A 57671-nucleotide genomic window follows, 5' to 3' on the forward strand; every position below is an offset into this window, starting at 1 on the left:
TAGGCGCCCTTATTTGTCTTTAGAGTAATAGTAGGATTACTCGTGGGATTTGAGGATCTGATAAATTTCCTCTTTTAAATGTAACTTTCTGCTTTTGAGTTCTTTCACTGTGGGATTGAAATCACTGGCGACACGTTTTTCCAGTTGTTTGATTTCCTCGTCTAACTGATTATGCTCATTAAACTTACGTTGAAAATGAGCATCTTGGGTTTTCAGGGTGGAAATTAATTCTCTGTACTCTGGAAACATCGGCATTCTCCTTGTCGTCATTTACTACACTTCAGGTTACGCCTTAACCCTAACCTTATACCAAGTCGTTAAACGTGACTTAGATCACTTTTAGCGGTCACTTAGATTAATACTAATGGATGATTTATTTTAATCTATTTTAAATCAGTGCCTTAGGTATTTGTTGCCACAGACTCTGGCATGAGTTCAGGATCTAGTTCACACTTTGTTTGGTATAAATCAGACTGACATTCGAAATATGGGCAAATTTGCTATCTTGTGAGCAGATGCTGGTGTAGTTGGTAATTTCATTACGACTAAACAATTACTTCTTGCCGATAATTCTGTGATCAAGTTAACCTTCACCGCTTCGATACTAGGTTAAAGTCGATTTTATAAGAATTTAATTATCAAAAATGAAAGGGGTTTTCACAATGGCTGATGTATTTCATTTAGGTTTGACCAAAGCGATGCTCGATGGTGCAACCTTAGCAATCGTTCCTGGTGATCCAGAGCGTGTAAAACGTATTGCCGAACTAATGGACAATGCTACGTTTCTTGCTAGCCACCGCGAGTATACAAGCTATTTAGCGTATGCCGATGGCAAGCCAGTAGTCGTGTGTTCAACTGGTATCGGTGGTCCATCTACTTCTATCGCAGTAGAAGAACTTGCACAATTAGGTGTGAATACCTTCCTGCGTGTAGGGACTACAGGCGCAATCCAACCTCATGTTAATGTGGGTGATGTGATTGTGACTCAAGCTTCAGTACGTTTAGATGGCGCGAGCTTACATTTTGCACCTATGGAATATCCAGCGGTTGCAAACTTTGAATGTACCACTGCTATGGTTGCAGCGTGTCGCGATGCTGGTGTTGAGCCACACATTGGCGTAACAGCTTCTTCTGATACTTTCTACCCAGGCCAAGAGCGTTATGACACTGTCACAGGCCGTGTAACGCGTCGTTTCGCGGGTTCAATGAAAGAATGGCAAGATATGGGCGTACTGAACTATGAGATGGAGTCTTCCACTTTGTTCACTATGTGTGCCACTCAAGGTTGGCGTGCAGCCTGCGTTGCTGGTGTGATTGTAAACCGCACCCAACAAGAAATTCCTAATGAAGCCACAATGAAGAAAACTGAAGTGAGTGCGGTTTCTATCGTGGTTGCTGCAGCGAAAAAATTGTTAGCTTAATTTTTAGTAAGCTAAGCAACACTCCCCTGCAAAGTGAGTGCTCAGAATAGAAAAGGTGCCAATGGCACCTTTTTTGTTGCTTTAAAACTATGCCGATACCGATTAGAAATGGTATTGAGCAATCACAGAGTAAGTGTCTTGATCGACGCCTTTCACACCGTATTTGTTGGTCCACAGATCGTATTCGATACCCACCAATAATTTATTGGCTTGATGATCACCGAACAGGCTCTTACCGAGATCGTATTTTAGCTGTGGGTTGAAATGGAAGTTTTCCTCGTAGCCGTTATCGTCGGTGGCAAATACCCAGTCGATAAAGCCATCGAGTACTATGTTGGCAGATCCAACAGGGATATCGATACGAAATACAGGAGTGAACTGCCAGCCGTCACTATTGTTACCAGTGCTCATACCATCGCGGCGATAGGTATTAAAGTTAAGATAAGTAAAGTATGGTACTGCTACGTCAACCCCTAAACCGTAAAGTAGGCTGTGGACTGGGCCTTCACCTTCTTCATAGGTTAACGCTAGAGACAAGTCTGTTACTGGGCCAAAGGCTATTTTTTCGCCAAGAATTTTACTGGCACTAAAACGTGGCGAAATTTCACCATAGGTAGTGCTTTCCATGCCTGTATCGTTACCTTTGAAATAGATAAAATCTTGGAAGGCAAACCAATCACCGTATTTCCAGCCGCCAGCCGTTTCTAAGGTAATAGTGGCTTGTTTATCCGATGGCGCTAAATCGTAGTCTTCGCCATAGAGGGCTGTTGCACTGAAATCCCACCACTGTACTAAGTCACCCGCAAATGCTTGAGGAGAAAGCATTAGTGCTAGGCATAGGCATGTTTTTTTCATTGTTATTTCCTGTTGTATAGGTCGAAGTTAATTCGTGTCTTACTCAATCCGCTCTCTGACCTATGGCATGGTTTGATGGGTAAGTTCAAACCTAGCGCGAGTGTACGTCAAAGGACTTGCTCAAAAGTGGGGGCAATATATGCAAAAATTTACATTTATTCAAAGTTTTTATCGAATGTTGTTGTCAAAATCACATAATCATTAGTGAGGGATTTTATTTTTAGATAATTGATTTTTAATGTTTTTTATTGTTATTGCGCCGCTTGTGGATTGGGGTCTTGCTATCTTTTTGAATTGATTATGCTTAATTTTAAAACAACCTGACGGCTTTCGTGGGCGGATATGGGAGAATGAGGATTAAGTCATAGGTGATTGAGTGTGCGTTTTGACAGGGTAAATTTTGACATATTATGTCGATTATCCGAAACTCTGCTGTTATAGTGCAGTAAAGGACACTCTCATTTCAGGGGGAAATATGGAGTTTTCAAATCCGATTTTAGTGTGGGCAGTGATTGGTTTAGTGTTAATGCTCGCCGAAATAGTGGTTCCAGGTGGCATAATAGTGTTGCTGGGTGCGGCTTGTTTAGTCGTGGCAGGTGCGTTAGGCATAGGACTGGTCGAAGGTGTCGTGCAGAGCATGACCCTGTGGTTTATCTCTGCCATTGTGTTGTTATTGGCTTTCAGACAAGTCACTCAGAGGCTCGTTGGTGGTGATTCCCATGTGGATAACACGGATGAAGCAATCGAACTATACAATCAAATTGTTCGCGTAAAGCAGACCATAGGTCCTGGGCAAACACCTGGGCGGGTGGAGTTTCAAGGTAGTGAATGGCCAGCGCTTGGCGATGGCAGCATTATTGAGGCGGGTACCGAAGTCAGAATTATTTGTCGTGAAAATATCGCTCTAGTCGTTGAGCCTATTTCAATAGAAGCTTCCAAAAACTAAAGGATGGAATCTATGTTTGTATTTACCTTAGTCGTTTTATTTATCTTTTTTATTCTTTATAAGTTGATGTTAATTGTGCCGATGCGTGAAGTGCATGTCATTGAGCGTCTTGGCAAATTCCGCGCAGTATTAGAACCTGGATTTCATATTTTGATCCCTTTTTTCGATCGAGTCTCCTACCGTCACGATACCCGTGAGCAAGTATTAGATGTGCCGCCACAGAGTTGTATCTCCAAAGATAACACTCAACTTGAAGTGGACGGCTTGGTCTACCTAAAAGTGATGGATGGCAAATTGGCGAGTTATGGTATTGAAAACTACCGTAAAGCAGCTGTGAATTTAGCCCAGACCACTATGCGATCTGAAATCGGTAAGCTGAGTTTGAGTGAGACTTTCTCTGAACGTGATAGCTTAAATGAATCAATAGTGCGGGAAATAGATAAGGCTTCCGAGCCTTGGGGGATCAAGGTATTGCGCTATGAAATTCGTAATATCACGCCTTCACGCCATGTGATCCACACTCTTGAGAAGCAGATGGAAGCTGAACGCCGTAAACGTGCCGAAATCACCTTAGCGAATGCCGAAAAAGCCGCGATGATCAATATGTCTGAAGGTGAGCGCCAAGAGGCCATTAACCTGTCAGAAGGTCAAAAACAGAAACGGATTAATGAAGCTAAAGGTACAGGTCAGGAGATCGCTATCATAGCCAAAGCAAAATCCGAAGGTATGGCAATGATCTCGCAAGCATTAGCCATCAATGGCGGTACAGATGCGATGAATATGCTATTAAAAGAACAGTTTATTGCTCAAGTTGGTAAGATCCTCAATGATGCACAAGTCTCTGTTGTTCCCGCTGAAATGGCAAAACTTGAAGGTTTCTTCGAAGGCATGGAGCAAGTCACTCAGACTATGAGTGGCCAGAATAATCTTGGCAAAGGAGCGCGATAATGAATATTCCAGTAGATACAGATTTGATTGTGATGGCGATTTGGGGCCTGATATTTGCCATTTTTGTGATTAAACTATTTCAATCGATCCGCCTAGTACCCACTAAATCGGCTTTTATTGTTGAGCGTTTAGGTAAGTATCACAGTACGTTAGATGCGGGGTTCCATACTTTGATCCCCTTTGTGGATAAAGTGGCTTTTATTCATGATTTGAAAGAAGAAACCATTGACGTACCACCGCAGGAATGTTTCTCGAGCGACGAAGTAAACGTTGAAGTGGATGGGGTGATTTATATCTCTGTGACTGACCCAGTGAAGGCCAGCTATGGTATTACCGATTATCGTTATGCAGCAATTCAGTTGGCGCAAACGACGACGCGCTCTGTCATTGGGACACTTGATCTTGATCGTACGTTTGAAGAGCGTGATGTGATTTCAGCCAAGGTAGTGCAAGTCTTAGATCAAGCGGGTGCCATGTGGGGAATACGCGTGCATCGTTATGAAATTAAAAATATTACACCACCTGAAACCGTTAAAAATGCCATGGAAATGCAAGTAAATGCCGAGCGTGAGCGCCGTGCATTATTGGCTAAGAGTGAAGGTGACAAACAGAGTAAAATTAACCGTTCTGAAGGGGTTAAAGCTGAAACGGTAAACCGTTCTGAAGGTGAGATGCAGCGCCGGATTAACGAAGCCGAAGGTAAGGCTGAGGAAATTTTAACCATTTCCCGTGCGACGGCAGAATCGATTGAACGTCTCGCCTCTGTTATTGCCGCACCGGGTGGTCACAATGCCCTGCGGATGCAACTCGGTGAGCAATACTTTAAACAGCTCGATGGCTTAAGCCAGAAGAATAGTCGAGTCGTATTGCCGGGTAATATGGTGGATTTCGATTACTGGATGAATAGCATAGGCTTAACGGAAGAAAAACCGAGCTAAGGCTGTGGTTAAAATCTGAAACTAGCTAGTTCATTAAGGTCAAATACTCAGGTGTTTGGTCTTATTTTTTGGCTGAAATTTGATTCTGTGTGATGGAGAGTGGGTGGGTTAGACAGCTTCTGTTGAATGAACCGCCAGAAGCTGCAGTTGGGCATAGTTAAATTTTTCATTGAATGGAAGGCTAATAAGCTAGGCGTTCATGAATTTGGGAATGGGCGTGGGTTTCAATGAGCTTGGCAATTTGGTTTTGTTCTAATTGCTGAAGCGCAGAAATTTCGTCATAAATCTTGTCTTGAACATCCAGTGGCATGCGCACATGTTCCATAAACATCCTAATTCCCAGCATGTCGCCACTCTTGAACAATTGGCTGAATTCGGTGGCTTCTATCTCGATTAATGCATTCATAATACTTCACCCTGAGGTTGGATTTGACACAGATACAGCGGTCTTGCTGTTAATTAAGAGATACGCCTAAGTTTGATCTAGGTCAATTAAACTGCATATTAATCTTTCTTAATAAAGGATTTTGTTGTTTACAAATAATGGGTTATAAATTTAGTAGATCAGAAAATTTGAAATGAGTTGTTGTTTAAAACTGAGTTTTTATGGGTAGGCAGAATCAATAAGTAAGTCATGTTATACGGATAAAAAAATAGCGACGAGCGATAAAACGCTGGCCGCTATTTATTCTTAATAGTCTATCAGGAGTAGGCTAAAGCCTTATTTAGGAATCGCTAGAATCTGGCAACCATTAATCCCCGCTTTTTGCAGTGTATGACGTTTACGCTCTGCATCACGTTTACGCTCGAAGGGGCCTAAAGCAACCTTGTACCATACGCCAGTCGTACCTTCGACTTGTCTCACTTGCGCCTCTAAACCTTGGAAAGCGATGACAGCTTTCATCTCGTTCGCCTGTGATTCTTGGCGGAAAGAAGCACACTGCAACTGATATTGCATCGGTGTTCTGCTCGCAACAATATCGGGAATATCGACCTCAACATGCTTATTTTCAAGCTCGTTGAGATAGGTCCATTCTTCCTTTGGTTGTGGTGGCAGAGCATTTGGATCTTTCTTTGGCGGAACAATAAGCTCAGCAGTTTCAGTTGTCTCTACTGGGATAACGACCGCTTGGCGTTCAGGTTCTTTGACCTTAGGAGTAAGCACTGCTGTCTCTTGAGGCTTAACTTGTACTTCCGTTTTCTTGGCTGGAGCGGGTATCGGCTTCACTTCTTGCTTAGCATTATCTTTAATGCTTGACAGGAAATAGACGAAACAACCCACAGCGAGTATGACAAAGCCTATCAAGGTCAGCGGCAGCTTCTTACGCGGCGCCGATTTAGATTGTGAAGGCTTTGCTCGAGTTGGGCGAGTCGCGCGGATTGGGCGCGGTTTAGCGCCCGACTGCGGCCTTCTATTGGCATAATCGCGATTACTCATGGCTTACATCCGCTCTAAGGTTTCAATACCGAGTAGATTTAGGCCTTTTTGTAACGTACGAGCCGTCAGTTGCGCGAGTAATAAACGGCTGTTCTTTTGCGCATCATTATCGGCGGCAAGTACTGGACAAGCTTCGTAGAAGCTAGAGAAAGCACCCGCTAATTCATATAAATAAGCACACAGTACGTGCGGCTGACCTTTATCGACAACACGATTGAGGATCTCACCGAACTGCGCCAACTTATTACCAAGATCTTTCTCTTTTTCATGCTCAAGCACGATTTTCGCTTGGCTGAGATCCAGATCGGTTACTCGCTTGAATATGCCCGCAACACGGGTGTAAGCGTACAGCAGGTAAGGTGCGGTATTGCCTTCGAAGCTGAGCATTTGTTCAAAGCTGAAAATGTAATCGCTGGTGCGGTTTTTCGACAAGTCAGCATATTTAACGGCGCTGATCCCAACGACACGGGCAATTTCAGTCAGCGTGGCCTCATCCATATCAGGATTTTTGCTACGAACGAGTTCTAGCGCGCGCACATTGGCTTCTTCTAACAGGTCAACTAACTTAACGACACCGCCGCTACGAGTTTTGAATGGACGGCCATCTTCGCCGTTCATAGTGCCAAAACCTAAGTGTTCTAACGACATATCTTCACGGACAAACTTAGCCAGTTTCGCTAGGCTAAAGACTTGTTGGAAATGCAGTGCCTGACGTAGGTCAACAAAATATAGGACGCGATCGGCCTTTAACACGTTCGAGCGGTAGCGCATTGCCGCAAGATCTGAGGTGGCATACAAATAGCCGCCATCGGCCTTTTGGATGATAACAGGCAATGGCTCACCTTCTTTGTTGCGGAAGGCTTCTTGGAATACGACTTTAGCGCCGTTACTTTCGGTTAATAAACCTTGGGCATCTAAATCTTTAACCACTTGCTCGAGATCGGCGTTATAAGCACTTTCACCGTGTACATCGGCGCGGGTCAGGCTCACACCTAAACGGGCGTAGACTTCATGGCAGTGGCTTAACGAAATATCGTTAAATTCGCGCCACAGTTTGTTGCAATACTCGTCGCCAGATTGCAGTTCAACCACTAACTGACGAGCGCGGGTGGCGAATTCTGCTGATTCGTCGAAACGCAGTTTAGCGGCACGATAAAAGTTTTCTAAATCAGACAGTTCAAGTTGAGCTTCTTCACCATTTTTGGCGCGCAGCTCTTCCATATAGGCCAGCAACATACCAAATTGTGTGCCCCAGTCGCCCACATGGTTTTGACGAATAACCTTGTGGCCTAAAAATTCTAACGCACGCACAACACTGTCACCAATGATGGTTGAACGTAGATGGCCTACATGCATTTCTTTGGCGAGGTTGGGTGAAGAGTAATCGACAACAACGGTTTGTGGTGTCGGTAACTTAATGCCTAAATGCTCATCGTTGACGGCATTTTGCAGTTGATCTGCTAAGGCGCTGTCGTTGATGAAAAAGTTGATAAAGCCTGGTCCTGCAATTTCAACCTTAGCCACAAAAGCCGAAGCCGGTAAGGTATCTATGATCAGTTGGGCTAATTCGCGTGGATTCTTGCCTGCGACCTTGGTCAGCATCATGGCTAAGTTGGTTGCCAAGTCGCCATGACTCTTATCCTTGGTTCGATCTACCTGAATGCGTGCTTCAAAGTCAGCAGGCACAATACCTTGTTGTTTAAAGGATTCTAGAGTTTGTTCAAGTAATGATTGGATATGTGATTTCATGGGTTCTAATCGGCACTAACTTTAAGAGTGAATACAGGGAATAACCGCATATTTTAGCCGTTTGTGGTTAACAATTGCTATCTTCCCGATGATTTTTTATCAAATGATTGTGAAATACTCGACTCAGAGGAGATCCTGCGGATCTCTGTCTAAGCTCCATCGGCAGCGTTTAGCTTCGATAAGTTGTTCTACAAGCGGATGAATACGTTCAAACTCTTGTTGCAAGCGATTGCGGTTTTTAGCTTGGAATAAGAGTTGGCGGCGGAACTTGCCAGCTTTTTTATCTAAGGGCGCTGGCATAGGACCAATCACCTCAAATTCTTTATCTTGTGGCAAAAGCGCTGCAAAGGCGTTGAGAAAGTTATCGGCATCACTGGCTAAATGCGCTTCGGCGCGCACCAACACCATGTGCCATGCTGGCGGCAGCAGTGCCTGTTGACGTTCTTTGAGCTGGCTGCGAGCAAACTCGCCATAACCGCGGTGCAGCAAATCCCGCAAAATGGGATTGTCGCTCTGGTGAGTTTGCAATAATACTGTGCCGGGTTTACTGGCGCGCCCTGCACGACCTGCAACTTGGGTATAGAGTTGCCCAAAACGCTCAGGTGCGCGGAAGTCGGCACTAAATAAGGCGCCATCGACATCGAGTAACCCAACAAGCGTCACATCAGGGAAGTGATGGCCTTTAGCCAGCATTTGCGTGCCGACGAGGATTTTATATTCCCCCTTATGAATCGCATTTAAGTGGGTTTCTAATGAGCCTTTTAGGCGGGTCGTATCACGGTCGATGCGCACTACTGGATGTTTCGGAAACTCCTGTTGCAGCGCTTCTGCGAGCTGTTCTGTGCCTATGCCTTGGCCCATCAACATAGTGCTGCCACATTTGTGACACTGCTTGGGGATGGCGTATTGATTGCCACAATGGTGACAGCAAATTTCGCCAAGGGATTGATGTACTGTGAAAAACGCGTCGCAGCGGTCGCATTCGTGTAAGTGCCCACACTCGTGGCAAAGCAGGGCTGGTGCGAAGCCGCGGCGATTGAGAAACAACAAGACTTGGTTGCCTGCGTCTAAATGCAGGCGGATTTCGTTCAGTAACGGCACTGACATACCGGCTTTCAGCGGCATATTTTTAATATCGATAATGCCTTGGCGCACTTTTTTAGCTGCACCTGCGCGTTCACCCAGTTGTAAATGATGGTAACGGCCGCTTAAGGCATTTTGTAGACTTTCGAGTGAGGGCGTCGCTGTGCCCAAAATCACCGGAATCGCTTCTAAATGGCCACGCATGACTGCCAAGTCGCGGGCATGATAACCAACACCTTCCTGTTGCTTGAAGCTACTGTCGTGTTCTTCATCGAGTATGATGATGCCGGGATACGCCATAGGTGTGAACAAGGCTGAACGCGTGCCAATAATGATGGCGGCCTGACCACAGCGGGCTTGGCGCCATGCTTCGAGTCTCTGATTGTCGGTTAACCCTGAATGCAAAATGGCAACATTGACTTTGAAACGGCGCTTAAAGCGATTGATTGTTTGGGGTGTTAAGCCGATTTCAGGCACTAAAATTAACGCCTGTTTGCCTTGCTTGAGGATTTCTTCGAGTACAGCAAGATAGACTTCCGTTTTACCCGAACCGGTAATGCCTTCTAATAAAGTACAGTGATATCCTTGTTGCAGATTTAAAGTGGCAACGGCGACGGCTTGTTCTTTATTGAGTTTATGTGGCGTTTCGTCCATTTCGAGTGTGGTGCGCCAGTCGAGGTTAAGCTCGGCAATTTTTTCATGGCGTGCCACCCAGCCTTTATCTTCTAGGGCTTTAAGCGCCGCTTTACTGATGTCTAAGCTGATAACCTCTTCTTGGGTTAAGCTGGCGGTTTTGAGTAACTCGAGTAGTTTTTTCTGTGCGGGTGCGTGTTTAACCGCTTCGGGCGCAATATTTTGGCCTATTTCAGTTAATTGCCAGAATTGGATCTTTTGTGGCGCGGCATCTAGCCCTTTACGCAGGGCCACAGGTAAGGCTTGGGTTAGCATCTGCCCTTGGCTGCAAAAATAGTATCTCGCAGCCCAAAGAGTTAATTTATAAAGTGATTCAGGCAGTAAAGGTTTATCGTCGATAAACTCGAGCACAGACTTAATTTGCTTTGGGGCTAAGCTGCAAGACTCAGTGATACCTGTGACTAACCCGATCAATTGTTGACGACCGAAGGGAACTTTAACGCGCACACCTATTTGCGGTGTACTAGGATAGGATTCGGGTACGCGGTAGCTAAAGGTTTGCCGCATAGGCACAGGTAACGCAACTTCGACAAACAATGACATATGCAGGCAAGTCTTAGACAAGAATGTGGTTTAGTGTACTCAGCGCGGCTGGCTAGGGCTAGCCCTAATGATGGTTTACCAAGGATAGTTGAGAGTAAATAAATGGCTAATATAGTGAAATCATTAGGTCTACTTGCTTTGGTGTGCAGCGCACCTAGCATGGCACAAGTCTCCCATGTGAGCATTAATAGCCGGATGTTTGAATTAGGCTATTACCCTAAACTCAGGGTGAATGTGATCGCAGACAATCAAGATATGTCGCGCTTAGAGTTTGTCGTGCAGCAAGCTAGCGGCGAAGAAAGGTTAATGGTTGAGGAGATTAATCGCTTTTTAGTTTTACTCACTGGCGTTGAAGATGTGAAGGATAGCAGCGCTAAACTCTTAGTGAGAGAGTATCGCCTTGACCGATGGTATGACGTCAAAAGTATCAATTTATTCGGTGCGGCTAAACCGGCCTCTGCCGCGTTAACGACAAAAGCGGTTTCGGACACTAAAAATACCACCACAGCGGGCGCCCCAAAAAGTGCGGATAAAGTGGGCATTAAGCCTGTAAAAGTGGTGGTAGAATCAAAGCCACTTGAAGAGGTAATGCCCGCAGTGACTGTTGTTACTGCTGCAAATACCCAATCCAAAGTACCAACGGTAGAAGTGGTGACTGGCTTTAAATTTCCTGAAGCCGCGAATAAACAAAATACGTCGGCTACTGAGATAAACGCCTTCGCTAAAACCTCTGAGACGATTGCTGTTGAAAAAGGGGCTGTTGAAAACGCTGCAACTGAAACAGTGGTTCCAGAAATAGTGAAAACGGCAAATAATGAGCAGAAACAGAATATTGCTGAAACGGCCTCACAGACGCCCGAACATTGCCAGTTAACGTATCTTGCTGGCGAGACGTTGTGGCGTATCGCCAATCGATATGCCAAGGATTGGGATGTGAGTGTATATGGCGCTATGTTGGCGATTTACGAGGCAAATCCTGTGGCTTTCTCGAAGAATAGAATCAATGCACTCAAGAGCAATGCGGTGCTATCTTGTCCTTCGAAAATGATTTTGGATCAGCATTCTGATGCTAAAGAGGCGCGGGCGGTATTTGAGGCTAAAGAAGCGGGAAAATAAGCCGCTTAACTAAAGTCAAAATAGACACGGATTAACCGGCAAACGCTCAGATAATCTACTTGTATCCCTTGTAGGTATGCTGTACCATTCTGCGCCCTAAACATATTGTTATTAACATGCATGTGGTGTCCGACTACGGGTTGGAAGAGCGACATGGCCTTACACTTTTGAGGTAACCCCAATGAAACCAGGTATCCACCCAACATACGCTATCATCACTGCAAACTGTACTTGTGGTAACGTTATCAAAGTAAACTCTACTGCTGGTAAAGATCTGCATTTAGACGTATGTGGTGCTTGTCACCCATTCTACACTGGTACACAAAAAGTTGTTGATACCGGCGGTCGTATCGACAAATTCAACAAGCGCTTTGCAGTGCTTGCAAAGAAATAATTGCGATTGCATTGTTTCTAGAAAAGGCGCCTATGGCGCCTTTTTGCTTTTTGTTATTCGTCGATTTTCTTTATTCCGCTTATTTTACATATCTAGCTGGTACGACTTCACTCAATAAATCGTCAACTTATTCAGTATTGAGAGTTCAAGTGTATAATTCGACTTATTTATAGCAATTAACTATAAGATAAATATGCTAGTCGCCATATATTGTAATTTAACCAACATTTTTGAGATTAAGTCGCTACAACTACCGCAGTAACTACAAAATATATGTTTGTTTCCTACAAAACATATTAAGAAATGCAGCTTTATTATAGGAGATAAGTTTATAAAACTAAGCTTAGAGGGTCTATTTGGCGGCTAAAGTGAAATTTATGAATCTCTTATTTATAAATTCCCCTTATTGGCGTATCTTACCCCGACCAGCCAGACTATTAACATCACCCTTTGGTGAGACTAGATGTGTGTTGGTAGGTCTTACTCTCATAAATTATAAATGTCGCATTTCAGGATTTTAAAATGTCAGATATTCGTCAACAAGCACTCGATTATCATGAATTTCCCATACCAGGCAAAACCGCAGTTTGCCTTACCAAACCCGCCGAAACGAGTCACGATCTCGCCCTAGCTTATAGCCCAGGTGTGGCTGAGCCAGTACGCGAAATCGCTGCAGATCCTGACAATGCGTATCGTTATACCAATAAAGGTAATACGGTTGCCGTGATTACCAATGGTACGGCTATCTTAGGTTTAGGGAATTTGGGCCCTTTGGCTTCTAAACCTGTAATGGAAGGTAAAGCATTATTGTTCAAGCATTTTGCGAATATCGATTCGACAGATATTGAGATTACGCATAATACGCCTGAGGAATTTATCAATACTGTTGCTGCGATTGCTGACACTTTTGGTGGTATCAATCTTGAAGATATTAAAGCGCCCGAATGCTTTGTTATCGAACGTGAATTGATTGCTCGTTGTAAAGTGCCAGTATTTCATGACGATCAACACGGCACCGCAATCGTGACTGCGGCGGGTATGATCAATGCGCTGGAAATTCAAGGCAAGTTGATAAGCGACGCGACTTTTGTGTGTATGGGGGCGGGGGCTGCTGCCATCGCTTGTATGACTATGCTGGTAAAATGCGGTGCGAATCGCGCCAATATTTACATGCTAGACACTAAAGGTGTTATTCATTCTGGCCGTACAGATCTTAATGAATATAAAGCACTATTTGCGAATGATACTGATAAACGCACGCTTCTTGATGTTATTAAAGGCGCAGACGTATTTTTAGGTTTATCAGGTCCAGACGTCATTGGTGCAGAAGAAGTCGCGCTGATGGCCGATAAGCCAGTGATTTTTGCGTGTTCTAACCCAGATCCTGAAATCAAACCTGCACTTGCTCATGCAACGCGTAGTGATTTGATCATGGGTACGGGTCGTAGCGACTATCCAAACCAAGTCAATAATGTATTGTGTTTCCCATTTATTTTCCGTGGCGCATTGGATGTGCGTGCGTCTTGCATTAATGATGAGATGAAAATTGCGGCAGTTCATGCAATTGCATCACTGGCAAAAGAGTCAGTGCCCGCGAGTGTATTGAAGGCTTACCCTAATGTGACGTCGTTGAGTTTTGGCCCAGAATACGTGCTGCCAAAACCTATGGACCCACGTTTATTGCCAAATGTCGCCCGTGCTGTTGCACAAGCGGCTATCGACTCTGGTGTGGCTGCGATCACCACTTTACCTAAATACGCCGACTAGGCTAAAAGTGGTAAAACATCGAAAAGAGGCTAATTAGCCTCTTTTTTGTTTTTAAGTGGACATTAAAGTCACAGCGTCTTAGTTGCCTTTTAGGTTATGCTACTGAATAATCAACGGACAACTTTTGTTGAACTTCTGTTAAAATCGCACAAATAATTATAATAATCCTGCAGGATAGCGGATAGATGAAATTCACCCGAATGTTAACTACAAAATTAACCAGCTTTTGGTTAATGTCATTAGCCGCTATCGCCTTCGTATTTTTGCTGAGCGCTATGATGAGTTTCGTGCAGCTGACCTATAAATTTCAGCAGCAAAAAGTCGCTGAACTCGAAACTATGTTAGTCGATCAGTTTCAACACCAACCTGATTGGGAGCTAGAGGCTTGGCTACCGCCTATGCTGCTTGCTTACAATGCCGTTAATTTTCGGTTGACCTTGAAAGATGAAGTATTATTTGCCTATGAAGGCAACCTTTCTACGCAAAATGCGATGGTGTATGACCATGTGCTAGAGCCGACATCAGGCTTGCGTATGCAGTTAACCTTGACTCAGCCCTTCGAGCATTACACTTTCAGTTGGTATGAAATTCTGATTTTGTTGGTCGGTATCTTAGCTGTGGCTGCCTTAGTGCGTTTTGGTTATTTATGGTTTTCACAGCAGCTCGATGGCATTGAAGAATTAGCCTTACGCAGTCGATTGATTCTGCAAGGTAAGTATGAGCAAGCACTCGCTACCCCTGGAAATGGTAAACCAAGGCTGATTAACCGTGCTTTGACTAAGTTGTTAGAAGAGTTACAGGACGCACAAAAGGAGCGGGGGCGTTTCGACAAATTCATCCGTTCTAATACCTTTCTTGATGCGGAAACGCGCATTGGTAACCGACTCTTTTTGAATAATCGTCTCGACGCCCTTAGTCATAATCAGGCTATGCTTGCCCACGGGGTAATCTATTTATTAGAAATGGATGATCTGGATTTATTGCAGCAATCCCAAGGTGAAGCAGTGACGAAAGAGCTATTAAACTCGACAGTTAATGCGATAAGTCAATTGCTGCAAACTCAAGCTAATAGTATTTTTGCCCGTCGTTCCCATAATCAATTTGCCATAGTCGTGCCGCAAATCTCCTTAATTGAAGCGGATCAATTTGCCAGCAAATTACTCAAGATATGTCTAAGCCAGCCTTTGCCTGATGTTGAGAATAGCGATAACTTTTTCCACCTCGGATGCGCTTATTTTACCGCAGGCGATAATGCGGCTCAGTTAATTGAAGAAGCCGATATGGCTTTGAGGGCGGCACAATTACAGGGTAATAGTAATTGGTTTATGTACGACAAAGGCGCGATTGATGAAGAATTTGCCAAAGGCTCAGTGCGTTGGCGTAGTTTTTTAGAAAATGCGTTAGTGCAAAGGCGATTCTTCCCCTTTAGCCAGCCGATAATTGATTCAGATGGTAATGAGCACCATAAAGAGATATTTACGCGGGCTCGGGATAATCAGGGGGCGTTAATCCGTGCCACACTGTTTATTCCAATGGCTAATAAATGTGGCTTAATGCCACAGGTTGAACGGCAAATTATTGAGCGGGTATTGTTATTATTGTCGAATGAATTAGCAGACGGCGTATCGAATGCTCAAACAGTTAAGAAATCAGCGCCGCAGATATACAGTATTAATCTGAGTTTGGATTCGCTAATGAGCCGAGCCTTCACTCAATGGCTAAAAACGACGCTATTAGAATATCGCCATCTCACCACGCGACTGATTTTCGAAGTGTCTGAAGATATCGTTATTCAACATCAAGAAAAGTTGCAGCCTAAATTAGATATGATCCGTAAAATGGGCGCGAGATTATGCGTCGATCATGTGGGTCAGCAGGTTGTCGGTACTTATTACATTCGCGAATGCCATTTTGATTTAATTAAGTTACACAGATCCATTGTGCGTCATATTCATTTACGACCAGAAAACCAATTATTTATCCGCAGTTTGATTGGCGGTTTATATCGAACGGAAGTACAAGTCTGCGCCGAAGGGGTAGAAGTCTTTGAAGAGTGGCAGACACTGCAAATCCTCGGTGTTGGCGCAGCGCAGGGAATGTATTTCAGTGAACCCATAGAGGCTAAGTAAGGGAAGTTCAGTGTTTGGGTGATTAATGTCGTCTTAGAGACAAATAGATCCTATTATTCACGTATTTATCTATAAAATACGAGCATTTGCGGCTAAACTAGCCAGTGCCAAAAATATGACGTTTGCGGTTTTTATTCTGTATCGAGCAGGTCATAGGTCAAGGAGCACTGGAGAGTGGAGTGACAGGAAGTTTGTGCGAAAGAGACTACTCAAGCTTTTAAATTCAGTTGGTTATAGGCATCTTTATGGAAAAAAGTCTTATAGGTCGATTAGCCTTTTGGCAGAAGAGAACAGAACCGACTAGCCTTGGTGTCTATGTCTGCGCCGATAAATTATGGGTTTACGCACCTGCCCAAAAAGAAAATGCTGAGCAGTGGTTACCCTTTGAGCTGAAAGATGAGCACTGGTCATTGGCGTTTGCTGCTGTGGCTAAATCCTTTCCCAATGCACAGTTACAGTTGATTTTGGCTTCAGGCCTTTATCAATTGCTGCTGACCGATAAACCGAATGTCGATACTGTCGAGTTATCCCAAGCTTTGCTGTGGTCAATTAAAGACATGGTCACGCTACCTGTACCGCAAATCCATTTGGATTACTTTGAGTCACCCATTCCGAGTAATAAAATCAATGTTGTGGTGGTGGATAAAGCTAAGTTAGTGAGCATGGTGCAGGCCATTCATGAACAAGATTTACAACTTTTCGGTATTAGTATCGAAGAGTTAGCCGTAACTAACCTATTTAATGATGACAACCAAGCGCGTCTGGTAGTAAGCCATAATCCCGGTCAAGAATTGCTACTGACTGTGGTTAAGCAAGGTCAGCTGTATATGCAGCGTCGCGTGCGCGGATTTACTCAATTGGATAAGACTCAAGCGGATGAGTTAAGTTATGGCATGGCAGACAATTTAAGCTTAGAAATTCAGCGTTCTATGGATTATTTTGAAAGTCAATTGAGACAGGCTCCGGTATCTTCTATCGAACTCCTCGCGGATGGTGCCGTGGATGCTTTAGCTAAGTTAGTCTCGGCAAACTTCAATCAAGCTGTGAATGTCATTGATAAAAGCTGTGTTGGCGCGCGAATGGCGGGATTAGCCTTTGCTGAATTTTATCGAGGTACTGAGTGATTAAATACCGAGTCAATCTTTACACTCCTTCATTATTACCCCCGAAGCAAAGATTAACCTTTGCGCGTTTAAGTGCTTACGCCTTGGTTTTTGCGATCTTATTTGCGGTTTTAGGTGGTTATAGCTACTGGCAAGTCAGTGAGTTACAACAGGCCCAGCAGTTGGCTGCCCAACAAAAGCAGCAATTCGATACCCAAAAACAGGCATTAGAAGCACAAATTGCTGCGCGTAAACCCGATGCCGATCTTGTTGCGCGAGTCGATTTAGCGGCACAACAGTTAGAGCTGAAGCAATTACTCATGGGAGAATTGAGTCTTAGGACTTCTTTAACTAGCCGTGGTTTTGCGCCAGTTCTTAAAGATTTAGCCGTCGTGTCGGATGCGAGTGTTTGGCTTAGTCATATCGTCATTAATGAGCAAGATTTTATGTTCGAAGGTTTTGCCGACCATCCTCAAAGCATTCCGCAGTGGATTGGCAAACTCAAAACTACGCAGACTTTAAAGGGGCAAGCTTTCTCGTCGATGAGCATGGATCGCGGTGAAGATAAACCTTTGGCCTTTACCTTGAAAAGCGATAACAAGGAGGAAGCCGCGCAATGAAGCAAAAGTTAGCCCAATTAGGACAACAGTTTGATGCGCTAAGTCGCCGTGAGCGAGTGTTGATCTCAGTCGCCATTCTGGCCGTGGTCGGCATGCTGAGTTATTTACCTTTAGAGTCCCTGTGGAAAACCCATGTGGCTGTTTCACAACAGCTAAAAGCCTTAGAGCAGGAAAACGCGATTTCGGCTCAGCAGATTGACTTGTATCAGCAACGTTTAGCGTTAGATCCCAATCAAGATTACCAACAGCGTTTAGTGCTGTTGCAGCAACAGAATCAAGCCCTAGATGCCCAGCTCGATGAGCAGATGGTGGATATGGTGCCGGCAGACTATATGCCGCAGTTGCTGGGTAATTTACTAGGACAAGTGCAAGGGATTAAATTAATTAAGTTTATGTCGATAGCGCCCATCCCTTTATTACCTGTGGGTGAAGAGAAAAAACTCAATCTATATAGTCATGGTATTCGTTTGAGTCTAGAGGGTGATTATTTTTCTGTGTTGCGCTTTGTGGAAGCCGTTGAGGCCATGCCAGATAAACTTTATTGGAAGCGTCTCGACTATAAAGTTGCGGAATATCCAAAAGCGACCGTTGAGATTGAACTTTATACCTTGAGTATTAATAAGGACTTTATCAGTGTTTCTAAATAAGTCTTATATTATCAGTGTGTTGTTATTGGTTAGTAGCACTATGGTGTCTGCTGAATCGCTGCGCGACCCGACTTTGCCCGGTAAAGGCTTTGCTGTGCAGGGTCATGCGAGTCAAACGCAGGATCAGGCGCTTGTACTTAACAGCATAGTAAGCTCAGGAAACACGGCTTATGCTGTGATAAATAACAAGATATTGTCTGTTGGTGACAGCGTTCAGGGGCTGAGTATCGTTAAAATTACCCCCACTTATGTATCGCTGTCCGATGGACGGAAATTGACATTGTTTCAAGCAATAACAGAGAGATAGGGAATACACCTCAGATGAAAGCGATTAAATACTTTACACCTCTGCTCTCACTTTGCCTTGTGGCGTGTCAGACCACAAATAGGCCACAGCCGGAGGCGAGTAAGGCGGAATTAGCGGCCTCAATGGCGACGGCAACGGCATCAACGACGCCACCGCCTGCGACTATGCCGGACGCGGTTCAGCGGGAATTGAATTCAGGCGCATTGCTATCAGGTTTGACCCCCACATTGGAAACTGAGCGTCGTTTCGATGTATCAGCCCACGATGTTGATGCTAAAGTATTTTTTCCAAGCTTAGTCCAAGGTACACCACTGAGTGTCGCCGTACATCCTGACGTGCAAGGTACGATCTCATTATCCCTTAAAGGTGTGACATTAACTGAAGCAATTCAAGTGGTTGAAGATATCTACGGCTACGAAGTGAGTCGCGAAGGGCGCATCCTAAGAGTGTTTCCTGCTGGGATGCGTACCGAGACGTTTCCGCTGAACTATCTCTATATGGAACGCGATGGCTTATCTGTGACGTCAGTGAGTTCAGGACGGATTTCGGATAGCAATAATTCCAATAGTAATTCGAACAATAACAATTCAAACAATAGCGGCTCGAATAATAACAATAATTCGAACAGCAGTAATGGCAATAACTCGAGCAGTAATAGCGGTAGCGATAGTAGCAACGGTACTTTTATCCGTTCGCGTACTAAGACAGATTTTTGGGGGGACTTGAAAGAGACATTATCCTCGATAATCGGCGAAACAGGTGGCGGTCGTCAGGTTGTTGTTACGCCGCAGGCGGGTTTAGTGACCATTCGTGCTTTTCCTAGTGAATTACGTCAAGTGCGTACTTTCTTAAATTCCGCAGAAAGTCATTTGCAGCGCCAAGTGATTTTAGAAGCGAAGATCCTCGAAGTCACCTTATCCGATGGTTATCAGCAAGGTATCCAATGGGATAATGTTCTGGGACATGTTGGCAATACGAATGTGAATTTTGGAACATCAGCGGGCCCTAGTTTAAACGATAAAATCACCTCGGCGATTGGTGGTGTGACCTCGCTGAGTATTAAAGGTTCTGACTTTACGACCATGATCAACCTATTAGATACCCAAGGTGATGTGGATGTATTGTCTAGCCCAAGGGTGACTGCATCGAATAACCAAAAAGCGGTGATCAAAGTCGGTACTGATGAGTACTTTGTCACTGATGTTTCATCGACCACAGTAGCGGGCACAACGCCTGTGACCACTCCACAAGTCGAGCTCACGCCGTTTTTCTCGGGCATTGCCTTAGACGTTACGCCGCAAATTGATAGTGACGGCAATGTGTTATTGCACGTGCATCCATCCGTTATCGATGTGAAAGAGCAGACTAAAGACATCAAAGTGAGTGACGCTTCGTTGGAGCTACCTTTAGCGCAGAGTGAAATTCGTGAGTCTGATACTGTCATCCGCGCCGCCTCCGGTGACGTAGTCATCATCGGTGGCTTGATGAAGAGTGAAAACATTGAAGTGGTATCGCAAGTGCCTTTGTTGGGTGATATTCCTTTCCTCGGTGAATTGTTTAAAAACCGTAGTAAGCAGAAGAAGAAAACCGAGCTTATTATTCTGTTAAAACCTACGGTAGTTGGCGTTGATACCTGGAAAACGGAGCTACAACGTTCTAAGACCTTATTAGATCGTTGGTATCCGGAGACAAAGTAAGCTTCTATGTATCAGAAGCATTTTGGCCTAAGCCAAGCCCCATTTTCACTGACACCCAATACCGGATTTTTTTTCGGCCTGTCGCCACACGTGGAAGCCTTGCAAGTCTTGCAAACCGCTCTGCAAACGGGCGAGGGCTTTATTAAGGTGACAGGGGAAGTGGGGACAGGTAAAACGTTGATTTGCCGCAAGCTCATTAACGAATTGCCGAGTCAGTTTCATTGCGCATATTTGCCTAATCCTTATCTCACGCCAGCTGAATTACGCTGGGCGGTAGCGAGTGAGCTGGGCCTTAAATACACCAGCAATATCGACCAGCAGCAACTCACAGGACTTATTCAACAGCAGCTTTTAGCTTTGAGCGCCCACGGGCACGCCATTGTATTGGTACTCGATGAAGCGCAGGCATTGCCGGACGACAGTCTTGAGGCGCTGCGGTTATTCACTAATCTGGAAACCGAGACACGCAAATTATTACAGGTAGTGTTATTTGGGCAACCCGAGCTCGATGACAGGCTTAAACGCCAAGAATTTAGGCAATTAAGACAGCGGATTACTTTTAGCTACAACCTTCGCCCACTAACATGGGATGAAACCGACGCTTATCTTCGCCACCGATTAGCTATCGCTGGGCGTGCGGGCGAACCACTCTTTACATCACGGGAAACACGTCAGATAGCTTATGCGTCCCGAGGGATCCCCAGATTGATCAATATTCTTGCCCATAAAGCCTTGTTATTGAGTTTCGGCGAAGGCGCTACTCGTGTGCAAACCTCCCACGTTAAAGCCGCAATTCAAGACACCGAAGATGCAAGTGTTCGCCGATTATTATCGTGGAAATGGTTGCCTTTTTTCACGTTGATGACAGTGGCTTTCGGTTTGGGATTACAACACTTTTTCAGGGGTGTTGTATGAGCGTGATCAACAAGATGCTGCAGGATCTCGACAAGCGTCAGCAGGGGCATGAGCTCAGCAACGTGGCTCAGCCACAGGTGCAATATTTAGCTCGCAGGCGGGCTCCGTTTAATGGGCTGCTGCTCTGTGGTGTGTCATTGCTATTCGGTGGCGGCGCGGTTTATGGCTGGCAACTTTTCATGGCAAAGCCTGCTGAAGCGACTATTTCGGCTCAAACAAATGGGCAAAATGAATCTACTCAGACTCAAATCGAGCCTGTTCAGATAGACAAGATTACCTCGAGACAGCCTTCAGCAAGCGTCGAAGTCGTCGAAGAACCGCTTAAAGTTACGACTACGCAGGAGTTTACGACTAAGAGTGAAAAGCTTGAACCCAGTGTCGACGACGTTGTACTTAATCAGCCGCAAGAATTTGAATCAGAAAACGAGGTTGAACAAGAGTCACAACGGCAACAAGATGAGAGCTCAGTACTCGCAGATGACCTAGTTGATACGTCAAGCGAGCCAAGTCATTCACAGTCAAATCGTGTGACATCGAGTGTGCGAAGCGCCGAGGTCACTGCTGCCGCACCATCGGCATTAATGATGTCAGAACGTGCCAGTATTGCCGCCGATAATGACCGTAATGCGAGCAATGAGCTTAAAGTACAAGAAGTTAAAGCTGATGCAGGCACTAATCGACTCACGCCCCAACAGCAAGGGCAAATGGCGATTACTGAGGTGAAGTTGACCCCAAAGCAGCTGGCGCAGAAGCGGTTCACCTTAGCGAGTGAGGCTGAAAGGGATGGCAAACTCAAAGATGCCATTAGTTATTATGAGCAAACATTAGGCTTTGATCCCAGTATGCATGAAGCGCGCAAGCAGTTAGCTGCGCTGCATTATGGGCAAGGTCAATTAGCCAAAGCCAGTGAAGTGTTACAGCAAGGCATGCTGTTATTCCCACAGCAGTTAGACTTTGCCTTATTGCTTGCTCGGGTTCAGCAAGCCTCTGGCCAGGCTGATCTCGCATTAGTGACGTTAGCTAACATACCTGACACGCATCCACTGGCGAGACAAAAGTGGATGGCACAATCGGATTTGGCGCAAAATTTAGGACAGTTTTCGTTGTCAGAACAAGCCTATAGACAATTATTACAACAAGAACCTCAACAGGCTAAATGGTGGATGGGGCTGGCCTATGCGCTCGATTCGCAGCAGCAATTTCCCCAAGCACGCCAAGCCTATCGGACGGCTTTAGGCCATAGAGGCTTATCGGCGCAGGCGAGTGCCTTTATCGAACAACGTTTGACTCAGCTAGGAGATAGCCAATGAAACCCAGATTAAAAATGCGTTTGGGCGATCTGTTAGTTCAGGAAACCATTATTACTGAAGCGCAGTTGCAACAGGCGTTGGCTGAGCAGCGCAATACGGGCAAAAAACTGGGCCGTACTCTGATTGATTTGCAATCGATTACCGAACATCAGTTGCTGCAGTTCTTGTCGCAACAATTGAATGTGCCTTTGCTTGATATCAGTAAAATGCCGATCCCGGCGGAAGTTGTGCATCTTATTCCTGAGGTGCAAGCCCGACGTTTCCGCGCTTTAGCGGTTGAAGACCGGGGCGATAGCGTATTGGTTGCAATGAGCGACCCCGCGGATTTGCAGGCGCTCGATCACCTCGAAATGCTTATCGCACCTAAGCGTTTGAAGTTAGCGGTAGCGCCCGAGCAGCAACTGCTGCAAGCGTTTGATAACTTATATCGCCGTACAGACCAAATTGCACAGATCGCCGGTAAGCTCGAAGAAGAATACGCCGCCGATGAGATGTTCGATTTAGCCAGCCTCACGTCGGGTGATAGTGACAATGAAACCACAGTGGTTAAGTTGCTGCAGTCGATTTTTGAAGATGCGGTGCAAATGCGCGCCTCGGATATTCATATCGAACCCGGTGATAAAGCCTTACGTATTCGCCAGCGTATCGATGGTCAGTTACATGAAACGATTCTGAATGAAGTTAATATTGCCGCGGCTTTAGTATTGCGACTTAAGTTGATGGCGGGTCTCGATATTTCCGAAAAACGTTTGCCGCAGGATGGTCGTTTCCATATGGAAATCAAAGGTCATCATATCGATGTGCGTATGTCGACTATGCCGATTTACCACGGCGAATCTGTGGTGATGCGTTTGCTCGATCAATCGGCGGGTTTATTGACCTTAAACGAAACCGGTATGCCGCCTGCTATTTTGGCGCGTATTCGTAAACAGATTAAACGTCCCCACGGCATGCTACTGGTGACAGGTCCAACGGGTAGCGGCAAAACGACCACCTTGTACGGTATTTTGAGCGAGCTCAATACCGCCGACCGTAAGATCATCACGGTCGAAGATCCAGTTGAATATCAATTGCCGCGGATCAACCAAGTGCAAGTTAACCATAAGATTGGCTTAAACTTTTCAAATGTATTACGCACCACCTTACGTCAAGACCCCGATATTATCATGGTGGGGGAAATGCGTGACCAAGAAACCGTGGAGATTGGCCTTAGGGGTGCATTAACGGGCCACTTTGTGCTATCGACCTTGCATACCAACGATGCGGTCACCAGTGCGCTGCGTTTACTCGATATGGGCGCTGCGAGTTATTTAGTTGCTAGTGCCTTAAGGGTGATTATTGCCCAGCGTTTAGTGCGCCGTGTCTGCCATAACTGTGGGGTAGAGTATCAACCGACACCGCAGGAAAAAGCCTGGCTGAGTAGTGTGAGCCGCAAAGATTTTACCCATGCGAGTTTTAGGATTGGCACGGGTTGCCAGAGTTGTAATGGCAGTGGTTATCGTGGCCGTATTGGTATTTTTGAGATCCTCGAGCTAGACGAAAAGATGATCGATGCTATGCGTACTGGTAATCCGCAGGATTTTGCCAGAGCCGCGTTGCAGAGCCCTAACTTCACCCCACTCGCTGAGTCAGCGTTGCAATATCTGAGCGAAGGTATGACGACGATTGAAGAGGTCGCTAAGTTGGTGGAAGACGTGAGTGAATCTCAGATACCTTTGTCGAAGGATATTATTAGCCAACAAGGCGTTGAGGCGTAATTATGCCAATTTATCAATACCGTGGACGCAGTGGTCAAGGTCAATCCGTTACGGGACAATTGGATGCCGCGTCGGAAAGTGCCGCTGCTGACATGCTATTGGCGCGTGGCATTATCCCCCTTGAAGTCAAAGTCGCCAAAGTGGCTAAGTCGTTCTCATTGACTAAGTTATTTGGTGGGAAAGTCGCGTTAGAAGAATTACAGATTTTTACCCGACAAATGTACTCCTTGACCCGTTCTGGCATTCCTATTTTGCGGGCAATAGCAGGCTTATCTGAAACGGCGCATTCCCAGCGAATGAAAGATGCGCTTAATGATATTTCTGAGCAGCTCACCGCAGGGCGACCCTTGTCATCATCCATGAATCAACATCCCGATGTGTTTGATTCTTTGTTTGTTTCTATGGTGCACGTGGGGGAGAACACGGGTAAGTTAGAAGATGCCTTCATTCAACTTTCAGGTTATATCGAGCGTGAGCAAGAGACGCGGCGACGAATTAAATCGGCCATGCGTTATCCCATGTTTGTATTGATTGCGATTGCGCTCGCTATGGTGATCCTCAATATCATGGTGATCCCTAAGTTTGCCGAGATGTTTTCTCGCTTTGGCGCCGACTTGCCGTGGGCGACAAAAGTGTTGATTGGTACATCAAATCTATTCGTGAATTATTGGGCGCTGATGTTGGTGGCGCTGATTGGCACTATTATCGGCATTCGTTACTGGCACCATACGGAAAAAGGTGAGAAGCAGTGGGATAAGTGGAAGTTACACATTCCCGCCGTAGGGTCGATTATTGAGCGTTCGACTTTAGCCCGTTATTGTCGCAGTTTCTCTATGATGCTCAGTGCGGGCGTACCTATGACGCAGGCCTTAAGTTTAGTGGCCGACGCGGTAGATAATGCCTACATGCACGACAAGATAGTCGGTATGCGCCGTGGCATAGAGTCTGGTGACTCTATGCTGAGGGTATCGAATCAGAGCAAGTTATTTACGCCACTAGTGCTGCAAATGGTGGCTGTGGGCGAAGAAACGGGGCAAATCGATCAATTACTTAATGATGCGGCAGATTTCTATGAGGGCGAAGTAGACTATGATTTAAAGAACCTCACCGCGAAATTGGAGCCAATTTTGATCGGTTTTGTGGCCGTGATTGTCTTAGTGTTGGCCTTGGGGATATACCTGCCAATGTGGGATATGCTCAATGTGGTCAAAGGCGGTAAGTAAGCGATATGGATAATATTTATTTCCTATCTTATACGTGGGACTGAGGTTAAATGCAGACTCAGCAAAAGGCTGAAAGCGATCTATTACGTATCTATGGACGTATGATCGCCATTGGAATTGTATTGGTTATCATGGCGGTGATCGGAGCTAAGTACTTTTTTACGCTACCGCAAATAGCGGCTCGTGGATTGGAAGTGGAACACGCTCGTTTTTTAAATGTGCTAGTGATGGTGCGTTCCCAGTGGTTGTCTTTGGGTAAGCCACCACAATTGCAATTGAACTGGGAGGTATTTGATAATCCCTCCTTAGAAACTGAGTTGAGTGTTGTCGATATCAATGATTTAGGATGGCCACAACCTAAGCACTTAAATGATCAAGGCTGCCAAGATTTGTGGCAACAGTTAATGGGTGCTGAAACTGATAATTTAGGTCTAGAGGCGGATTATTTGGTTAAGGATAATAGCTGTCACTATCGGTCTAAAAATGGCGATAGTTTAGGCTATCAACTGAACTCTGGCAGGGTCATTTTTTTGACTGCTCCGTAAAATATTGTTAACTCAATGGCTTTTTAAAATTGATTTAACTGTTAGAATAAAATTTCTGAGGTCTGGGGACATATATATGAAAACTAAGCAAACAGGGTTCTCATTAATCGAACTTGTGATTGTGATTGTGATTTTGGGTTTACTCGCCGCAACTGCGATTCCACGATTCTTAAATGTCACCGATGATGCTGAAGATGCCAGTGTTGACGGTGTTGCGGGTGGTTTATCGACTGCAGTTAGCTTTGTGCGTTCTCAGTGGGAAGTTGATGGGCGTCAAAATAGCAGCGTTATCCTCGACGGTAACACAGTAAATGTCGATACACGTTTTGGCTATCCAACGGGAACTTCAGTAACCAGTGCGACAGCTATGACAAATGCCAGTTGCCAAGAAGTGTTTAACACTGTGTTGCAGAGTGCTCCACGTAACGTATTATTTAACCAAGATGCACGTAATCAACGTTATACCGCTCGTGTTATTAACGCCGCAGGCGGCAGTGCTAACTCAATTACTGGCGCAGTCGTTGCAGGTTTAGATTTATGTGTTTATCACCAAGTAGCTTCACTGGTGCTAAATCAAACGAATGGTGTACCCACTCCTGCCCCTGATTTAACAACGGTAGGTGCTAAGGGAATAGTGTATAACCCCGGCACAGGCAGAGTATTAAGCTTCACTCAAACACCATTTGTACCATAGAAACTAAAGCGTCATGCTTAAGTTAATCAACTTTTTTGTAAAGTTATTGAATAGGTAATTAAGAATGAAAAGACAACAAGGTTTTACCTTAATAGAATTAGTAGTAGTGATCATCATCTTAGGTATTCTTGCTGTCACAGCGGCACCTAAGTTTATCAATCTTCAATCTGATGCACGTAAATCGACAGTTGAGGGTGTTAAAGCCGCCTTACAAGGTGCGAATACTCTGATTTATTCAAAGGCTGCTCTAGCTGGTAAAGAAAAAGCCACAGGTCAGACTGTAACTATTGCAACAGGTGTTGATGTCACGACTGATTATGGTTATCTCAATAGTGCTACGAGTTCTGCTGCTGTGAAAACTAACCTTGAAAATGCCTTGGATATGAAATTTGATGCATTGGCGACAGATACTGTAGGTACAGTGAATGACTTTGGTGTCGTGTATAAGAGTGCAACATCTTTCATTATTGTTCCTAAGGGAAAGAAAGACACTGACGCTTGCCGTTTAGAATATACACCTGCAACTAGCACTACATTACCTGTGTATTCAGTTGTAGCTACCGCGTGTTAATGGAGTCTTACAGAATGAAAAAGCAAAGTGGTTTTACATTAATTGAATTAGTAGTTGTTATTATTATTTTAGGGATTTTGGCTGTTACCGCCGCGCCTAAGTTTATTAATTTGCAAGGTGATGCCCGTCTTTCTGCTCTAAATGGTTTGAAAGCCTCCTTGCAAGGAGGTAACACTTTGTTGTATTCAAAAGCAGCTCTTCAAGGAGAGGAGGGTAATAATGGTGGAACTACTAAGAATATTGACTTAAACGGTGATGGTACTGATGATGTTATTGGAGTTTTTGGTTACGTTAAAGCAACTCAAGCTGACATCCAAGCAATTTTAGATATCACTTTTGATGTAGGTACAACTCCGACTGTTACTGGAACAAACGAGTGGATTATAGATACTACTACTGCAACTACGCCTGCTGGGGGGGTCACTTTCTATCAGCGTGGGGCACCAGCTACTTGTAAATTCAGTTATGTTGCTCCGACAGTAAAAGGCACTCAACCAATATATACAGCATTACCTACTGCCGATAAATGTTAGTTTTACTTAATTAGAAGGCCTGCCTAGCAGGCCTTTTTTTTAGATAAAATACGGTTCTTGCATGATGTTAAATAAATGAGTCCGCCAAGAGTTTTCCGACATTTATTTGCGTTAATCATATCGTTGGCAGAAACTGAACCTAGTACATGAAATCAGCAATTAACGCGAGTGATGCTTAAATTCTCTATGTCAAAACAGGCCGGATTTACTTTAGTAGAATTAGTAACGACCATCATCTTGATTTCAATTCTTGCTGTGGTTGTACTGCCTCGCCTGTTTACTCAGTCTTCCTACAGTGCCTATAGTTTACGTAACGAGTTCATTAGCGAGCTGCGTCAAGTACAGCAAAAAGCGCTCAATAATACCGACAGATGTTTTCGTGTAACTGTTTCTGGCACTGGTTATCAAGTGAGTCAATTCTCTGCCCGAAATGGGGCGGTTTGTTCTGGTACTGCATTATCGCCAAACCCGCTTTATACCCAAGCTTTTCAAGGTGGTGCTCAATTAGTGCTAGTGAGCACTAACAGCAGCAACTTTACCCTTGATTTCGATATCAATGGCCGACTTTTTCCAAGCTGTAATGGTGATTGTATTCGCGTGACCGCAAATGACACTGTGATGATTAATATATCCTCCGAGGGCTATATTTATGCGAAGTAATGCTCTCTCTAAAGGCCATATTCAAGCCCGCCTGTTGGGTTTTACCCTTATCGAATTAGTCATTGGTATGTTAGTGATTGGCATTGCAATAGTGATGCTAACCAGCATGTTATTCCCCCAAGCTGATCGTGCGGCCAGTACCTTACATAGAGTACGCAGTGCTGAGCTTGCACATTCGGTGATGAATGAAATCTGGGGCAAGCGTTACGATCAAAACACCAATGCCAATGGCGGCACGCCCGCCTGTGGTAGTCCGCTCGGTAGTAATTGTTCAACGTCATTAGGCCCTGAGTTCGGTGAGAGTCGCAATAACTTTAACGATGTGGATGATTACAACGGCTTAAATGAAACCGCGACTATGCTCAATTCGACCCAAACCTATGCAAATGCTTATCCTAACTATCGCTTAAGCGTCACAGTTGCTTATGGCGCAGTGTCCAATACTAAGCTAGTGACGATTAATGTGACGACGCCGGACAACGAAGTGATCACTTACAATCTGGTGAGGAGCAATTACTAATGGGCTCTTTAACTGCACAGCGTATGCAAGCATCCTCACGGGGGTTTACTTTAGTCGAGATGGTCACAGTGATCTTGATTCTGGGGATTCTTGTGGTCGGGGTGAGTAGCTTTATTATTTTTGGTACGCGGATTTTTGTGGAGTCGAGTTCGGTCGATCAAGTACTCAGTCAGAGCCGTTTTGCCGTTGAGCGAATGACCCGTGAGCTGCGTAGTGCCTTGCCTAATAGCCTGCGAGTTAATACTGATTCGCTAACCTATCAATGTATTGAATTTGTGCCTATCGAAGCCAGCACGACTTATCTAACCATGCCAATTGTGCCTGCTGCTGCCGCGAGCACTGGGATAGTTATTCTAGATAATACGGTGAGTGCGATTCGTGTGAATCAATTCGCTTGGATCTATCCCTTGATTGATGCCGATGTGTATAGCAGCGCGAGACAAAAGCGGGCACAGGTTAAAACGATTGCTACTGCGCCTTCCCCTTTGGAGCATCAAGTGACGCTGACTTTTACTGCGCCAACACGTTTTGCAGAAGCATCACCACGACAAAGGATCTATTTTGGTTCGAGTCCAGTGAGCTATTGCTTTGAAAAGGGGCCAAGCGGCAATGAATTACAATTATTGCGTTATGCTGGTTATAGCTTTAATGCCATTCAGCCAAATCCTGCCGCTATGCCTGCCACTATGGGCACGGGCGTGCTAATGGCGCAAAGTGTGGCAAATGTTTTAAATAATGGTGCTGATTTACCGCTGATTTTAACGCCATCTAGCCTAGTGAATAATGCCATGGTGCATTTACAACCGCGGTTTAATGTTAATGGTGAGACGTTCCAATATCGACATCAAGTGCAGGTGATCAATGTCCCTTAATTTATATCGTCAATCGACAGGTCATCACTCGGTAATGCGAATCTTACCCAGAACATCACTAGCAAGGTTGCAACGAACTGCTTTACCTGCGCGTCAACGCGGCAGTGCATTGATTATTGGCGTGTTTGTGATCACAGTGATGTTTCTACTGGCGTCAGCCCTGATCAATATTGTGCAGGATGGGGATACTGGATTAACCCAGGAGGTGTGGGGGACTCGTGCCTTTGCCGCCGCGAACAGTGGCGCCGATGCCGCATTGGCAACATTATTCCCATTAAATGGTTTAGTTGGCATTTGCCCAGCAACGAGCACTTGGAATCCACCTAATGTAACTGGTTTCCATGCCTGCACTGTGACCTTGACATGCAAAGCCTATACGGTAGGTACCACCACCCAATATCGAATCAACAGTAAAGCAGTATGTGAAAGCGGCGAGACCCGTGTTAGCCGACAAGTTGAGGTAGAAGCTCGTGGGAATTAATCTTTTTTATCGTGCCATATTGGCAGCACTTATCTTGAGTTTTCCCTCGTCAGTGATGGCATTCGACCCTATTGACCAGACTGTTATTTTTGCCAAGGTTGCTCAAGGACACCATGGTGATAATTCTAATGTATGCCATCAAATATTATCGGCACAGCTGATGATAAACGGTAATGGCATCATTAATGGTACTGGTGGTGCTAGATTAGATTATTGTTCGAGTAACGATGGCAGCGGGCTTGCTGATAACAGTTGTGATAACGGGTCTGGCGGAGTGCGAAAATGTACTATTGATGGCAGTGATATTCGAGGGTTAAATTTAACTGGGAACAACGCTTTTTTATCGAGTAGCGGCGCTGGTGGCGGTTATGGTTCTTGTAATACTGGCGAGCAATTAACGCTTGGTGGTAATGGGCAAAGTCAGTTTAGCAATGTTTCGCTTTATTCTGCTTGTACTCTGACTCTATCGGCAACTCAAAATGAGTATCGATTTAACGCTATCGCTATTGGGGGTGGCGCGACACTCGTTTTACCTGAAGGGGACTATTGGGTAGATAGTTTTACTTTGAATCAAGATGCTAAGGTGATTTTGCAAGGCAATGTCCGCATTTTTATAAAGCAACAGTTTGAATTAAATGGCAGTAAATTCAATGAAAATAATGCTGCTTCTGCTCTTATTATCGGTTATAGCAATATTCAGCTAAATAGTGATGCTGTACTCAATGGGCGAGTTTATAGCGATGCAACATTAAGTCTAAATAATAACTCGATTATCAATGGCCGAGTCACCAGCCGTTATTTGGTTATGAGTAGTGGCAGTATTAATGATTATGTACCGGTATTACAGTGTTTTAATGACACTTTCTCCCAAAGTGCATTAAGTAGCGACTGGGCGACAAAAGTTCTTGGGTCGTCAACGCCGCCCAGTTTAGTGCAAAATAGACTAAGAATAACTCCCGCATTGGCAAATCAAGCTACTGCTAGCACGTTCCAGCGATTGTTCCCGGCAGAAAATAACCTAGTGACGGTTGAATTTGATTATTATGCGTGGTCGCCATCTTCCGGCACTGGAGGCGATGGGGTGGCGGTGATTTTATCTGATGCATCTGTCACGCCACAGCCAGGAAGTTTTGGTGGTTCATTGGGCTACGCACAACGTGATGATGGCACTCCAGGGTTTAAAGGTGGTTGGTTGGGCGTTGGATTAGATGAATATGGTAACTTTTCAAACCCCAACGAAGGTAAGGTGGGTGGACCTGGATTTAGGGCACAATCCATCACGCTCCGAGGTTCTGAGGCTGCAAATTATAAATACTTGGCTGGCACAGCGGCAAATTTAAATCCAAGAATTGATGTGCGCGGCACTTCTACGGCGCAACCCAACCATAAATATCGAATAAAGGTGGATTCCACTATTACTGGCCAAGCATGGGTTTCTGTGGAACGCGATGTGCGCAATGGCAACGGATATCAAGCGCTTGTGCCTGCTTTTAATGCGCGGGCTATCTCTGGTCAAGGCGCGGTTCCAAAAGATTTTTATTTGTCTTTTACGGGATCAACTGGCGGGGCCAATAACAATCATGAAATTGATAATTTTAAGGTATGTGCCTTGCAATCTAGGCCAATTGGTCAGCAAGTTCATCATTTTGAATTTGATTACTCAGCATCGCCATTGACGTGTAAGGCTGAAACCATGACGGTCAGAGCCTGTGCTAACGCAGATTGCAGTCAACGCTTTACCGACCCTGTTACCGCGCAACTGTCCATCAATCCTAATACGAATGGTGCTTGGTACGTAGGAGGTGTTAACTCCCCGAGTTTGAACTTTGTTAACGGCTTAGCCACTGCGGCTTTACGATATAATGTGACGGCTCCAGCTGTTACTATTGGTGTAAGTAGTTCGATTCCATCGACAGTTGCAGGCAGTAATACCCTTTGTCGCAAAGGCTCAGGATCGCTAAATACTGCATCTTGTACTTTGGCTTTTGCTGATAGCGGTTTTATTTTTGATGTCCCTGATAAGCTGGCCAATAAGCCTACCTCTATCAATATTTCTGCCGTGAGAAAGTCCAATTCGAGTTTGGAATGCGTCCCCGCGTTTAGTGATGCGACCAAAAATGTGGGTTTTTGGAGTAGTTACATTACTCCATCATCTATTCCTGCTGCTTGGCAACAAGCAACAACAATTAAAGGCAACCCGAGCTCCCCTTCACCGACAGTTATTGGTAAAACTGAATCTACCCGAACCCCTATCCCTGTTAAGTTTACTAACGGTGTCGCATCAGTTGAGGTCAATTATCCAGATGCAGGAAAGGTGGAACTCAGTGCTAGGCTAGATGGCGTCGGGGAAGACATGGGTTTAGTCATGATAGGCAGTGATCAATTTGTCAGCGTACCAGCGGGATTGTGTGTTAAGTCTGTAGATGCCGATGCTAGCTGCTCAAGCGCGAATATGACGTGTAATGTTTATCGTAAAGCGGGTCAAACCTTTGGTATGACGGTGCAAGCGATGGCATGGGAAAAAGATGGCGATCCGGACTTTTGTTCGGGCAACTTACCCACGCCTAACTTTAGTGATGCGCAGATGAAGCTTACCAGTAAAGTCGTTGCGCCAAGCATTGCCAACGGCGGACTTGATGGGGCGTTAGGCGTGGCATCCTACAGCCACTCGGCGCAGGCCAATAATCTCAATACCATCAGTAATCAGACTATCAGCGAAGTTGGAGTATTCCAAATTGTAGCGCAGGCGAGCCCAAATTATTTAGGGACGGCAAGCAGCTTAAATATTCCAATTGGATATTCAGCTAATATTGGCCGTTTTGTGCCCGATAGATTTTTAGTCAGTAACGTATCGGTCATACCCGCCTGTGGCGGCTTTAGCTATATGGATCAGCTGTTCCCTATGTCGATGGAGCTCAGTGCTTTAAATATCGCGGGGGATATAACGAAAAACTATTTCCAGCCATTTTCCCTTGCTACGGCAAAACTGGTGGGAGAAAACAACAACAATGGGGTCGATTTACAGAGTCGCTTAAGTGCCTTACTTATAAAGGCTGATAGTTGGGATCAAGGCGTGGCGACGGTCGATGCTTCTTACCTAGCTAACTTTAGTCGGGTGACCCCAAATGTGGCGACGAATCTGTATCAGGATGGCCCCTTCGAGCTGCTCGATATTGGCGTGCAATTGATGGATAACGATCCTCGGCCGAATGGGCTTTACAGCTATGTGGCCTCACCAGACATGGATGCGGCATCTACAGGCACTTGCACTAACTGTAATGCTAAGAAAATCAGCACTCAAACCCTTCGTCATGGCCGTGTGGTGATGGATAACACCTATGGTCCTGAGACAGAAATACTGCGTATGCCGACTCGAGCCGAATATTGGAATGGCAGCAGCTGGGCCTTAAATACTGCCGATAACTGCACAACGGCAGTGTATGCTTTGGGTTCGCAGGTTGATCATTCCGCTCTTGGTTACAATTTTGATCCCGACTTAGTGGCGGGACAAAGTGTTGTGCGTTCTGGCGGGACTGCAACATTCCAAGCTGGCCAATTTGAGTTGCTCTGGCAAGCCGTTACAACAAGTGGGTTGCCATACCGCGGCCAAGTGACGGCGCCCTTGGATGTGCCGACATGGCTAGAATGGTACTGGAATTGGAATGGCGTATCGCCAACAGCGGTCACTGAACCGCGGGCAAGTGCGTATTTTGGTCGTTATCGAGGGCATGACAAAATAATCTATTGGCGTGAGGTAAACTAATCTGAGTTATTTCTCTCATTAAATTGAACTCAGGCTTTCCCTTGAAATGGGCTGCCATTTTACTTATTAGAAGTCGACGAAAACGCTTGTAACAGATTCTAAATGCAATGCCTTAGTTTGATATTTGTTGCTGAATTGTGTGTTTACTCGTTTTTTGTTGCTGATATTTTCGTCAATAAACAGTATTTTCCGCTTAAATACTGTTTTTTACGTGGCGATTTGAAAAAAAATCACTTCATTAGCGATTGTTAACCTCCTCGGTCTTGTGGAATCAGGGTGGCATTGATAAAGTTAGCTGATTTTTCTTTTCTTCTGACTCCACAGAATACAGGCTAGTTACATGTTTAAGAAGCTACGCGGCATTTTTTCTAATGATCTATCGATCGATTTGGGTACAGCTAACACATTAATTTATGTTCGTGGCGAAGGCATAGTCCTCAATGAGCCTTCTGTTGTTGCTATACGTGGTGAGCGTAGTGGCTCCGGTCAGAAATCTGTTGCCGCGGTCGGCACAGAAGCTAAACAAATGCTAGGCAGAACGCCTGGCAATATCCAAGCTATCCGCCCAATGAAGGACGGTGTTATTGCAGATTTTTATGTGACGGAGAAAATGTTGCAGCACTTTATTAAACAAGTGCACAACAATAGTTTTTTTCGTCCAAGTCCACGCGTGCTTGTGTGTGTGCCCGTTGGTGCTACTCAAGTAGAACGCCGTGCTATTCGTGAATCAGCCATGGGCGCTGGTGCTCGCGAAGTGTATTTAATTGAAGAACCAATGGCAGCTGCGATTGGTGCGGGTTTACCCGTATCTGAAGCGACCGGCTCTATGGTGGTGGATATCGGTGGTGGTACCACTGAAGTCGCGATTATTTCACTTAATGGTGTAGTGTATTCGTCTTCGGTACGTATCGGCGGTGATAAGTTTGATGATGCGATCATCAACTACGTCCGCCGTAATTACGGGAGCTTGATTGGTGAAGCTACGGCTGAGCGTATCAAGCACACTATCGGCACTGCTTATCCTGGCGATGAAGTGCTCGAGATCGAAGTCCGCGGCCGTAATTTGGCAGAAGGTGTACCTCGTAGCTTTACACTGAACAGCAATGAAATTTTAGAAGCCTTACAAGAGCCATTATCTGGCATCGTAAGTGCTGTGATGGTGGCGTTAGAACAATCTCCACCAGAATTAGCTTCAGATATTTCTGAGCGCGGTATGGTGTTAACTGGCGGCGGCGCTTTATTGCGTGATTTAGACCGTTTATTAATGCAAGAAACCGGAATTCCTGTAATGGTGGCGGACGATCCATTGACCTGCGTAGCACGTGGCGGTGGTAAAGCCCTCGAAATGATTGATATGCACGGCGGCGATCTGTTCTCCGAAGAAACCTAATTTAACTTCGGTATGGGGCGGTTAATCACCGCCTTAGCTTTCCTATGAAGCCAATTTTTGTTCGTGGTATTTCAAACCAATTCCGTCTGACACTGGCAATTATTTTGTCGGTGGCTTTGCTCGTGGCTAATCATCGCCTCGATCCTGTACGGCAATCGTTATCCTCTTTTTTTAGTCCATTGCAGTATTTAGCGAGCGTGCCCGGTGTTGCGCTTGACTGGTCGTCTGAAAGTTTTGCCACCCGCAATATGTTAGCGTTGCAGAATAAAGAGCTGCTCAGGCAGCAATTGTTGATGAGTGAACGCTTACAGCGTTTCGAACACTTACGCCAAGAAAATGAACGTTTACGCGCACTGTTGGGCTCACCAGCCTACCTCGACTCGCGCAAAATGGTGGCTGAAGTATTGGAGGTTGCTAGCGATCCTTTCCATCACTATGCGGTGTTAAACCATGGTTCACGCAGTGGTGTATTTGTTGGGCAGCCTGTGGTCGACGCCCAAGGGGTTGTTGGCCAAGTGGTACAAGTCAGTGAAATGACCAGTAGGGTGTTATTGCTCTCCGATGTATCACACGGATTACCTGTGCGTATCACCCGTAATGATGTGCGCCTTGTTGCCAATGGTACGGGTGAGTTAGATGAAATAGAGCTGCGCCATGTGGCCAAGAGTACCGATATTCGTGTCGGCGATTTGCTGGTCACCTCAGGTTTAGGGAATCGTTTCCCGGAAGGTTATCCGGTCGCGCGGGTAATGGAGGTGTTGACTGAAGATGGCCAAAGTTACGCTCGAGTTACCGCCCAGCCTTTAGCGGCGTTAGATCGTATTCGTTATTTATTGTTGATTTGGCCATCCCCCGATTCTGGTGTGACTTTACCGAGTCAGCCTACCGTGCCTGCTGCGGATCATTCATCGAGCGATAATGTATCAAAAGCAGATAGCGCTGTTCCTGCTGGCGGAAGTGTCACGCCAGCAGAGGCTTCTAAACCTGTGACCGCGCCTGCGACCAAACCGTCAACGGAAACCACTCCTCCTGTGGCTGAGGTGCATTAATGAGTTTTCAGGCCGCCAATGGGCGCTTTATTGTTTGGGTGACATTATTTATCGGCGTGATCAGCCAGATCATGCCTTTGCCAAGTGCTGTTGATGCTTGGCGTCCAGACTGGCTATTAATGATTGTTCTCTATTGGTCTATCGCATTACCCCACAGATACAACATCTTAACCGCATGGGTTTTAGGCCTAGTATTAGATATTTTATTGGGAGCCACCTTAGGAGTGCGCTCTTTAGCCATGTCTTTGGTTATTTATATCGCTATCTTGCATTGCCAGCGTTTGCGAAACTTCCCTCAATGGCAGCAGTCGTTAGTGATCATGCTACTGATTTGTATTTATCACTTAGTGATTTACTGGGTGGAATTTGTGATGCAAGAGGCTGTTTTCAAAACAGATCTATTTTTACCTGCGATTTCAGGATTAGTGATCTGGCCTTGGATATTTTGGATTTTACGTCGGGTTCGACGTCATTATAAGGTTCGTTAACTGTGGATTTAGTTTTAGCTTCAACTTCGCCACGTCGCAAAGAATTATTGGCACAGATTGGATTCGGTCGTCCTGAGTTTAGTTTCACGCAAGTGGCACCGGATATTGATGAAACTGTGCAACAGGGCGAAGCGCCAAGGGATTATGTACGACGTTTAGCCGCTGAAAAAGCCCAAGCTGGACTGGCATTATGCGCAGATATGTCACAGCCTGCTGTATTAGGTTCTGATACTATCGTAGTGCTTGAAAATCAAATATTAGGTAAACCGCTGGATGTGGCCGATGCTAAGCAAACGCTTAGTGAACTGTCTGGCAGAACGCATACTGTGATGACGGCTGTGGCACTGACCTACAAAGCAGGCGAGTCTGACTCAACCTTAAAAACCTCAGTGCGCTTAGTCGAAACACAAGTGCGTTTTTGCGCTTTATCGACAACTGACATTGAGGCTTATGTGGCTTCAAAAGAGCCCATGGATAAGGCGGGCAGTTATGGCATTCAAGGGCTCGGCGGTTGCTTTGTGGCTGCAATTGAAGGCAGTTATTCTGGCGTTGTAGGTTTACCTCTGGTTGAAACGCGTGAGTTGTTAGCCGAAGTTGGCTTTATTTAACTGCTGCTGGTTGCTTATATTGCGATTTTGGCTTGAGGTTAGAATGAACCTTATTGGCGTTTAGGGCTCTGAATCGAGTACTCCAATGACGTTGACCTTGTTCCTTTATTCGGTTTTCATGCTTAGAGAGTTTGTAACTTCGATTAATTAATCTAGTTTCCCGAATGGGGTGAGTCGTGAATACCAGTCGCTTAAATCCAAATAAAATACAGCGCAAGATGGGTTCAGAATTACTGATCAACGTAACTCCATCTGAGGCGCGCGTTGCTTTAGTTGAGCATGGTGTGCTGCAAGAGGTCCATATTGAACGCCGGATGAAACGGGGTTTAGTGGGTAATATTTACAAAGGTAAAATCAGCCGTGTGTTACCCGGTATGCAAGCCGCCTTTGTCGATATTGGCTTAGATAAAGCCGCTTTTTTACATGCGTCCGACATAGTACCGCACACTGAGTGTGTCGCCGATGTTGAGAAAGGTCATTTCGTTGTTCGTGATATCGCCGAGTTAGTCCGTCAAGGGCAAGACATTATGGTGCAAGTGGTTAAAGATCCGCTGGGCACTAAGGGCGCACGCCTAACGACCGATATCACGCTGCCTTCCCGTTATTTAGTCTTTATGCCAGGTTCTAGCCATGTTGGTGTTTCCCAGCGTATTGAACTAGAAGAAGAACGCAGTCGCCTCAAACAAATTACTTTGCCCTATGTTGATGATGACGGTGGTTTTATTATCCGCACCGCCGCCGAAGGCGTAGGGGAAGATGAGTTATCCCAAGATGCGGCATTTTTACGCCGAGTTTGGTCAAAGGTGAGTGAGCGACGTAAACGCAGTGGTGTGTCACTCCTGTATCAAGATTTAGCCTTACCTGTGCGTATTGTGCGTGATTTTGTCGGTACTGAGCTGGACCGTATTCAAGTGGATTCTCGCCGCACTTTTGCCGAGTTGCAGTCTTTTGCGCAGGAGTTTATGCCAGAGATTGCCGATAAGATTGAGCACTATTCAGGGCCTGCGCCTATTTTTGATCTCTACGATGTGGAGAACGAAATTCAACGTGCACTCGGCCGTAAAGTCGAGCTCAAGTCTGGTGGCTATTTGATCATAGATCAAACCGAAGCCATGACGACTGTGGATATCAATACCGGTGCCTTTGTGGGGCACAGGAATCTTGAAGAAACCATTTTTAATACCAACCTCGAAGCGACCCAAGCGATAGCGAGGCAGTTACGTCTGCGTAATCTCGGCGGCATCATTATTATCGATTTTATCGACATGATGACGGCGGATCATAAGGCTCGTGTTCTTAGCAGCTTAACCAGCGCTTTATCTAAGGATAGGGTGAAAACCAATGTGAGTGGTTTTTCGGGGTTAGGTCTAGTCGAAATGACCCGTAAGCGTACCCGCGAAAGTTTAGAGCATGTCGTCTGCGGCGAATGTCCGGCCTGCCATGGCACGGGGAGCATGAAGACAGTCGAGACGGTTTCCTATGAGGTCTTTCGCGAAATAATCCGTTTAAACCGTGCCTACGATGCTGATGAGTTCCTGTTGTACTGTTCGCCTGCCGTGTATCAAAGTCTGCATACCGATGATAATCATCTTATTGCTGAACTTGAGGTTTACATAGGTAAGCGCATCCGTTTGCAAAATGAGCCTATGTACTCACAGCACAAATACGATGTGGTGATGATGTAGTGGCTACGCTTTTTACTGCAAAAAAATTTAGCCGTTTTTGTTGGCAATTTCTGGCGCTTATTTTGGTCTTGTTTGCGCTTGCCGTCAGTTTGATCCGTGGTTTATTACCGCAGGTTGATGAAGTTCGCCAGCAACTGGTTAATTACGTAAAAAGCGAATATAAAGTCGATGTGCAAGTGGGGGAGTTATCCGCCCATTGGCAAGCATTTGGCCCTGCAATTAACATCGATGACTTAGTGATCCCGCCACAGGAACAACTGCCTGTGACCTTGATGATCAAGAACGTACAAGTGAAGTTAGATTTTTGGCAATCGCTGCTCACGCTCACCCCGCGAATCGAAGATGTTATTTTTGAGGGTGTCCATGTCGCTTTAGACATGGATAAACTTACCGAGAACGATCCCGCCACAATTAATAAAGCCCCGCAACTCGATTGGCTCTATGCCCTATTACTCAAACAACTCGATAGATTCTCCTTAACCAATGCCACAGTGCAATTGCTGAGCATGCACCAAGAGTTTCGCCCGATCCATATCCGTCATTTGAACTGGCGCAATCAGGGTGAACGTCACCGCGGTGCGGGAGAGTTGTATCTTGATAGTCATGCCTCTGAGCATGAATCTCTCGGATTACAGTTAGATATCAAGGGCGATGGTGCAAATCCCGACAGTTTGACTGGGCAGATTTATTTGGCGGCTAACTCTTTGGATTTAGGTGAATGGGCTTCACGTCAGCCTAATCCCTATGATTCTACTCAAAAGTTACCCTTAGAAGGGGTTGTCAATCTTAAGGCTTGGCTTACGTTTGCCGACCGCAGCATCAGTTCTGCTATGGTTCATTTTGAGCCGAGCTGGCTGCAATGGACATTAAAGCAAGAGCCGCAGAGATTTGAAATTCAAGCGGGTGACATTGTTTGGCAGCCAAAGGCGACGGGTTGGGAAGTGCAAAGTTCAGGACTGGATTTTGTCACCAATGGTGAGCATTGGCCGGCATTAACGCTGGCCGCGAAGCGTCAAAACGATGAATTATTTGCCTATGTGAATCAAGTTAATACTCAGAGTCTATTGCCGCTGCTGCCGCTATTTCCTGGAGTCGATAGAGCCGTATTACGTCAATGGCATGCGTTAGCTCCCGAGGCGAATATTGGACCAATCCGCCTGTATCAAAAAGCCGACCAGCCTTTGCTCGCCAGTACCGAAGTGAAGCAGTTGCATTGGCAGAAAGCCGACGGTATTCCCAATACTCATCCTGTAGATGTGAACCTGCGCTGGCAAGATAAGACGCTGTATTTCTCTCTACCTGAACAAGTGTACGCCCTTGATTTTGGTGATGAATTTTCGGCGCCATTAGTGTTCAATGGTGCGCCAATTGATGGTCAATTCGATACTGAACATCTGAGTTTAAATGTGCCTCAGTTGCAGCTTGAAAACGAAGATATCGGCGTTGATGCGGCATTGAATTTGGACTTTAGCGGTGCTGCACACATGGCGCTGGCGGCCAATGTTCGTATTAACAATGTGGCTAATGCCGACAAGTATTTCCCCAATAAGGCGATGGGGGAGTCACTGGCCGAGTATTTGGATACTGGGCTTAAAGCGGGTCAGACCCAAGATGCGCAAGTTGTTTGGCGTGGTCCGTTAAGTGGTTTTCCCTTCGATGATAATAGCGGCGTGTTTCAGGCAGCATTTACCTTAACAGATGCCAAATTTCAGTTTCAACCCGACTGGCCTGCAGTCACAGATCTGTCCCTTAACGCTTTGTTTGAAAATACCCGCATGGATCTTTGGTTAAACCAAGGCAAGCTGATGAATGTGGATGCCACCGGTGCCCATGTATTTATTCCCGCTATTGGTGAACAGACGCTGCTAAGGATTGAAGCCGAACTTGCTACTCAAGGCAGTGCGGCGACAAAGGTGTTACAAGCCTCACCTTTGGCGAGCTCAGTAGGCAAAACCTTAGGTGTAGTGCAAGTGCAAGGTGCTGTTACTGGCACTTTAGACATTAGCATTCCACTGTATGAAGGTGAAGCTGAAGATATTCGTGGTCAAATCCGTTTTGATAATACGCCTGTATATATTGCTCAGCCAGGGCTTCAACTTCATGGCGTGACTGGTGTTGTCGACTTTGCGAATGAAGTTGTGACAGGAAAAGGCATCAAAGCGCGGTTGTTCGAACAACCGCTCAGTTTAACTTTCGACACTCAGCCTAAAGGTAAAGATTTTGGCCTTAATCTTTCGCTGAAAAGTCGTTGGGATCTCAGTCGTCTCCCCGATGAATTGCACAATCCCTTGAGTGATTTTTATCAGGGCAAAATCAGTTGGGACGGTGCTATGACTATGCTATTTACTGAGCAAGGTTATCAAATCCAAGCCAAAGTGACTTCGGATATGCTGGGGACGCAACTGTTACTCCCTGGATACTTTGCTAAACCCGAAAATGAACCACGACCTTTAGTCGCCGAGTTTGTTGGCGATCAAGATAATGCGACGCTCGATGTCAAACTTGCCAGTCATGCCGAGTTTATCGGTGGTTTCGATGCCGATAAAGGCGCAAATTTTAGTTATTTTGACTTGTTATTGGGGCGTTTGTTTGGTGAGGATGAAGCCAGAAATACGGAACAAGGTCATATTCAAGTCGATCTCGGTAAGGCCAAATTAGCCGAATGGTTACCTGTGATTAATGCCTTTGTTGGTCAAGAGAAAATACCGAAAACGGGCATTTTAGTTGATGATATTCCCCATAAAAGTTTATTTCCCGCGGTGGTGAGCATCGATTCTCATATCGGTCGGCTCGATCTTTTAGGGCAACAACTGACGGAGCTTAGGCTTAATGCTAAGCCTAACGAGACGGGATGGCGTTTTAATACCGTTGCCAACGAATTTGACGGTTGGATCGATTTCTATCCAAATTGGAAAACTCAAGGTCTCAAAGTTGTGGCGAATAAATTCTATTTTTCACCTGAGGTAAAGCCGAACACGGATGCCGATTTTGCCAGTGATCAAGTGCTCACTAACTTGCCGCCAGTTGCAGTGAATGTGGAAGATTTTCGTTTCTTCGATAAATCCTTTGGAAAGCTCGTTTTGCAGGCGAGCCCACAAGCGGCAGGATATAAGATTCAAACATTGTCTTTGACTACGCCCAATGTCAATTTGCAGGGCAGTGGCATTTGGCAGCAACAGGCTGGACAGAATAAAACTGATCTCAGTGTTGAGTTAAATGCCACTCAGTTTAGTTATCTATCTGCTCAATTGGGTATAGAGCCTGGCGTTAATGAAGCCCCCTTGAAGGTTAATGCGGACTTATCTTGGCAAGGTGCTCCCTATGCCTTCTCCCTCGAAACCTTAAATGGCAAGGTGAAATTCAACTTAGGCAAAGGCCACTTATCTCAGGTGAGTGACAAGGGCGCACGGATTTTCTCCCTGTTCAGTTTAGATTCTTTGGTGCGTAAACTGTCGCTGGATTTCACCGATGTCTTCGGTCAGGGCATGTATTTCAACTCTTTCAATGGCAATCTGCAGATTGATAATGGCGTGGTGAAAACCACAGATACTGAAATGGATGCCATCGCGGGTAACATGAAGGTGCGTGGCTATACGGATCTCACCACTGAAAGTTTGAATTACGATATCCGCTTTGTGCCGCAATTGGCCTCAAGTGTGCCGACTGTCGTATTGCTCAGTACCAGCGCTTGGACACTGGGTCTGGGAGCCTTTGCCCTGACAAAAGTGCTTGAGCCTGTGATTGAAGTGATTTCAGAAATTCGTTTTCGGGTGACTGGGACTATGGCAGAGCCTGTGGTCGAAGAGTTAGAGCGTAAGAGTAAAGAGATTGAAATTCCAGAATCTATTTTACCTGTGGTTGGCGTTGAGCACCCAGCGGTGCCGACCGAAGCCGCGAGTCATAACGCCGATATCACTCAGCCGGTAGAGACTAAATCGACCGAGGCTCAATTAACAGAAGCTCAGTCAACTGAAGTCAAACCAAGCAACGCTAAATCTGAGCCACAGCTTCAAGCAACACAACCAGAAGCGATCGAGTCACAAGACGTTAAGCCTAAAGAGGCCAGATCTGAAGAATCAAAGTCAGAAGAGCTAATGCCAGCAACAGATCAAATTAAAGCGCCCGATTTAAAGCGGGAGCAACCTCAAGCGACGCCTTCGCCTGAAGCGCCGAACACGCCTGCCACACCAGAGAATCAGCCAGTAGTAGAACCGATTAAGCAAATTCAGGGAGATCAGAATGCACATCAGCCTGTTGCAATGTCAGAGCTGTCGCGACGTCAGCGCCAATCTGCAGTTTATCGAATCGCAGCTTAACGAACTCAAACGGGATGCCGATGCGCCTCATTTAGTGGTATTACCCGAATGCAGTTTACTGTTTGGTGGCCATGAAAGTCAGCAACTTGCCTATGCGGGCGATGTCCATCAGAGTCCGCTCAAATCGGCTTTAAGTGCACTGGCCGCCAAATATCGGGTGTTTATGGTTGCGGGGACTATTCCGGCGTTGGCTGAGGATGGTCGTGTCTATAGTCGCAGTTATCTGTTTGATGATAAAGGTGATACTTTAGGGCATTACGATAAACTGCACCTTTTTGATGTGGATGTTGCCGATGGTACAAAACAATATCGCGAGAGCGAAACCTTCTGCCCCGGTGATCACATTAGCGTTATCGATACACCTTTTGGCAAAATTGGCTTAACCATCTGTTATGATTTACGCTTTCCCGACTTGTTTAGGGCGATGCGCCTTGCGGGGGCTGAGATTATTACAGTCCCTTCTGCCTTCACCAAGGTGACGGGGGAAGCCCATTGGCAGGTATTGTTACAGGCAAGAGCGATTGAAACCCAATGCATTATTCTTGCAGCAGCTCAGTGGGGACAGCATAACGAAGGCAGTCGTGAAACCTGGGGGCAGAGCATGATAGTCGGTCCTTGGGGGAATATTTTGGCTGAACTCAAAACCGGTACAGGTTGGGTACAGGCTGAGGTCGACTTAACCGAACTGCACAGTATTCGCAGTAAAATGCCCGTCATGCAGCATAATCGTTTCCTTGAACCAAGCTTGAAATAATGTGCCAGTAGCCAGTAGCCAGTAGCCAGTAGCCAGCAGACGAGTTGAAATGCTGAATTTGCGCTTGAGTCGATACGCAGCATTAACACATAGAATTAGTACACCGAATTTACACTCAGAATATCAAGATCCCTTGGGGTCAAAGAGAGCATAGATGCCATTTTTAGCACAAGTAGAGCAAAGTTTATTGAAGAATGGGTTAGCGTTAGATGGCCTGCAAACCTATCTAAACACCATACATCAGCACAAAATCGATTATTCCGATCTCTATTTTCAAGGTAGTCGCCACGAATCTTGGGTGCTGGAAGACGGCATCATCAAAGACGGTAGTTTCCATATTGAACGCGGTGTGGGCGTGCGGGCCATCAGCGGTGAGAAAACGGGTTTTGCCTATGCTGACGACATCACTCCTGCTGCTTTAAGCGCTGCAGTACAGGCTGCCCGTGGCATTGCTAGTGCGGGTGATCTGACTAAGGTACAAGCCTTTAAACGTCAAAAAGCATTGGCGTTATACGACAGCTTAGATCCGATTGCGGCGATGGAAGAAGTCAAAAAAATCAACCTGCTGAAAGAAGCCGATGCTTTTATTCGCAGTCTAGATAGCCGGATTATTCAAGTGGTGGTTAGCCTTGCTGGTGTGCACGAAGAAATCCTCGTTGCTGCGAGTGATGGCACTCTGGCGGCCGATATCCGTCCTCTGGTGCGTTTTAACTGTAGCGTGATTTTGGAAGAAAACGGTAAACGTGAACGTGGCGGCGCTGGTGGTGGTGGTCGTCATGACTACGGTGTTTTAATGGCAAGCGATGACACAGGTTTACCTATGTGTTTCGCCTTTGCCCGCGAAGCCGTGCGTCAAGCGCAGGTCAATCTAAATGCCATCGATGCGCCAGCGGGTGAAATGCCAGTGGTGTTAGGTAATGGTTGGCCCGGCGTATTGCTGCATGAAGCGGTTGGACATGGTTTAGAAGGCGACTTTAACCGTAAGGGCAGCAGTGCCTTTAGCGGCAAAGTCGGCCAGCAGGTTGCGTCTAAGTTAGTGACTGTGGTCGACGATGGCACCTTGCCTAATCGTCGTGGTTCACTGAGTATCGACGATGAAGGTGTACAAACCCAAAGAACCGTATTGATTGAAGACGGTATTTTAAAGGGTTACATCCAAGACAAACTCAATGCTCGCTTAATGGGTGTTGCGCCAACGGGTAACGGCCGCCGTGAATCCTACGCGCATTTGCCTATGCCACGTATGACCAATACTTATATGACGGCCGGTGAGTCAGATCCCAGTGAGATTATTAAGTCAGTGAAGAAGGGCATTTACGCCCCTAACTTTGGCGGTGGTCAAGTCGATATCACTTCGGGTAAGTTTGTGTTCTCAGCATCCGAAGCCTATTTGATTGAAAATGGTGAAGTTACTCAAGCCATTAAAGGGGCTACTTTAATCGGTAATGGCCCTGAGGCTATGAGCCAGATTTCTATGGTCGGTAACGATATGGCTTTAGATCAAGGTGTGGGCGTTTGTGGTAAAGATGGTCAAAGTGTGCCTGTGGGTGTGGGTCAACCGACCCTAAAACTCGATAAGCTTACCGTGGGCGGAACAGCATAAAACCTAGAACCTTACGCTTATGGGTTCTAGTCGCTGCCCACCATGAATGTTATCATTCTCAAAGGAAATTAGAGTAACTACTCTAGAGGTGTTAATGAAACTATCACGTGTGGTATGGCTGTGCCTATTATCATTGCCTTCGGCTGGCTATGCCCAGCCGATTAGCTTTACTGATGCTTGGCAGCAAGTGCTGAAGGTGAGCGACAAGTTGCAAGCGCAATCGCAGGAAGTTAACCGCGCTAAGGGTGAACAAGAGGCGGGCGAGAGCTTAAATTTGCCCTCATTAGACATTCGCGGTAACTATATTCATTTGGATAAACCGATTGAGTTTGATCTGAAAGAATTAAATTCTGTGGTTTCTATCCCGCCATCGCTTGGCGGCATTATTGCGGGTATTCCGCCGCTGCCCTTAAGTGAGCAAGATATTTTTAGCGCCAGCTTACAGGCAATGTGGCCGATTTATACGGGCGGACAGATCACTGCGGCTCAAGGTATACACGCGGCTATGGTGGCCGAGAAGCAACAAGAATTACAATTGGCAACGCGTGATTTATTTACCCTGCTGGTGGATAGATATTACGCTGTCGATGTAACGTTGGCATTGGTGAATACTCAGACTGATCTGGTTGGCTCGTTAGCTAAGCATGTTGATCATGCTTTAGCACTAGAGCGCGAAGGGCAAATTGCTAAGGTCGAGCGCCTCAATGCGCAGGTCGCCCTAGACAATGCTAAAGTCAATTTAGGCAGTGCTCGTCGGCAACACGAAATGGCAGTGATCGCGCTGGCACGTATGCTACAGCAAAGTCAGGTGAGCACAAATTCTCCCTTATTTGTACTGCCACAGGCTCCTTCATTCGCTCAACTCAGCCAAATTACCCTGAGCCAACATCCGGCGCTCAAATTGCTCGAAGCGAAAGAAACGCAAGCGAACGGTTTAATAGCGTTGGAAAAAGGTAAATACCATCCAACGGTTTTCCTCTTCGGTAACTACACCTTGTATGAAGAAGACACACTCTTGACGAGCATCACACCTGACTGGATGGTTGGGGTTGGGGTCAATGTGCCACTGATCAGTCGCGATGGTCGTAGCGGTAAGGTCGAAGCGGCGAAAAGTGCACTCTTACAAGCTCGTTATACCAAGGCACAAACTAAACAAGACTTGAGCCTGCTGGTGGATCAAAGCTACCGCCAATTATTACAGGCCGAGGAAGAAGTGACGGCGCTCGATACTTCGCTCGAACTTGCTATTGAAAACCTGCGTCTTAGGGAAGTCGCCTTTAATCAAGGGCTTTCAACCTCTATCGACAGAGTCGATGCGGAGCTGAAACTGAGCGCAGTGAAAACTCAGCAATTGGCTGCCCGTTATCGTTATGTGCAAGCCTATGCCAGATTAATGGCCATTAGTGGTCAACTAGATGAATTTATCGGTCGTACCACAGCCCCTACCCAAGTGCAGGAGACAAACAATGCGCGCTAACAGAATACTTGCCCTTGTGGCGTTGGTCGCATTAGGCCTTATCTTAGCCTATGGACTCAAGCTCGCTTATAGCCCGCAGCCGAGTTTGTTGCAGGGCCAGATTGAAGCCCGTGAGTACAATGTTTCGTCCAAGGTGCCAGGCAGAGTCGAGCAAGTGCTCGTGCGCCGCGGTGATAGTGTGGCCCAAGGGGATTTATTATTCGCGATCCGCAGTCCTGAGCTAGATGCAAAGTTAATGCAGGCCGAAGGTGGCCGTGATGCCGCTAAGGCGATGCAGCTAGAAGCCAACAACGGTGCTCGCAGTCAAGAAGTGATGGCAGCCAAGGAGCAATGGCTCAAGGCGCAGGCGGCGGCAACGCTCGCTAAAACCACCTATACCCGAGTCGAAAACTTATTTAACGAAGGTGTGGCGGCAAGACAAAAACGCGATGAAGCCTTTACCCAATGGCAAGCGGCAAAATACACAGAACAAGCTGCCTTAGCCATGTATCAAATGGCAGAAGAAGGCGCGCGGACGGAAACCAAAGTGGCTGCTGCAGGTAATGCCCGTAAGGCTGAAGGTGCAGTGAAAGAAGTTAGCGCCATTATGGAAGATAGCCAAATGCGCGCACCTAAATCGGGTGAGATCAGCGACGTGCTGTTACAGGCGGGTGAATTGGCACCCAGTGGTTTTCCGATTGTCAGTTTGATTGATATGCAGGATGCTTGGGCCGTGTTCCAAGTGCGAGAAGACCAACTTAAACGTTTCAAAAAAGGTCAAAAAATTCAATTAACGATTCCGGCACTCGGGCAGGATGTGGATTTTACTGTGTCCCATATCAGTGTGATGGGTGAGTTTGCCACTTGGCGTTCGACTGAAAGTGGCCATGATTTTGATATGCGAACCTTTGAAGTGGAATTGCGTCCAAACCAGCCGATTACCGATCTGCGTGTCGGCATGTCTGTGCTGCTGCGCAGTGAGTAAAAGTCGTGACTGAACGTACGCCTCACGCCAACGCGGCGGACAAGATTAAGGGCGAATCACAGCCATCGAGCATAAGCTTTATGGCGTTGCTCACAGCGTTAGTTCGCCGTGAGCTGCGTGCCCTATGGCATGACCCTTGGCAGTTAGCGCTGATAAGTTATATTCCACTACTGGGGATTTTATGCTTATGGTGGTTGTTCAGTGCAGGTCTGCCAAGGCAACTGCCCGTGGCGATTGTCGACCAAGATCATAGTCAATTGAGCCGCATGTTGGCTCGTCAGCTTAAGGCAAATCCAGTTACCGATCCGCAAAGTTTTACCGACTTATCCTCGGCGATAAGCGCGATGCAACAGGCGAAAGTCTACGCTATTGTGGTTTTTCCCTATGATATGAAAAAGGATTTACTCACAGGCCATAAGCCTACAATTGATGTGCGCTACAACAGTCAATTTTTGCTGGTGGGTAAGTTACTCTCAAGCCAAATTCAGTTGAGTTTAGGCGCCGGATTACAGCAAGTGGCGGGTTTAAAGCAGCTCGCAAATGGTACACCGAAATCCCAAGTCGCAGTGAATTTAAGCCCAGTCAAAAGCCAAACAACAGCCCTGTTTAACCGAAATAACAACTACATAGGTTTCTTAGTACCGCCAGTGCTGATTGCGCTGTGGCAGTTGTTATCTATGTTAGTGATGGCAAACAGTTTAAATCGAGAGCTGCATTTAGCGCCTACCACTCATGCCGATGGCATGTCGAATCTCTTAACTGAACATTTTTGGCCTAAGGTGTGGGCGAAAATGGTGCTGTTTACGCCGATATTGATGCTGCAGGGCGGCTTTATTTTAGCTTGGCTGTATTTGTATCTTGCTCTGCCGATGGCGGGGAGTTTAGCCCTATTATTGCTCGCGCAATTAGTCATGTTATTGGCAGTCTGGAGCTTAGTGTTATTAATATTTGTAGTGATGCGTGACAGTGCGCGGGTCATCAGCTTTTGTACCGCTTTATTTGCGCCAGCGTTTGCCTTTATGGGCATTACTTTCCCGACTCACGAAATGCCGCAATTAGCCCAGTGGTGGCGACTTATCATGCCATCGAGCCATTATATTGAGTCCCATGTTAGTATCGTGAGTTATGGCGCTACTTGGCCAAGTGTGGCGAGCCAAATCACCAGTTATTGGGGCTTTATCTGTCTGATCCCTTTGATATATTTCCTGTCGCGTAAATTACTGTCTACCACAGTTAACACCAATGCTTCAGTGACGGTTTATGACTCGGACGCAGCTATATCTGCGAAGGGGCAATAGGATGAATTTATCCAATAGCGAACACGCAAACACACCACGTCAGCTCAGTCTGTGGCGACTGATCCTCACTGAGTTTAAGGCCATTATTAGCGATAAAGCGATCGCAGTGACCTTATTTGGCGGTGTACTGTTTTATTCGGTTTTGTATCCTTTACCCTATCTGAATCAAGTGCCGACCGAGCAACAACTGATCGTGGTGGACTTAGATCATTCTTCCCTAAGCCGTCAATTGATCCGTCATGCCGATGCCAGCGCAAAAATTCAAGTCATAGGCCAAGTCGGTTCGATTACCGAGGCGAAGCGTTTTATTGAGACGCGTAAGGCCCACGGCTTACTCGTGATCCCAGAAGGATTCCGCCGCGATTTATTGCTCGGTAAAGGTGTGACGCTAAGCTATGGCGGTGATGCTAGTTACTTTTTGATTTATTCCGCGGTTGTTGAAGGCTTAGTTAGTGCTGGAATGGATGCGGGTAAACAAGTGCAATTGATTGGCATGCTTGCTCAAGGACAAAATCCTAAGCAGGCCCAAGAGAGTTTAAACTCGCTTCATCTTAACAGTGTGCCAGCCTTTAACCAGAGCCTAGGTTATACGCCCTATGTGGTACCTGGACTGTTCTTGCTGATTTTGCACCAAACCTTACTCATAGGTACTGGCATTTTAGGGGCTGGGCAATGGCGGCATAAAGGGTATTGGCAGCAAGTGTCACCGGTGCAATTAGTCTGTGGTCGTATTCTTGCTTTCATGTTGATTTATATCTTCTTTACCAGCTTTTATGTGGGCTATTGTTATCACTGGTATAACGTGAGTATTCAAGCGAGCCTTGGTTTAGTTGCGCTGTGGTTATTGCCGTTTTTACTGGCTACCGCCGCCGCAGGTGTTGCTATGAGCACCTTATTCACTCGCCGCGATTTACCCACCCAAGTGTTACTGCTGATCTCTATGCCTATTCTATTCGTATCAGGTTTTGTGTGGCCGATAGCACTGATCCCAGAACCTTTAGTACTCGGCTCACAGTTTATTCCCGCCGTGCCCGCGATTATGGGCATGCTAGAACTCAATCAAATGGGCGCAAGTTGGGCGAGTGTGATGCCAAAATGGCTGCAACTCTGGGGCTTATTTGCGGTTTTTTTCGGCCTAGCGATGTTGGGGATTAAGCGTCGAGCGAGATTGTTGGATGAAGCTAATCAGCTTTGATGGGACTCGCGGGACAGAGTATCTCGCGAGTGTTTACAGGTTTTGTACTCTACAGGGGCAGTTTAGGTACTTCTGCAATTAATCTTTAGAAGTAGAGACTTTCAACAATTTTACCGTCGACGAGCATATCGCACTTATCGCCTGAGCTCGACTTAGTCGCTTGAATGACGCCGGCAATCGCGCCAAATGCGCCACCTTGGCTGCTGAGTACTGAACCGAAATAGCATTGGCTAGAAATCTTGAAATCCTTGTATTTACCGCTCAAATTTTGAGTCGGAGTATAAGGCGGGAAAGTGCCTTTCATAACAGAATCGCCATTCACTGAGAGTGAAATGTTTTTGCGTTCTGTATCAAAACTGCCACCAAAAACTAAGTTAACACCCTCGATTTCAACGGTTTTTTCTTGAGCGATAATAGGTGGTTTTGCGGCGCAGGCGGCGAGAAAACAGCTGCCAATGGTCAGAGAGACTAAAGTAATTTTACGCATTTCATCTTCCTTTTGATGCGATAAAACAAATGAAGCGGTTGCTTCGCAAATTAAACTGCCCCTGTTTAATTTTTGCCGGAAGATTATATCTATATCTGCTTTATTTCCAATAACAAATTTAAAACAAGTGAAAAAATTATTCAGTTTTGAGCTTGTCCTTCGGCATGTCATCAGCCTTACTGTCATATTCTAGTAGCGTGTCTTAGTGTTCAAACTGCTTTAAGCCATCTTTATCCTTGTCTATTCTATTCCGTTAATTTAACTCTCATCGTGCAGATAGCCATCAAACGGCCCTTATTGGGTTGTCTTCTTGTTGGTTTTGGGGGAGAATGCGCGCCGAAAAAATAACCGAGATACTCAGTATCTCGGTTATTTTTTATTTATGACGTATGTGTTTTAAAACAATTGAGGCCGGTAAACATCCGGAAATGATATGAGGTTCAGTTGAACCTATTTTACTGAGGAAAGACCAATGGGGCTGTTGTGTACCGGATTGTCGGTAGTTGTTGTAAATCAAGTTGTTGCGTTAGCCATTAAACCGAGAGTGCAGACGGTTAGCCGCAAGCAAAAACTAATTGCAGATGCGTGCTTAGGTGTTCAACCCTGTACAATGGGGGTGTGCTGATGAGCCAACAAAATCCGGGTTTGAAGCAGACCCTCAACTTATGGCAAGTGGTGGTGATGGGGCTTGCCTATCTCACGCCGATGGCCGTTTTTGACACCTTTGGTATTGTTTCCGAGATCACCTCTGGCCATGTGGCTACGTCTTATCTATTCGCATTGGCGGGGATTTTATTTACCGCGTTTAGTTACGGTCATTTGGTACGTAAATATCCCTATGCGGGTTCAGCCTACACTTATGCTCAAAAAACCTTTAGCCCGAATGTTGGTTTTATGGTGGGTTGGTCATCGCTGCTGGACTATATGTTTATGCCAATGATCAATATGTTGCTCGCAAAAATCTATTTAACCGCCATGTTTCCCTGCGTCGAACCTTGGATCTTTATTTTCACTCTTGTGACCATAATGACCTTGCTTAATCTCAAGGGGATTGATCTAGTCGCGAACTTTAATGGGGTGATAGTGTTTGCACAGATCGCCATTATTGTGGTGTTCATTGGTCTAATGGCCTATAGCATTTCCCTCGGTGAAGGCGAAGGTGTCGTCGCGAGTGTGCGACCATTTTATGCCGATAATATGGCGATGGCACCATTATTCACTGGGGCGACGATTCTGTGTTTCTCCTTCCTCGGCTTTGACGGGTTAAGTTCACTGACTGAAGAAACTAAAGATGCTCAACGTGTTATCCCTCGCGCGATTGTGTTGACGGCTTTGCTCGGTGGCGTGATTTTTGTTGGCGTGTCTTATTTTTTGCAGCTCTATTTCCCCGATATCTCGCGCTTTCAACAGCTTGATGCGGTATTGCCTGAAATTGCACTCTATGTGGGTGGTAATCTATTCCAGTCCATCGTATTAGTCGCGACCACTGTTGCTGTATTGGCATCCGGTATGGCTGCCCATGCTGGGGTTGCACGGATTTTATATGTGATGGGGCGGGATAATATGTTGCCACGTAAAGGGTTTGCTTATATCCATCCTAGATGGCGAACCCCTGCATTTAATGTCTTGTTGGTGGGAGCGCTTGCGCTATCTGCCGTCTCATTTGATTTAGAAATGGCGCTAGCCTTAGTGAATTTTGGTGCTTTAGTGGCGTTCACCTTCGTGAACTTATCCGTGATTGTGCAGTTTTACCTAAGGGATCGACGTAATAAATCTTTTAGAGACCACCTGCAATACTTAGTATTGCCCCTGTGTGGCGCCGGCACTATTGGCGTGCTTTGGGTGAACTTAGAGCCACAATCACTAGAGTTAGGGCTCATTTGGGCGGCAGTGGGAGCATTGTATTTGGCTTTACGGAGTTTCCGTTTACGCCGCGCAGTAGAGCTATAAAATTAAGAGTTATAAAATTAGTGAGAGTCATGGCTCATAGATGCACAGCTATAACTAAAGATGTGTAGTAGATCTAAGGACTGTGGGTTGTCATCCTCTAATAAAATATTCCAATAAAAAGACCCGCATTAGCGGGTCTTTTTATTATCTATCAGTTCGTTATTATTGCAGCAACACATTGAACTTAAGCAAGGTTTCAACGCCACTTGGTGTATTCACAGTTAGTACCACTTGGCTGCTAGCGGTTTCAGTATTCTTTAGGTAAAAGTCCGCCATACTTGCATTAGCATCATTCGTTTTAGGCACAGTATAGGTTGTTGATAGCAATTCCCCTTTATCCGCATCGATATTAAGCGTTGTACTAGAGGGCATAATTTGATCTGCACTGTCGTAGAACTTTACGGTAAATTCGGATGTTTGCCCTGCAGGAATTGCCGTTAAAGACTCAAGATTGTTGAGAATATTTTGACCTAGGCGATCTTCATATACTTTGACACCATCTTGCCATAGGGAGAAATAGGCTTTTGAGCCAGACATTATCATCACAACTGCTTTACGAACATAAGTCTTATTCGCTTGTCCTGTCCCGCAGAGTGCGCCTTGACATTGAGGGCCGTTAAACTTGCCATCGGCACCTTTATAGGTGTCGCTAGCGAGGTTATCGAAATAGCGTTCACCACTATCATAGGCGAAGTTTTCGTTATCATCGCGAAAGGCTGTCGGCAAATCGCTAAAGCCTGAGTTGTGGAAGGTTTCTACATCTAAGCCGTTACCACTGCAAGCCACAGGAACACCATTTATCAAGCAAGCTTTTGCAATGGCGCTACCATCGGCCGAATCAAATTGGTTGTTACCATTGGTGTCGAAAAAGGTTTCGTGACCTAAAGCGTAGGCTAATACTGTTATGCGATGGTCTTGAGGTCTTGGATCGCTTGATGTCCAAGTCACACTGCAGACACCATTTTGAGTTAAGCAGCTTGGCTCTATTTGGCCGCCTTCACTGGTGAAGTTGACTGTTGTGTCATTGGGCGCAGGGTTGCCAAAACTATCAGACAGTCTTGCTGTCACTGTGACTTTCTCACCATCAATATTACCCGCTTCAGGGTTGGCATTACTCGTCGCTAAACTAAATCCAAGTTGTTGAGGTAGACCAGTATTCACGGTTAACTGTTCAGATTGGCTAGTGATGACTTCTTTAGTATCAGTATCAACAGCAGTGGCGACCACGCGCACAGGCGTGGGTACTGTGCCGGATAATACGCGCACACTGGCGATGCCTTGGGAGTTAGTCAGGCTTTGCGCATTCGCAGTGCCATTGGCAAAACTTAAACCACCGACAACCGTATCTAAGGTAAAGCTGACATTCTGTTGCGCTGCAGGTTGGCCATTGGCGCTGGTGACTTTGAAGCTGACTAAAGAGGATTCGCTTGAACCCGTACCGCCCGCACCTTTGATGCGAATTTGTGCAGGCTCTGCCGACTCAAAACTTAAGCTAGCAAGCGTTTGGCGTTGTAGAGTAAATGGGAAATTTGCCGTTAACGTCTGATTGCCAGCTACGGTTGTGGCGATGATTTGGTCGCTACGTTCACTGTTGCCACTGCAACTTGTGTCTTGGAAGGTCGAGCTCGCATTACCCGATAAAGTTGTAACTGGGGTATCGAGTGTGGCGCTATTGTTTGTGGTGCAATCTGAGCTAAAGCTGATGGAAGAGGGTGTTTGTACTCGCGTAACCGTGCCGTCATTGGCCTCTAATACTAAACTTGCACTTACACCAAAACTACCGCCTGCGCTGATTTTATATTTGCCATTGGCATCGGCCGTTAAGGTGCTCGCCAATTGACCTTCGGTAAAGACTGCGCCATTGAATGAGCCGAGTTTTAGCGTGCCTTCTTGATTGACGGCATCTTTACTCAACACTTCATACAAACTGCTGGTTTGCAGCGATTGACCTTGATAGTCCACAGTGACCGTTAAGGCATTTGCCCCTAATTCAGTTGCACTTGGCGTATAGGGTACCTGCGCAATACCTTGAGTGTTGGTCAGCGCACTGGCAGGATTGAGCGCCGCTGAACCTGCAGTAAAGGTGACTTTAGCGCCTTCGATACCTTTGCTTTCGCTATCGAGCAATATGGCTTGTAATTGCACCGACTCATCGACTTTAAAGCGAGTGACTAAGGCTGAGCTGCTTAAAATACTGGCGCTGAGTTTAGGTGTTTCAATGGTGTTGCCATTGCCTGAACCAACGAACTCGTAGTTACGGCTTGCAGTTAATGCGTCTGCATCAGACGGCGTATAGCTCGCCGTTACCGTACCAGCTTCTGCTGTTAATGCAGGGTTAGAAATGATGACTTCAGCAACGCCATCTGCATTGGTGAGTTTTGTTGCTGGCGCAACAGTACCTAAGGTCGCAGCGAAGCTAATCAGTTGGCCGCTAAGTTTACTCGAACCCTTTTTTAAGGTAGCGACGGCACAAAAACTCGTATCGGAGGCAAAGCTTAAATTGGTGGTTGCATCGGCGCACTTGCCGTTAACTACAGTTTTATAGCCCAGCGTTAAGCTGTAGCTGTCTATTGTTCCGTCAGTGTCGGTGCCATCAGCTGCGCCATTACAACCACTGAGCGCTAATGCGCCCAGTAATACCCAAGAAAATACCGATAACGTTTTGCTAAGTCGCATAAGCAACATCCTTGTGGGGCTGAAGTTAATTAGTCTTGGATTTCGCTGCGTAGATATTTAAACAGCTCTTTAGATGATTTTGATTCAGGGCCTTTGGCCAGTTCTTTGGTGGCTTGACGCACCAAAGTACGCAGTTTTTGTCTGTCTAATTGCGGATAATGCTCGACGACAGTTTGAATCTCATCATCACCTTGGGTGAGTAAGCGTTCACGCATTTTTTCGAACATCTGCAACTTCGCGGTCTCGTTGTTGTTTTTATTCAACACGATAGCGAGTGAAGCCTTGATTGGCTCAATATCAAAATTACGCATCAATTTGCCGATATACTGCATGTGACGACGATACGCCTCAGTATTGACCTTGATTTTACGTGTTTGCAGGATAGCGTCGTACAAAAACTCATCCAGCTCGATTTTATCTAGCTGAGTCTTGCTCAGTGAAACAAGCTCCATACCGACTTTTTGCACGGCTTCGCTATCACGCTTGTCCGTTGTTTTGCTGCTGACATAATCTTCATCTATGTCGTAGGGCTGTTTAAAATGTTCTGAATCACCAACAATCTTCATATAGATAAAACCTCAAGTAAATAACTGGCTAATAATAACATCTCCAGCCAAAAATCGCCTAGGTGAATGTGTTTATACCCAAGCTACCTGAATATACGAGTTTCAGAGCGCCTAGGGTGCTTCAATTCAAGGCGCAGCAATGACAGAATGTCGGCCACCTTTTGAATTGATGCAACACGGAAGTGGAGTGCCCTAGGCGCTCCGTCCCGGCGGGTTTTAACGCACTTTATGCTGTGTTGGTTATTTTTAACTTAGCCCGCTAGGTCTGCAAATAACCGCCTTGCCTAAAGTGCGTTAAACTCCCGCTGAATCCTGCATCTTCAGGTTGTTTGGGTATAGGATACGCTCTCAAGCCTAAGTCCGCCGCGAATAATTAATGTGAATGGGTTTTGTGTTTGTTATGCTACGGCAATTGCCGACAACGAAAGAGTAGCTTTGTGTCTTTGAACAGAATCGATAGTGAATTAGGCGCGCTGAAAGATGCGGTGGCCGTGGCGCTGGAATATGCCAACAAATTAGGAACGAACGCTGCCGAAGTGGCGATCAGTAAACAACAAGGTTTGTCGGTTTCTACCCGTTTAAAAGAAGTTGAAACCGTTGAATTTAATAAAGATGGTGCCTTAGGGATTACGGTTTACCGCGATGGTTGCAAGGGCAGTTCATCGACGTCGGATTTAAGTCCAGAGGCCATTGCCCTCGCGGTGAAAGCGGCCGACGATATCGCCCGTTATACTTCTCCCGATCCATTCAGTGGCCTTGCCGATAAAGCCTTGATGGCAAATCAGATCCGCGATCTTCAACTGTATTATCCACAAGATATTTCCCCCGATGAGTTAGCGCAACTGGCAATCCGCGCCGAAACTGCGGCGCTCGATGCCGATCCACGTATCAATAATTCCGACGGCGCCAGTGCCAATGCTCACACCG

At 45.9% G+C, this 57671-nt stretch carries 49 protein-coding genes (1 of these 49 running past the window's edge); 40 read left to right on the plus strand and 9 right to left on the minus strand.

Annotated features, from left to right (window positions below; genetic code table 11):
- Nucleotides 1-36 precede the first annotated feature (36 nt).
- Complete coding sequence (locus tag ACHA99_RS16045; protein ID WP_006083288.1) at nt 37-249, minus strand: YdcH family protein; 213 nt, start codon at nt 247-249, stop codon at nt 37-39.
- Between the two features lie 413 nt (nt 250-662).
- On the opposite strand from ACHA99_RS16045, the gene udp reads away from it, so the two are divergent.
- Entirely contained in the window at nt 663-1421 is a 759-nt protein-coding gene (gene udp / locus ACHA99_RS16050) for a uridine phosphorylase (RefSeq protein WP_105251257.1), read from the plus strand.
- A gap of 102 nt (nt 1422-1523) precedes the next feature.
- On the opposite strand, the gene ACHA99_RS16055 is transcribed toward udp, so the two are convergent.
- The gene (locus ACHA99_RS16055; RefSeq protein ID WP_263148021.1) at nt 1524-2276 is read right to left on the minus strand and encodes an outer membrane protein OmpK; all 753 of its coding nucleotides are present in this window, start codon (nt 2274-2276) and stop codon (nt 1524-1526) included.
- Between the two features lie 475 nt (nt 2277-2751).
- Here ACHA99_RS16055 and ACHA99_RS16060 point away from each other — a divergent pair, with 475 nt between their 5' ends.
- Genes ACHA99_RS16060 through ACHA99_RS16070 form a run of 3 tightly spaced genes read left to right on the plus strand, consistent with a single transcriptional unit; the run spans nt 2752 to nt 5108 of the window.
- Nucleotides 2752-3222 carry an NfeD family protein gene (locus tag ACHA99_RS16060; RefSeq protein ID WP_113940097.1) on the plus strand — a complete coding sequence of 157 codons (471 nt, stop codon included), beginning with the start codon at nt 2752-2754 and terminating at the stop codon, nt 3220-3222.
- A 12-nt stretch (nt 3223-3234) separates the two neighbouring features.
- The gene (locus tag ACHA99_RS16065; RefSeq protein ID WP_393943810.1) at nt 3235-4170 is read left to right on the plus strand and encodes an SPFH domain-containing protein; all 936 of its coding nucleotides are present in this window, start codon (nt 3235-3237) and stop codon (nt 4168-4170) included.
- A complete protein-coding gene (locus ACHA99_RS16070; protein ID WP_181800857.1) occupies nt 4170-5108 on the plus strand; it encodes an SPFH domain-containing protein in 939 nt (312 codons plus the stop codon). The genes ACHA99_RS16065 and ACHA99_RS16070 overlap by 1 nt, the downstream gene beginning before the upstream one ends.
- 181 nt (nt 5109-5289) lie before the next feature.
- Here the strand turns inward: ACHA99_RS16070 and ACHA99_RS16075 are convergent, their stop codons facing one another.
- The 4 genes from ACHA99_RS16075 to priA all read right to left on the minus strand — a co-directional run bounded on the left by ACHA99_RS16075 (nt 5290) and on the right by priA (nt 10614).
- The gene (locus ACHA99_RS16075; RefSeq protein ID WP_006083282.1) at nt 5290-5514 is read right to left on the minus strand and encodes a hypothetical protein; all 225 of its coding nucleotides are present in this window, start codon (nt 5512-5514) and stop codon (nt 5290-5292) included.
- 315 nt (nt 5515-5829) lie between these two features.
- Nucleotides 5830-6546 carry an SPOR domain-containing protein gene (locus ACHA99_RS16080; protein WP_168825699.1) on the minus strand — a complete coding sequence of 239 codons (717 nt, stop codon included), beginning with the start codon at nt 6544-6546 and terminating at the stop codon, nt 5830-5832.
- 3 nt (nt 6547-6549) lie between these two features.
- Nucleotides 6550-8295 carry an arginine--tRNA ligase gene (gene argS / locus ACHA99_RS16085; RefSeq protein ID WP_105251263.1) on the minus strand — a complete coding sequence of 582 codons (1746 nt, stop codon included), beginning with the start codon at nt 8293-8295 and terminating at the stop codon, nt 6550-6552.
- Between the two features lie 123 nt (nt 8296-8418).
- Nucleotides 8419-10614, minus strand: a complete 2196-nt coding sequence (gene priA, locus ACHA99_RS16090; RefSeq protein WP_393943813.1) for a primosomal protein N' — start codon at nt 10612-10614, stop codon at nt 8419-8421.
- A 102-nt stretch (nt 10615-10716) separates the two neighbouring features.
- On the opposite strand from priA, the gene ACHA99_RS16095 reads away from it, so the two are divergent.
- The 34 genes from ACHA99_RS16095 to ACHA99_RS16260 all read left to right on the plus strand — a co-directional run bounded on the left by ACHA99_RS16095 (nt 10717) and on the right by ACHA99_RS16260 (nt 51065).
- Nucleotides 10717-11730 carry a FimV/HubP family polar landmark protein gene (locus ACHA99_RS16095; RefSeq protein ID WP_393943815.1) on the plus strand — a complete coding sequence of 338 codons (1014 nt, stop codon included), beginning with the start codon at nt 10717-10719 and terminating at the stop codon, nt 11728-11730.
- Nucleotides 11731-11911: 181 nt separating this feature from the next.
- Nucleotides 11912-12124, plus strand: a complete 213-nt coding sequence (gene rpmE, locus ACHA99_RS16100; RefSeq protein ID WP_063883331.1) for a 50S ribosomal protein L31 — start codon at nt 11912-11914, stop codon at nt 12122-12124.
- A gap of 522 nt (nt 12125-12646) precedes the next feature.
- Nucleotides 12647-13891, plus strand: a complete 1245-nt coding sequence (locus tag ACHA99_RS16105; protein WP_393943817.1) for a malic enzyme-like NAD(P)-binding protein — start codon at nt 12647-12649, stop codon at nt 13889-13891.
- 185 nt (nt 13892-14076) lie between these two features.
- Nucleotides 14077-16020 (plus strand): RNase E specificity factor CsrD, encoded by a 1944-nt coding sequence (gene csrD, locus ACHA99_RS16110; RefSeq protein WP_168825693.1) that lies wholly within the window; start codon nt 14077-14079, stop codon nt 16018-16020.
- Nucleotides 16021-16265: 245 nt separating this feature from the next.
- Nucleotides 16266-17144: an MSHA biogenesis protein MshI gene (locus ACHA99_RS16115; RefSeq protein WP_263142551.1), complete on the plus strand. Its 879-nt coding sequence runs from the start codon at nt 16266-16268 to the stop codon at nt 17142-17144.
- Nucleotides 17141-17743 (plus strand): fimbrial assembly protein, encoded by a 603-nt coding sequence (locus ACHA99_RS16120; protein WP_105251269.1) that lies wholly within the window; start codon nt 17141-17143, stop codon nt 17741-17743. Before ACHA99_RS16115 ends, ACHA99_RS16120 begins: the two co-directional genes overlap by 4 nt.
- Nucleotides 17740-18390, plus strand: a complete 651-nt coding sequence (locus ACHA99_RS16125; RefSeq protein ID WP_131523452.1) for an MSHA biogenesis protein MshJ — start codon at nt 17740-17742, stop codon at nt 18388-18390. The genes ACHA99_RS16120 and ACHA99_RS16125 overlap by 4 nt, the downstream gene beginning before the upstream one ends.
- Nucleotides 18377-18697, plus strand: a complete 321-nt coding sequence (locus ACHA99_RS16130; protein WP_330147586.1) for an MSHA biogenesis protein MshK — start codon at nt 18377-18379, stop codon at nt 18695-18697. The genes ACHA99_RS16125 and ACHA99_RS16130 overlap by 14 nt, the downstream gene beginning before the upstream one ends.
- Nucleotides 18698-18711: 14 nt before the next feature.
- Nucleotides 18712-20394, plus strand: coding sequence for a pilus (MSHA type) biogenesis protein MshL (gene mshL, locus ACHA99_RS16135; RefSeq protein ID WP_393943821.1), 1683 nt, complete (start codon nt 18712-18714; stop codon nt 20392-20394).
- A gap of 6 nt (nt 20395-20400) precedes the next feature.
- On the plus strand, nt 20401-21309 hold the full coding sequence (locus ACHA99_RS16140; protein ID WP_393943823.1) for an ExeA family protein: 909 nt from the start codon (nt 20401-20403) through the stop codon (nt 21307-21309).
- Nucleotides 21306-22619: a tetratricopeptide repeat protein gene (locus ACHA99_RS16145; RefSeq protein WP_393943825.1), complete on the plus strand. Its 1314-nt coding sequence runs from the start codon at nt 21306-21308 to the stop codon at nt 22617-22619. Before ACHA99_RS16140 ends, ACHA99_RS16145 begins: the two co-directional genes overlap by 4 nt.
- A complete protein-coding gene (locus ACHA99_RS16150) occupies nt 22616-24376 on the plus strand; it encodes a GspE/PulE family protein (protein WP_393943827.1) in 1761 nt (586 codons plus the stop codon). Before ACHA99_RS16145 ends, ACHA99_RS16150 begins: the two co-directional genes overlap by 4 nt.
- 2 nt (nt 24377-24378) lie before the next feature.
- The gene (locus ACHA99_RS16155) at nt 24379-25599 is read left to right on the plus strand and encodes a type II secretion system F family protein (RefSeq protein WP_126491075.1); all 1221 of its coding nucleotides are present in this window, start codon (nt 24379-24381) and stop codon (nt 25597-25599) included.
- A 50-nt stretch (nt 25600-25649) separates the two neighbouring features.
- Nucleotides 25650-26144 carry an MSHA biogenesis protein MshF gene (locus tag ACHA99_RS16160; RefSeq protein ID WP_219250674.1) on the plus strand — a complete coding sequence of 165 codons (495 nt, stop codon included), beginning with the start codon at nt 25650-25652 and terminating at the stop codon, nt 26142-26144.
- Between the two features lie 76 nt (nt 26145-26220).
- On the plus strand, nt 26221-26838 hold the full coding sequence (locus ACHA99_RS16165; protein ID WP_105251278.1) for a prepilin-type N-terminal cleavage/methylation domain-containing protein: 618 nt from the start codon (nt 26221-26223) through the stop codon (nt 26836-26838).
- Between the two features lie 64 nt (nt 26839-26902).
- Nucleotides 26903-27409, plus strand: coding sequence for a type II secretion system protein (locus ACHA99_RS16170; RefSeq protein ID WP_113940083.1), 507 nt, complete (start codon nt 26903-26905; stop codon nt 27407-27409).
- Nucleotides 27410-27423: 14 nt separating this feature from the next.
- Nucleotides 27424-27942, plus strand: a complete 519-nt coding sequence (locus ACHA99_RS16175; RefSeq protein ID WP_113940082.1) for a Tfp pilus assembly protein FimT/FimU — start codon at nt 27424-27426, stop codon at nt 27940-27942.
- A gap of 171 nt (nt 27943-28113) precedes the next feature.
- Nucleotides 28114-28602 carry a type II secretion system protein gene (locus tag ACHA99_RS16180; protein WP_263148081.1) on the plus strand — a complete coding sequence of 163 codons (489 nt, stop codon included), beginning with the start codon at nt 28114-28116 and terminating at the stop codon, nt 28600-28602.
- On the plus strand, nt 28592-29122 hold the full coding sequence (locus ACHA99_RS16185; RefSeq protein ID WP_393943831.1) for an MSHA biogenesis protein MshD: 531 nt from the start codon (nt 28592-28594) through the stop codon (nt 29120-29122). The genes ACHA99_RS16180 and ACHA99_RS16185 overlap by 11 nt, the downstream gene beginning before the upstream one ends.
- Nucleotides 29122-29994 (plus strand): PilW family protein, encoded by an 873-nt coding sequence (locus ACHA99_RS16190; RefSeq protein ID WP_393943833.1) that lies wholly within the window; start codon nt 29122-29124, stop codon nt 29992-29994. Before ACHA99_RS16185 ends, ACHA99_RS16190 begins: the two co-directional genes overlap by 1 nt.
- Nucleotides 29984-30475: an MSHA biogenesis protein MshP gene (locus ACHA99_RS16195; protein ID WP_338257062.1), complete on the plus strand. Its 492-nt coding sequence runs from the start codon at nt 29984-29986 to the stop codon at nt 30473-30475. The genes ACHA99_RS16190 and ACHA99_RS16195 overlap by 11 nt, the downstream gene beginning before the upstream one ends.
- The gene (locus ACHA99_RS16200; protein ID WP_393943835.1) at nt 30465-34238 is read left to right on the plus strand and encodes a DUF6701 domain-containing protein; all 3774 of its coding nucleotides are present in this window, start codon (nt 30465-30467) and stop codon (nt 34236-34238) included. The genes ACHA99_RS16195 and ACHA99_RS16200 overlap by 11 nt, the downstream gene beginning before the upstream one ends.
- A gap of 340 nt (nt 34239-34578) precedes the next feature.
- Nucleotides 34579-35628: a rod shape-determining protein gene (locus ACHA99_RS16205; protein ID WP_105251284.1), complete on the plus strand. Its 1050-nt coding sequence runs from the start codon at nt 34579-34581 to the stop codon at nt 35626-35628.
- Between the two features lie 44 nt (nt 35629-35672).
- Nucleotides 35673-36677, plus strand: a complete 1005-nt coding sequence (gene mreC / locus ACHA99_RS16210; RefSeq protein WP_263148058.1) for a rod shape-determining protein MreC — start codon at nt 35673-35675, stop codon at nt 36675-36677.
- Nucleotides 36677-37165, plus strand: a complete 489-nt coding sequence (mreD, locus tag ACHA99_RS16215; RefSeq protein ID WP_105251286.1) for a rod shape-determining protein MreD — start codon at nt 36677-36679, stop codon at nt 37163-37165. Before mreC ends, mreD begins: the two co-directional genes overlap by 1 nt.
- A gap of 2 nt (nt 37166-37167) precedes the next feature.
- Nucleotides 37168-37773 (plus strand): nucleoside triphosphate pyrophosphatase, encoded by a 606-nt coding sequence (locus tag ACHA99_RS16220; protein ID WP_263148060.1) that lies wholly within the window; start codon nt 37168-37170, stop codon nt 37771-37773.
- Nucleotides 37774-37991: 218 nt separating this feature from the next.
- Nucleotides 37992-39458 (plus strand): ribonuclease G, encoded by a 1467-nt coding sequence (gene rng, locus ACHA99_RS16225; protein WP_168825804.1) that lies wholly within the window; start codon nt 37992-37994, stop codon nt 39456-39458.
- On the plus strand, nt 39458-43774 hold the full coding sequence (locus ACHA99_RS16230; protein ID WP_393943838.1) for a YhdP family protein: 4317 nt from the start codon (nt 39458-39460) through the stop codon (nt 43772-43774). Before rng ends, ACHA99_RS16230 begins: the two co-directional genes overlap by 1 nt.
- Nucleotides 43698-44528 carry a carbon-nitrogen hydrolase family protein gene (locus ACHA99_RS16235; RefSeq protein ID WP_393943839.1) on the plus strand — a complete coding sequence of 277 codons (831 nt, stop codon included), beginning with the start codon at nt 43698-43700 and terminating at the stop codon, nt 44526-44528. The genes ACHA99_RS16230 and ACHA99_RS16235 overlap by 77 nt, the downstream gene beginning before the upstream one ends.
- 154 nt (nt 44529-44682) lie before the next feature.
- Nucleotides 44683-46131, plus strand: coding sequence for a metalloprotease TldD (gene tldD / locus ACHA99_RS16240; RefSeq protein ID WP_131523440.1), 1449 nt, complete (start codon nt 44683-44685; stop codon nt 46129-46131).
- Between the two features lie 94 nt (nt 46132-46225).
- The gene (locus tag ACHA99_RS16245; RefSeq protein ID WP_393943842.1) at nt 46226-47608 is read left to right on the plus strand and encodes a TolC family protein; all 1383 of its coding nucleotides are present in this window, start codon (nt 46226-46228) and stop codon (nt 47606-47608) included.
- Nucleotides 47598-48572: an HlyD family secretion protein gene (locus ACHA99_RS16250; protein ID WP_168825663.1), complete on the plus strand. Its 975-nt coding sequence runs from the start codon at nt 47598-47600 to the stop codon at nt 48570-48572. The genes ACHA99_RS16245 and ACHA99_RS16250 overlap by 11 nt, the downstream gene beginning before the upstream one ends.
- 80 nt (nt 48573-48652) lie before the next feature.
- Entirely contained in the window at nt 48653-49870 is a 1218-nt protein-coding gene (locus ACHA99_RS16255; RefSeq protein ID WP_263192968.1) for an ABC transporter permease, read from the plus strand.
- A gap of 1 nt (nt 49871) precedes the next feature.
- Nucleotides 49872-51065: an ABC transporter permease gene (locus ACHA99_RS16260; RefSeq protein WP_131523437.1), complete on the plus strand. Its 1194-nt coding sequence runs from the start codon at nt 49872-49874 to the stop codon at nt 51063-51065.
- Nucleotides 51066-51150: 85 nt separating this feature from the next.
- On the opposite strand, the gene ACHA99_RS16265 is transcribed toward ACHA99_RS16260, so the two are convergent.
- Nucleotides 51151-51552, minus strand: a complete 402-nt coding sequence (locus ACHA99_RS16265) for a hypothetical protein (RefSeq protein ID WP_107402714.1) — start codon at nt 51550-51552, stop codon at nt 51151-51153.
- 624 nt (nt 51553-52176) lie between these two features.
- On the opposite strand from ACHA99_RS16265, the gene ACHA99_RS16270 reads away from it, so the two are divergent.
- Nucleotides 52177-53502: an APC family permease gene (locus ACHA99_RS16270; RefSeq protein WP_131523436.1), complete on the plus strand. Its 1326-nt coding sequence runs from the start codon at nt 52177-52179 to the stop codon at nt 53500-53502.
- A 162-nt stretch (nt 53503-53664) separates the two neighbouring features.
- Here the strand turns inward: ACHA99_RS16270 and ACHA99_RS16275 are convergent, their stop codons facing one another.
- Complete coding sequence (locus ACHA99_RS16275) at nt 53665-56178, minus strand: Ig-like domain-containing protein (RefSeq protein WP_393943846.1); 2514 nt, start codon at nt 56176-56178, stop codon at nt 53665-53667.
- A gap of 29 nt (nt 56179-56207) precedes the next feature.
- Entirely contained in the window at nt 56208-56744 is a 537-nt protein-coding gene (gene yjgA, locus ACHA99_RS16280; RefSeq protein WP_105251298.1) for a ribosome biogenesis factor YjgA, read from the minus strand.
- 437 nt (nt 56745-57181) lie between these two features.
- On the opposite strand from yjgA, the gene pmbA reads away from it, so the two are divergent.
- A protein-coding gene (pmbA, locus tag ACHA99_RS16285; protein ID WP_105251299.1) for a metalloprotease PmbA crosses the window boundary here: on the plus strand, nt 57182-57671 show its beginning. 854 nt of this gene lie beyond the right edge of the window; 490 of the gene's 1344 nt are visible here — the first part of the coding sequence; the start codon lies at nt 57182-57184; its stop codon lies off the right edge, out of view.

The sequence above is a fragment of the Shewanella sp. S23-S33 genome, assembly GCF_043359565.1.
Lineage (GTDB): Bacteria > Pseudomonadota > Gammaproteobacteria > Enterobacterales > Shewanellaceae > Shewanella > Shewanella oncorhynchi.

Bases quoted from the DNA above. Each gene is read 5' to 3' on its own strand.
- ACHA99_RS16045 (WP_006083288.1), bottom strand. From the start codon at position 249: ATGTTTCCAGAGTACAGAGAATTAATTTCCACCCTGAAAACCCAAGAT.
- udp (WP_105251257.1), top strand. From the start codon at position 663: ATGGCTGATGTATTTCATTTAGGTTTGACCAAAGCGATGCTCGATGGT.
- ACHA99_RS16055 (WP_263148021.1), bottom strand. From the start codon at position 2,276: ATGAAAAAAACATGCCTATGCCTAGCACTAATGCTTTCTCCTCAAGCA.
- ACHA99_RS16060 (WP_113940097.1), top strand. From the start codon at position 2,752: ATGGAGTTTTCAAATCCGATTTTAGTGTGGGCAGTGATTGGTTTAGTG.
- ACHA99_RS16065 (WP_393943810.1), top strand. From the start codon at position 3,235: ATGTTTGTATTTACCTTAGTCGTTTTATTTATCTTTTTTATTCTTTAT.
- ACHA99_RS16070 (WP_181800857.1), top strand. From the start codon at position 4,170: ATGAATATTCCAGTAGATACAGATTTGATTGTGATGGCGATTTGGGGC.
- ACHA99_RS16075 (WP_006083282.1), bottom strand. From the start codon at position 5,514: ATGAATGCATTAATCGAGATAGAAGCCACCGAATTCAGCCAATTGTTC.
- ACHA99_RS16080 (WP_168825699.1), bottom strand. From the start codon at position 6,546: ATGAGTAATCGCGATTATGCCAATAGAAGGCCGCAGTCGGGCGCTAAA.
- argS (WP_105251263.1), bottom strand. From the start codon at position 8,295: ATGAAATCACATATCCAATCATTACTTGAACAAACTCTAGAATCCTTT.
- priA (WP_393943813.1), bottom strand. From the start codon at position 10,614: ATGTCATTGTTTGTCGAAGTTGCGTTACCTGTGCCTATGCGGCAAACC.
- ACHA99_RS16095 (WP_393943815.1), top strand. From the start codon at position 10,717: ATGGCTAATATAGTGAAATCATTAGGTCTACTTGCTTTGGTGTGCAGC.
- rpmE (WP_063883331.1), top strand. From the start codon at position 11,912: ATGAAACCAGGTATCCACCCAACATACGCTATCATCACTGCAAACTGT.
- ACHA99_RS16105 (WP_393943817.1), top strand. From the start codon at position 12,647: ATGTCAGATATTCGTCAACAAGCACTCGATTATCATGAATTTCCCATA.
- csrD (WP_168825693.1), top strand. From the start codon at position 14,077: ATGAAATTCACCCGAATGTTAACTACAAAATTAACCAGCTTTTGGTTA.
- ACHA99_RS16115 (WP_263142551.1), top strand. From the start codon at position 16,266: ATGGAAAAAAGTCTTATAGGTCGATTAGCCTTTTGGCAGAAGAGAACA.
- ACHA99_RS16125 (WP_131523452.1), top strand. From the start codon at position 17,740: ATGAAGCAAAAGTTAGCCCAATTAGGACAACAGTTTGATGCGCTAAGT.
- mshL (WP_393943821.1), top strand. From the start codon at position 18,712: ATGAAAGCGATTAAATACTTTACACCTCTGCTCTCACTTTGCCTTGTG.
- ACHA99_RS16140 (WP_393943823.1), top strand. From the start codon at position 20,401: ATGTATCAGAAGCATTTTGGCCTAAGCCAAGCCCCATTTTCACTGACA.
- ACHA99_RS16145 (WP_393943825.1), top strand. From the start codon at position 21,306: ATGAGCGTGATCAACAAGATGCTGCAGGATCTCGACAAGCGTCAGCAG.
- ACHA99_RS16150 (WP_393943827.1), top strand. From the start codon at position 22,616: ATGAAACCCAGATTAAAAATGCGTTTGGGCGATCTGTTAGTTCAGGAA.
- ACHA99_RS16155 (WP_126491075.1), top strand. From the start codon at position 24,379: ATGCCAATTTATCAATACCGTGGACGCAGTGGTCAAGGTCAATCCGTT.
- ACHA99_RS16160 (WP_219250674.1), top strand. From the start codon at position 25,650: ATGCAGACTCAGCAAAAGGCTGAAAGCGATCTATTACGTATCTATGGA.
- ACHA99_RS16165 (WP_105251278.1), top strand. From the start codon at position 26,221: ATGAAAACTAAGCAAACAGGGTTCTCATTAATCGAACTTGTGATTGTG.
- ACHA99_RS16170 (WP_113940083.1), top strand. From the start codon at position 26,903: ATGAAAAGACAACAAGGTTTTACCTTAATAGAATTAGTAGTAGTGATC.
- ACHA99_RS16175 (WP_113940082.1), top strand. From the start codon at position 27,424: ATGAAAAAGCAAAGTGGTTTTACATTAATTGAATTAGTAGTTGTTATT.
- ACHA99_RS16180 (WP_263148081.1), top strand. From the start codon at position 28,114: ATGCTTAAATTCTCTATGTCAAAACAGGCCGGATTTACTTTAGTAGAA.
- ACHA99_RS16185 (WP_393943831.1), top strand. From the start codon at position 28,592: ATGCGAAGTAATGCTCTCTCTAAAGGCCATATTCAAGCCCGCCTGTTG.
- ACHA99_RS16190 (WP_393943833.1), top strand. From the start codon at position 29,122: ATGGGCTCTTTAACTGCACAGCGTATGCAAGCATCCTCACGGGGGTTT.
- ACHA99_RS16195 (WP_338257062.1), top strand. From the start codon at position 29,984: ATGTCCCTTAATTTATATCGTCAATCGACAGGTCATCACTCGGTAATG.
- ACHA99_RS16205 (WP_105251284.1), top strand. From the start codon at position 34,579: ATGTTTAAGAAGCTACGCGGCATTTTTTCTAATGATCTATCGATCGAT.
- mreC (WP_263148058.1), top strand. From the start codon at position 35,673: ATGAAGCCAATTTTTGTTCGTGGTATTTCAAACCAATTCCGTCTGACA.
- mreD (WP_105251286.1), top strand. From the start codon at position 36,677: ATGAGTTTTCAGGCCGCCAATGGGCGCTTTATTGTTTGGGTGACATTA.
- rng (WP_168825804.1), top strand. From the start codon at position 37,992: ATGGGTTCAGAATTACTGATCAACGTAACTCCATCTGAGGCGCGCGTT.
- ACHA99_RS16235 (WP_393943839.1), top strand. From the start codon at position 43,698: ATGCACATCAGCCTGTTGCAATGTCAGAGCTGTCGCGACGTCAGCGCC.
- tldD (WP_131523440.1), top strand. From the start codon at position 44,683: ATGCCATTTTTAGCACAAGTAGAGCAAAGTTTATTGAAGAATGGGTTA.
- ACHA99_RS16245 (WP_393943842.1), top strand. From the start codon at position 46,226: ATGAAACTATCACGTGTGGTATGGCTGTGCCTATTATCATTGCCTTCG.
- ACHA99_RS16250 (WP_168825663.1), top strand. From the start codon at position 47,598: ATGCGCGCTAACAGAATACTTGCCCTTGTGGCGTTGGTCGCATTAGGC.
- ACHA99_RS16255 (WP_263192968.1), top strand. From the start codon at position 48,653: ATGGCGTTGCTCACAGCGTTAGTTCGCCGTGAGCTGCGTGCCCTATGG.
- ACHA99_RS16260 (WP_131523437.1), top strand. From the start codon at position 49,872: ATGAATTTATCCAATAGCGAACACGCAAACACACCACGTCAGCTCAGT.
- ACHA99_RS16265 (WP_107402714.1), bottom strand. From the start codon at position 51,552: ATGCGTAAAATTACTTTAGTCTCTCTGACCATTGGCAGCTGTTTTCTC.
- ACHA99_RS16270 (WP_131523436.1), top strand. From the start codon at position 52,177: ATGAGCCAACAAAATCCGGGTTTGAAGCAGACCCTCAACTTATGGCAA.
- ACHA99_RS16275 (WP_393943846.1), bottom strand. From the start codon at position 56,178: ATGCGACTTAGCAAAACGTTATCGGTATTTTCTTGGGTATTACTGGGC.
- yjgA (WP_105251298.1), bottom strand. From the start codon at position 56,744: ATGAAGATTGTTGGTGATTCAGAACATTTTAAACAGCCCTACGACATA.